This is a genomic window from Bradyrhizobium ontarionense, assembly GCF_021088345.1.
GTDB classification, from domain to species: Bacteria; Pseudomonadota; Alphaproteobacteria; order Rhizobiales; family Xanthobacteraceae; genus Bradyrhizobium; species Bradyrhizobium ontarionense.
Genome location: NZ_CP088156.1, coordinates 2,572,107 through 2,628,171, shown reverse-complemented (window position 1 = coordinate 2,628,171; position 56,065 = coordinate 2,572,107). Strand labels below are relative to the sequence as shown.

The 56,065-nt window shown below is 64.9% G+C and carries 52 protein-coding genes (2 of these 52 only partly in view); 26 read left to right on the top strand and 26 right to left on the bottom strand.

Translation table 11 applies throughout. The annotated features are described in order from the left end of the window. From LQG66_RS11900 to LQG66_RS11880, 5 genes are all read left to right on the top strand, one after another. Positions 1-556, top strand: the 3' portion of a protein-coding gene (locus LQG66_RS11900) for a Glu/Leu/Phe/Val family dehydrogenase (RefSeq protein ID WP_231326409.1). 704 nt of this gene lie to the left of the window's left edge; the window shows 556 of its 1,260 coding nt (coding positions 705-1,260); its start codon lies beyond the left edge, outside the window; it ends in the stop codon at positions 554-556. Further along, the gene (locus tag LQG66_RS11895; RefSeq protein WP_231326408.1) at positions 553-1,401 is read left to right on the top strand and encodes a VOC family protein; all 849 of its coding nucleotides are present in this window, start codon (positions 553-555) and stop codon (positions 1,399-1,401) included. Before LQG66_RS11900 ends, LQG66_RS11895 begins: the two co-directional genes overlap by 4 nt. Before the next feature lie 345 nt (positions 1,402-1,746). After that, entirely contained in the window at positions 1,747-2,718 is a 972-nt protein-coding gene (locus tag LQG66_RS11890) for an NAD(P)H-binding protein (RefSeq protein ID WP_231326407.1), read from the top strand. A gap of 857 nt (positions 2,719-3,575) precedes the next feature. Further along, on the top strand, positions 3,576-3,980 hold the full coding sequence (locus LQG66_RS11885; protein ID WP_231326406.1) for a hypothetical protein: 405 nt from the start codon (positions 3,576-3,578) through the stop codon (positions 3,978-3,980). A gap of 297 nt (positions 3,981-4,277) precedes the next feature. Then, on the top strand, positions 4,278-4,952 hold the full coding sequence (locus LQG66_RS11880; RefSeq protein ID WP_231326405.1) for an SLATT domain-containing protein: 675 nt from the start codon (positions 4,278-4,280) through the stop codon (positions 4,950-4,952). A 248-nt stretch (positions 4,953-5,200) separates the two neighbouring features. Here the strand turns inward: LQG66_RS11880 and LQG66_RS11875 are convergent, their stop codons facing one another. Further along, positions 5,201-6,421 (bottom strand): cytochrome P450, encoded by a 1,221-nt coding sequence (locus LQG66_RS11875; protein ID WP_231326404.1) that lies wholly within the window; start codon positions 6,419-6,421, stop codon positions 5,201-5,203. Between the two features lie 282 nt (positions 6,422-6,703). Between LQG66_RS11875 and LQG66_RS11870 the strand changes: the two genes are divergently transcribed. From LQG66_RS11870 to LQG66_RS11860, 3 genes are all read left to right on the top strand, one after another. After that, entirely contained in the window at positions 6,704-7,390 is a 687-nt protein-coding gene (locus LQG66_RS11870; protein ID WP_231326403.1) for a TetR/AcrR family transcriptional regulator, read from the top strand. Between the two features lies 1 nt (position 7,391). Next, positions 7,392-8,582, top strand: a complete 1,191-nt coding sequence (locus tag LQG66_RS11865; RefSeq protein ID WP_231326402.1) for an efflux RND transporter periplasmic adaptor subunit — start codon at positions 7,392-7,394, stop codon at positions 8,580-8,582. 84 nt (positions 8,583-8,666) lie between these two features. After that, on the top strand, positions 8,667-11,765 hold the full coding sequence (locus tag LQG66_RS11860) for a MexW/MexI family multidrug efflux RND transporter permease subunit (RefSeq protein WP_231326401.1): 3,099 nt from the start codon (positions 8,667-8,669) through the stop codon (positions 11,763-11,765). A gap of 286 nt (positions 11,766-12,051) precedes the next feature. On the opposite strand, the gene LQG66_RS11855 is transcribed toward LQG66_RS11860, so the two are convergent. From LQG66_RS11855 to LQG66_RS11800, 12 genes are all read right to left on the bottom strand, one after another. Then, positions 12,052-12,351 carry a hypothetical protein gene (locus tag LQG66_RS11855; RefSeq protein WP_231326400.1) on the bottom strand — a complete coding sequence of 100 codons (300 nt, stop codon included), beginning with the start codon at positions 12,349-12,351 and terminating at the stop codon, positions 12,052-12,054. A gap of 25 nt (positions 12,352-12,376) precedes the next feature. Then, a complete protein-coding gene (locus LQG66_RS11850; protein ID WP_231326399.1) occupies positions 12,377-13,270 on the bottom strand; it encodes an ABC transporter permease in 894 nt (297 codons plus the stop codon). 1 nt (position 13,271) lies between these two features. After that, positions 13,272-14,213, bottom strand: a complete 942-nt coding sequence (locus LQG66_RS11845) for an ABC transporter permease (protein WP_231326398.1) — start codon at positions 14,211-14,213, stop codon at positions 13,272-13,274. Next, positions 14,207-14,371: a hypothetical protein gene (locus tag LQG66_RS11840; protein ID WP_231326397.1), complete on the bottom strand. Its 165-nt coding sequence runs from the start codon at positions 14,369-14,371 to the stop codon at positions 14,207-14,209. Before LQG66_RS11840 ends, LQG66_RS11845 begins: the two co-directional genes overlap by 7 nt. A 2-nt stretch (positions 14,372-14,373) precedes the next feature. Further along, the gene (locus LQG66_RS11835; protein WP_231326396.1) at positions 14,374-15,885 is read right to left on the bottom strand and encodes an ABC transporter substrate-binding protein; all 1,512 of its coding nucleotides are present in this window, start codon (positions 15,883-15,885) and stop codon (positions 14,374-14,376) included. Positions 15,886-16,125: 240 nt separating this feature from the next. Further along, entirely contained in the window at positions 16,126-16,836 is a 711-nt protein-coding gene (locus tag LQG66_RS11830; RefSeq protein WP_231326395.1) for a DUF1028 domain-containing protein, read from the bottom strand. A 13-nt stretch (positions 16,837-16,849) separates the two neighbouring features. Beyond that, positions 16,850-18,652 carry a gamma-glutamyltransferase family protein gene (locus tag LQG66_RS11825; RefSeq protein WP_231326394.1) on the bottom strand — a complete coding sequence of 601 codons (1,803 nt, stop codon included), beginning with the start codon at positions 18,650-18,652 and terminating at the stop codon, positions 16,850-16,852. Positions 18,653-18,798: 146 nt separating this feature from the next. Beyond that, on the bottom strand, positions 18,799-19,794 hold the full coding sequence (locus tag LQG66_RS11820; RefSeq protein WP_231326393.1) for an ABC transporter ATP-binding protein: 996 nt from the start codon (positions 19,792-19,794) through the stop codon (positions 18,799-18,801). After that, on the bottom strand, positions 19,791-20,774 hold the full coding sequence (locus LQG66_RS11815) for an ABC transporter ATP-binding protein (protein WP_231326392.1): 984 nt from the start codon (positions 20,772-20,774) through the stop codon (positions 19,791-19,793). The genes LQG66_RS11820 and LQG66_RS11815 overlap by 4 nt, the downstream gene beginning before the upstream one ends. A gap of 32 nt (positions 20,775-20,806) precedes the next feature. Continuing rightward, complete coding sequence (locus LQG66_RS11810) at positions 20,807-21,775, bottom strand: ABC transporter permease (RefSeq protein ID WP_231326391.1); 969 nt, start codon at positions 21,773-21,775, stop codon at positions 20,807-20,809. Between the two features lie 2 nt (positions 21,776-21,777). Beyond that, on the bottom strand, positions 21,778-22,758 hold the full coding sequence (locus tag LQG66_RS11805; protein WP_231326390.1) for an ABC transporter permease: 981 nt from the start codon (positions 22,756-22,758) through the stop codon (positions 21,778-21,780). A 106-nt stretch (positions 22,759-22,864) separates the two neighbouring features. Then, a complete protein-coding gene (locus tag LQG66_RS11800) occupies positions 22,865-24,463 on the bottom strand; it encodes an ABC transporter substrate-binding protein (RefSeq protein ID WP_231326389.1) in 1,599 nt (532 codons plus the stop codon). Positions 24,464-24,983: 520 nt separating this feature from the next. Here LQG66_RS11800 and LQG66_RS11795 point away from each other — a divergent pair. Then, a complete protein-coding gene (locus LQG66_RS11795) occupies positions 24,984-25,244 on the top strand; it encodes a DUF6489 family protein (protein WP_231327756.1) in 261 nt (86 codons plus the stop codon). A gap of 193 nt (positions 25,245-25,437) precedes the next feature. Beyond that, positions 25,438-26,445 (top strand): alpha/beta fold hydrolase, encoded by a 1,008-nt coding sequence (locus LQG66_RS11790; protein WP_231326388.1) that lies wholly within the window; start codon positions 25,438-25,440, stop codon positions 26,443-26,445. Positions 26,446-26,714: 269 nt separating this feature from the next. Here LQG66_RS11790 and LQG66_RS11785 read toward each other — a convergent pair whose 3' ends face one another. Beyond that, positions 26,715-27,635: an alpha/beta fold hydrolase gene (locus LQG66_RS11785; protein ID WP_231326387.1), complete on the bottom strand. Its 921-nt coding sequence runs from the start codon at positions 27,633-27,635 to the stop codon at positions 26,715-26,717. Positions 27,636-27,935: 300 nt separating this feature from the next. On the opposite strand from LQG66_RS11785, the gene LQG66_RS11780 reads away from it, so the two are divergent. From LQG66_RS11780 to paaE, 8 genes are all read left to right on the top strand, one after another. Next, positions 27,936-28,595: a hypothetical protein gene (locus LQG66_RS11780; protein WP_231326386.1), complete on the top strand. Its 660-nt coding sequence runs from the start codon at positions 27,936-27,938 to the stop codon at positions 28,593-28,595. A gap of 155 nt (positions 28,596-28,750) precedes the next feature. After that, positions 28,751-29,227, top strand: coding sequence for a phasin (locus tag LQG66_RS11775; RefSeq protein WP_231326385.1), 477 nt, complete (start codon positions 28,751-28,753; stop codon positions 29,225-29,227). Positions 29,228-29,354: 127 nt separating this feature from the next. Then, positions 29,355-30,236, top strand: coding sequence for a phenylacetic acid degradation operon negative regulatory protein PaaX (gene paaX / locus LQG66_RS11770; RefSeq protein WP_231326384.1), 882 nt, complete (start codon positions 29,355-29,357; stop codon positions 30,234-30,236). Between the two features lie 78 nt (positions 30,237-30,314). Further along, positions 30,315-31,304, top strand: coding sequence for a 1,2-phenylacetyl-CoA epoxidase subunit PaaA (paaA, locus tag LQG66_RS11765; protein WP_231326383.1), 990 nt, complete (start codon positions 30,315-30,317; stop codon positions 31,302-31,304). A gap of 14 nt (positions 31,305-31,318) precedes the next feature. Further along, entirely contained in the window at positions 31,319-31,606 is a 288-nt protein-coding gene (paaB, locus tag LQG66_RS11760) for a 1,2-phenylacetyl-CoA epoxidase subunit PaaB (protein WP_006613353.1), read from the top strand. Between the two features lie 135 nt (positions 31,607-31,741). After that, a complete protein-coding gene (gene paaC, locus LQG66_RS11755) occupies positions 31,742-32,518 on the top strand; it encodes a 1,2-phenylacetyl-CoA epoxidase subunit PaaC (RefSeq protein ID WP_231326382.1) in 777 nt (258 codons plus the stop codon). Next, positions 32,512-33,015, top strand: coding sequence for a 1,2-phenylacetyl-CoA epoxidase subunit PaaD (paaD, locus tag LQG66_RS11750; protein ID WP_231326381.1), 504 nt, complete (start codon positions 32,512-32,514; stop codon positions 33,013-33,015). The genes paaC and paaD overlap by 7 nt, the downstream gene beginning before the upstream one ends. Before the next feature lie 99 nt (positions 33,016-33,114). After that, positions 33,115-34,194 carry a 1,2-phenylacetyl-CoA epoxidase subunit PaaE gene (gene paaE, locus LQG66_RS11745; protein WP_231326380.1) on the top strand — a complete coding sequence of 360 codons (1,080 nt, stop codon included), beginning with the start codon at positions 33,115-33,117 and terminating at the stop codon, positions 34,192-34,194. A gap of 280 nt (positions 34,195-34,474) precedes the next feature. On the opposite strand, the gene LQG66_RS11740 is transcribed toward paaE, so the two are convergent. The 3 genes from LQG66_RS11740 to paaI all read right to left on the bottom strand — a co-directional run bounded on the left by LQG66_RS11740 (position 34,475) and on the right by paaI (position 36,874). Beyond that, the gene (locus LQG66_RS11740) at positions 34,475-34,816 is read right to left on the bottom strand and encodes a GIY-YIG nuclease family protein (protein ID WP_231326379.1); all 342 of its coding nucleotides are present in this window, start codon (positions 34,814-34,816) and stop codon (positions 34,475-34,477) included. A 187-nt stretch (positions 34,817-35,003) separates the two neighbouring features. Beyond that, positions 35,004-36,332 carry a phenylacetate--CoA ligase PaaK gene (gene paaK, locus LQG66_RS11735; RefSeq protein WP_231326378.1) on the bottom strand — a complete coding sequence of 443 codons (1,329 nt, stop codon included), beginning with the start codon at positions 36,330-36,332 and terminating at the stop codon, positions 35,004-35,006. A 44-nt stretch (positions 36,333-36,376) separates the two neighbouring features. Further along, a complete protein-coding gene (paaI, locus tag LQG66_RS11730; protein ID WP_425601308.1) occupies positions 36,377-36,874 on the bottom strand; it encodes a hydroxyphenylacetyl-CoA thioesterase PaaI in 498 nt (165 codons plus the stop codon). A gap of 205 nt (positions 36,875-37,079) precedes the next feature. Here paaI and LQG66_RS11725 point away from each other — a divergent pair, with 205 nt between their 5' ends. After that, a complete protein-coding gene (locus tag LQG66_RS11725) occupies positions 37,080-38,126 on the top strand; it encodes a YeeE/YedE family protein (RefSeq protein WP_231327755.1) in 1,047 nt (348 codons plus the stop codon). A gap of 191 nt (positions 38,127-38,317) precedes the next feature. On the opposite strand, the gene LQG66_RS11720 is transcribed toward LQG66_RS11725, so the two are convergent. After that, positions 38,318-39,535 (bottom strand): bifunctional alpha/beta hydrolase/OsmC family protein, encoded by a 1,218-nt coding sequence (locus LQG66_RS11720; protein WP_231326376.1) that lies wholly within the window; start codon positions 39,533-39,535, stop codon positions 38,318-38,320. Positions 39,536-40,215: 680 nt separating this feature from the next. Here LQG66_RS11720 and LQG66_RS11715 point away from each other — a divergent pair. Further along, positions 40,216-41,181 (top strand): IS110 family RNA-guided transposase, encoded by a 966-nt coding sequence (locus LQG66_RS11715; protein WP_231317673.1) that lies wholly within the window; start codon positions 40,216-40,218, stop codon positions 41,179-41,181. Between the two features lie 537 nt (positions 41,182-41,718). Here the strand turns inward: LQG66_RS11715 and LQG66_RS11710 are convergent. The 5 genes from LQG66_RS11710 to LQG66_RS11690 form a co-directional block, all read right to left on the bottom strand. Next, positions 41,719-42,084, bottom strand: coding sequence for a hypothetical protein (locus LQG66_RS11710; RefSeq protein WP_231326375.1), 366 nt, complete (start codon positions 42,082-42,084; stop codon positions 41,719-41,721). Positions 42,085-42,271: 187 nt separating this feature from the next. After that, the gene (locus LQG66_RS11705) at positions 42,272-42,934 is read right to left on the bottom strand and encodes a sulfite oxidase-like oxidoreductase (RefSeq protein ID WP_231326374.1); all 663 of its coding nucleotides are present in this window, start codon (positions 42,932-42,934) and stop codon (positions 42,272-42,274) included. A gap of 22 nt (positions 42,935-42,956) precedes the next feature. Next, positions 42,957-44,282 (bottom strand): MFS transporter, encoded by a 1,326-nt coding sequence (locus LQG66_RS11700; protein WP_231326373.1) that lies wholly within the window; start codon positions 44,280-44,282, stop codon positions 42,957-42,959. A 153-nt stretch (positions 44,283-44,435) separates the two neighbouring features. After that, complete coding sequence (locus tag LQG66_RS11695; RefSeq protein WP_231326372.1) at positions 44,436-45,860, bottom strand: amidase; 1,425 nt, start codon at positions 45,858-45,860, stop codon at positions 44,436-44,438. Positions 45,861-45,939: 79 nt separating this feature from the next. Continuing rightward, positions 45,940-46,716 (bottom strand): SDR family oxidoreductase, encoded by a 777-nt coding sequence (locus LQG66_RS11690; protein ID WP_231327754.1) that lies wholly within the window; start codon positions 46,714-46,716, stop codon positions 45,940-45,942. A 160-nt stretch (positions 46,717-46,876) separates the two neighbouring features. On the opposite strand from LQG66_RS11690, the gene LQG66_RS11685 reads away from it, so the two are divergent. Continuing rightward, positions 46,877-47,950 carry a tartrate dehydrogenase gene (locus LQG66_RS11685; protein WP_231326371.1) on the top strand — a complete coding sequence of 358 codons (1,074 nt, stop codon included), beginning with the start codon at positions 46,877-46,879 and terminating at the stop codon, positions 47,948-47,950. 389 nt (positions 47,951-48,339) lie between these two features. Here LQG66_RS11685 and LQG66_RS11680 read toward each other — a convergent pair whose 3' ends face one another. The 3 genes from LQG66_RS11680 to LQG66_RS11670 form a co-directional block, all read right to left on the bottom strand. Beyond that, on the bottom strand, positions 48,340-49,254 hold the full coding sequence (locus LQG66_RS11680) for an NAD(P)-dependent oxidoreductase (protein WP_231326370.1): 915 nt from the start codon (positions 49,252-49,254) through the stop codon (positions 48,340-48,342). A gap of 253 nt (positions 49,255-49,507) precedes the next feature. After that, complete coding sequence (locus LQG66_RS11675; protein WP_231326369.1) at positions 49,508-50,758, bottom strand: Zn-dependent hydrolase; 1,251 nt, start codon at positions 50,756-50,758, stop codon at positions 49,508-49,510. Next, positions 50,755-51,717 carry a LysR family transcriptional regulator gene (locus LQG66_RS11670; protein WP_231326368.1) on the bottom strand — a complete coding sequence of 321 codons (963 nt, stop codon included), beginning with the start codon at positions 51,715-51,717 and terminating at the stop codon, positions 50,755-50,757. Before LQG66_RS11670 ends, LQG66_RS11675 begins: the two co-directional genes overlap by 4 nt. 113 nt (positions 51,718-51,830) lie before the next feature. Here LQG66_RS11670 and LQG66_RS11665 point away from each other — a divergent pair, with 113 nt between their 5' ends. From LQG66_RS11665 to LQG66_RS11645, 5 genes are all read left to right on the top strand, one after another. Next, positions 51,831-52,649: a putative hydro-lyase gene (locus LQG66_RS11665; protein ID WP_231326367.1), complete on the top strand. Its 819-nt coding sequence runs from the start codon at positions 51,831-51,833 to the stop codon at positions 52,647-52,649. A gap of 85 nt (positions 52,650-52,734) precedes the next feature. Beyond that, positions 52,735-53,979 carry an ABC transporter substrate-binding protein gene (locus tag LQG66_RS11660; RefSeq protein WP_231326366.1) on the top strand — a complete coding sequence of 415 codons (1,245 nt, stop codon included), beginning with the start codon at positions 52,735-52,737 and terminating at the stop codon, positions 53,977-53,979. A 158-nt stretch (positions 53,980-54,137) separates the two neighbouring features. Beyond that, the gene (locus tag LQG66_RS11655) at positions 54,138-55,016 is read left to right on the top strand and encodes a branched-chain amino acid ABC transporter permease (RefSeq protein WP_256460615.1); all 879 of its coding nucleotides are present in this window, start codon (positions 54,138-54,140) and stop codon (positions 55,014-55,016) included. Further along, positions 55,016-56,020 carry a branched-chain amino acid ABC transporter permease gene (locus LQG66_RS11650; protein ID WP_231326365.1) on the top strand — a complete coding sequence of 335 codons (1,005 nt, stop codon included), beginning with the start codon at positions 55,016-55,018 and terminating at the stop codon, positions 56,018-56,020. The genes LQG66_RS11655 and LQG66_RS11650 overlap by 1 nt, the downstream gene beginning before the upstream one ends. Further along, positions 56,017-56,065 carry the start of an ABC transporter ATP-binding protein gene (locus LQG66_RS11645; RefSeq protein ID WP_231326364.1) on the top strand. Its footprint extends 683 nt past the window's final position, so only the first 49 of its 732 coding nucleotides appear in the window; it begins with the start codon at positions 56,017-56,019; the stop codon falls past the right edge of the window. The genes LQG66_RS11650 and LQG66_RS11645 overlap by 4 nt, the downstream gene beginning before the upstream one ends.

Genomic DNA, 56,065 nt, shown 5'->3' with positions numbered 1-56,065 from the left:
CATGAAGGTGATTGCGGTCAGCGATCACACCGGCGCCCTCCACGATGTCAGGGGTCTCGACATCCCGGCCCTGATGGAGCATGCGACCAGGACCGGCAGCATTGCCGGCTTCTCCACCGAGCTCGCCTTCGATCCACACCAGATCCTGACCCTGGCCTGCGACATCCTGGTTCCGGCGGCGGTCGAGCGTGTGATCGACGCCAAGGTGGCCGCGCATCTGAAATGCCGGGTGATCGCCGAGGCCGCCAACGGCCCGACCACGCCGGACGCCGATCTGGTGCTCGACCAGCGCCGCAAGGAGATCTTTCTCATTCCCGACATTCTCTGTAATTCCGGTGGCGTCGTCGTCAGCTACTTCGAATGGGTGCAGGATCTGCAGCAGCTGTTCTGGGAAGAAGAGGAAGTGATGCGGCGCGAGTACCAGATCCTCGACCGCGCCTTCGAGCGGATGCTGACGCGCGCCAAGGCCGACAACATCTCGCACCGGACCGCGGCGATGGCGATCGGAGTGGAGAAGGTACGGGCCGCCAAGAACTCGCGAGGGCTGTTTCCGTGATCACCGGTCTCGACCACGTCGTCGTCTTGCTGGAGGACATCGCCGTCGGCAGCGCCGCCTTCGAGGTGCTGCTGGCGCGCAAGCCGTCCTGGCAGAATTCGGGAGAGGGCGCCGACCGCGTCCTCTTCACGCTCGACAACATGACCCTGGAGCTGATGGCGCCGGCCGGCCAGAGTGCCGCCGCAGAGCGCATCCGCAACGTCATCAAGATCTGGGGCGAGGGGCTCGCCAGCATCTGCTTCGCCACCAACGACATCGCCAAGATGCATCGCAGATTGGAGCGCGTGGCGCTGAAGCCTGACCCGATCGCCGAGGTCGACAACACCGACGGGATTTCGGGCCAGACACTGCACTGGAAGCGCACGCGCGCCATGACCGATCTCACCCGCGGCGTGCGGATGTTCTTCCTGGAGCTGAGCCAGCCGCGGCCGCCCTCGGCCAAGACCGCGGAGACCGCCGTGCTCGGCCTCGATCACATCGTGGTCTCGACCGAGGACCCGGAACGCGCCGCCACGCTGTACGGTGCGCGGCTCGGTCTCGACATGGCGCTGGATCGCACCCATCAGGAATGGGGCCAGCTGATGTTCTTCCGCTGCGGCGACCTGATCGTCGAGGTGGTGAAGCGGCCGGTCGCCGGCAATGACAAGGCGCATGACAAGCTGTGGGGCCTGAGCTGGCGCGTGGCCGACATCGAGGCAACGCGGGCGCGGCTGCTGGCCGCCGGCCTGCAGGTCTCCGAGCCGCGGGCCGGCCGCAAGCCGGGCACGCGGGTCATGAGCCTCTACAGCGGCACCTGCGGCATCCACACGCTGATCCTGGAGAAGGCGCCGCGCGCGGCCGAGTGAGGCTCTTGGAGCGTGGGGATCGCCGTCTGGGCCTGACGCGAGAGCACGTGCATAGGAAGATCCAGGCGTATGTCCAGATCTCTCCACTTCGTCATGGCCGGGCTTGTCCCGGCCATCCACGCAGCACCGCACATGCCGAAGGACGTGGATGCCCGGGCCTCCGTCGCGCCGAAGGGGCTTCGGCCCCGCAGGCGGGACGAGCCCGGGCATGACGACGACCCAATTGGCAGTCCTCCCGCCGCGAAAGTGCGGGGCATGATATAGATCGGGACGGTTTTCACAGTTCCGCCGAAGCCGATGACTTCTCCCGCCGTATCCCGCCCGCCTGGTCCGCGCCGAATCTTCATGCTGGGCGCGACCGGGACGATCGGTCGCGCCACCGTCCGCTCGCTGCTGGCGCGCGGACACGAGATGGTCTGCTTCGTTCGTCCGGGCGCGCGCGATCGGGATGCGAGTGCGACCGACGGCCGCGCGACGCTGCTTGCGGGTGCCGTCGTCAGGGTAGGCGACGTCACCGACCCTGCGTCGCTGGCGCGAGACGGCTTTCGCGGCGAGCGGTTCGACGCCGTCGTGTCCTGCATGGCGTCCCGGACCGGCGTGCCCAGGGATGCCCGGGCGATCGACTATCAGGCTCATGTGAACGTGCTGGACGTGGCACGCAACGCAGGCGTGACGCAGTTCGTGCTGCTGTCCGCCATCTGCGTGCAGAAGCCGCTTTTGGCCTTTCAGAAGGCCAAGCTCGCGTTCGAGGCGCGGCTGATCGCGGCAGGCCTGACCTATTCGATCGTCCGCCCCACGGCGTTCTTCAAGTCGCTGTCCGGGCAGGTTGAGCGCGTGCGGCAGGGCCGGCCTTATCTCGTGTTCGGCGACGGCCGCCTGACGGCGTGCAAGCCGATCAGCGACGACGATCTCGGTGCCTATCTGGCCGGCTGCCTCGATGACGAGAGCCGCTGGAACCTGGTGCTGCCGATCGGCGGTCCCGGCCCGGCGATCACGCCGATCGAGCAGGCGGAGCACCTGTTCGCGCTGCTCGGACGCAAGCCGAAATTCCGGCACGTCCCTGTGGCGCTGCTCGATATCATCATCGGCGGCCTCGATGTTGCCAAGCGGATCGTGCCATCGCTCGCCGACAAGGCGGAGCTCGCCCGCATCGGCCGCTACTACGCGACCGAATCCATGCTGGTGCTCGACCCCGCCACCGGCCGCTACGACGCCGACGCCACGCCGTCGACCGGATCGGAGACGCTGTTCGACTACTACGCCGAGCTGATCCGCGGCGACGTCGTGGCCGAGCGCGGTGATCATGCGGTGTTCTGAGCCCACATCTCTCCTCATCATGGCCGGGCTTGACGAGCATCCCAACCGAGCACTTGCCTGACACTCCCCGTCATTGCGAGGAGCGCCAGCGACGACGCAATCCAGAGTCGCTTGCGCGGCTCTGGATTGCGTCGCTTCGCTCGCAATGACGGTGGTGAGACATGTGTTCGCCACCTCGCGGCGCGTTGTCGCGTCCGAGCTTTGCCGATCGACTGCCCTCTCCTGGAAGAGGGCACGGGGAATGCCGGGCGCTGGCCGCACCCATGGCCCGCCTGCGGAAAAAAATGCAGGCGGCAGGAACCACAGGTTCAGCCGAGGACACCCGGCATTCCCCGCGCAATGGCTTTAACGGCTGCTTCGCGTTCTCCCCGGTGCGCCGGGCTTTTGGCCACCGTTGCCCGCGCGACGCGTGAGCGCCACCGCAAGCGTGATACCAGCATCGGGGTATCAGGACCACGCGACTTGACCGTGCGCATCGATGCCGTTCGTCGGCGCAGGGATCCCCCACGCTGCAGCACCAACACGCCCACCGCATCCCGCCTCAACGTTCGTGACGACCGCGAAGCGCCCCTCTTATCGAGACGGGACGGCGCTAGACAATCATGATTTCTGATAAAAAGAAAGAAAAATATTTCTGAGAGAGGGCCGGACAGGGGTGATCTGCTTGAGTTGGTTTACGAAATGAGTTTTTTTCCGCAAGTCGTTTTGACAGCGATCAACCTGCGGTCGGCGGGCTGACGTGTGGGAATCGCGCATTCGCGCAGGTGATTTGGTGCCGGTGATTTGCCCGTCGGGTCGGGAGGAAGAGGGAAGTCTGAAGCAGAGCTTTGGGCTATGATTGCTGGGGGAGGAAACAGATGAAATTCGTATCTCTTTCGAATGCTTTGATGTTTGCTTTGCTCATTGTTGGTGCCGCTATTCTGTCCTTTGGCTATGCCAGACTAGGGATAACCTTTTGCACGGCAGGTACGGTGCTAACGGCCGTCAATTTCTATCGGCTTCGGTGCCGGAACAAGCTGATCTACGGTTTGTTCGAAATGGCCACGGCAATGGCGTTCTTTTATTTTCTTGCTCTGGGGCTGTACGAAAAGCCTTATGAGCCAATGAGGGTTGAGCTGATTGTCGGTCGTGCGCTAACATTTTTCGCGGCTATCTATTTCATGGTCCGAGCTCTCGACAATATCGGACAGGGTCTGCGCGGCGATCGTGCTACTCGTTGGAAGCTGTTCTTTGAAGGAAAATCAACGAGAGGGTCATCGTAATTGGCATCTCACCGAACGCGGATGCCTTCGAGCGATTGGCCGACGATGTTGAAAATTCAACCTTCTAACAAGTGTCCTATCACGGCAGGCTCGGCGGACTACACTTCGACAATCCGGCGCTACGGACTACGTCGATACCGGCCGTTTGGCGCCAATGGGCGTGAAGTAGCGGAGGTAATCATTTGCCTCCCGATGAGTATCGGCGCTGTGGCGGCTTGTGGAAGTATCCTTTCCCGTCAACCTGTGCGAGAATCTCAAGCACTGTTTTCTCGTTTGGCTTAGGTGCGGAGGGGGCGAGTGAGCGAAGAACACAAACACAAAACAGTTCTGGAGGCTGCCCTCGCCGACTTCAAGAGAAGCGCGGAAATTACTCGGGATGTCCGGTTTCAAGCGAATCTTCGATTGTCGGGACGGCAACGAGCGTCTTCTTACATCGTATCTCTTCTGTCTCTATATGTGATCAGCCTTTCCTTGATACCAAATATCGTTGAACTCAAGCCCTTTCAGAGCCAGATACTTCTCGGCTGCTCGATAGTTCTTTCAGTCTTTGTGATCTTTACGAGCTTGATCGATGGAGCGCAGAATTTTTTCCATCAGGGCGAGTTACTTCATCAATGCGCTCGGAAGATTGCAGTTGTTCACCATGCGTTAAAAGCAATCGATGTTTCGCAGGACCCTGCAGCGGCGAAGGCCGAGCTTGAGGTGCTTCAAAAGAACTACCAAGCTGCGTTAGACGAATGTCCCATCAATCACGAAAACGTAGATTTTTATAAGGAGGTCGCCAGTAAGCCACATCTATTTCCTCAGCAGTACAGTTCAATTTTCCCAAAAGCGGTCATCTCTGTCGGTTATAGGATTCTCTATTGGGCGTTGGGGAAACTCTGGATGGCGCCGCATATCACTGCCTTCTTAGTGATTTCTCTCGTTGTGTACTTCTCGATATTTACCGATCCACATCCCCTTGGTAAATGACAAACGGAACAGGCCGATAGGAAGTAGCGCGTAGGGCGGATTAGCGCAGCGTAATCCGCCGTCTCGGCAACGGTGACGGTATATGGCGCAGTTCGCCGGCTGAGTGATGGTCCTGACCCGGTCGATACATTTGATGAGGTGTGGGTCTTCCAACAGGGGCCAGCCATGTCGAGCGTGGCGGATTACGCTGCGCTAATCCGCCCTACGGACTGAATTGCTCCGCGCGCTCAGCGGCATCGTCATCCACCTCAGCCTCCAATCTTACACGGCACCCTCAAAAACCCCCGAAACCGCACCCGGCCGCCGCGCACCGGCTCGCCGTCGAGCTGGTAGTTCGGAAACCGCTTCAGGAAGCGCGAGATCGCGACCGCGCCCTCCAGCCGCGCCAGCGCCATGCCGGCGCATTGGTGCGCGCCGGTGCCGAAGGCGAGGTGGCGGTTGGGGAGGCGGGTGATGTCGAAGCGCTCGGGATCGTCGAACTGGGCGGGATCGCGGTTGGCGGCGCCGATGCACAACGTGACCGATGTCCCCGCGTCGAGCCTGAGGCCGCCGAGCTCGACGGGCTCGGTCGTCATGCGGTTGCCGAGCTGGTTCGAGCTCTCGTAGCGCAGGATCTCCTCGACCGCGGTGCGGATCAGGCCGGGGGCTTCGATCAGCTTCTGGCGCTCGGCGGGATGCTGGCAAAGCAAGACGAGCCCGTTGCCGATCAGGTTGGTGGTGGTCTCGTGGCCGGCGTTGAGCAGGAAGATGCAATTGTGCAGCAGCTCCGCCTCGGTCAGCCGCTCGCCATTGGTCTCACCTTGGATCAGCCGGGTCAGCACGTCGCGCTCGGCATTGCCGGGTTTGGCGCGCCGGCGGGTGACGAGATCCTCGAGATAGACGAGAAAATCCTGGACGGCCTGGTTGCCGCGCGCGAGCTGCGCCGGCGACAGCACCGGCTCCAGCGCTCCGAGGATGGCGAGCGACCAGTCGCGCAGCGGCCCGCGCTCGTCATGCGGCACGCCGAGCAGGTTGCCGATCACCTCGATCGGGATCGCGGATGCGAAATCCTCGATCAGCTCGAAATTGTCCTTCGACTCGATCCGGTCGAGCAGCCCCTCGACCAGCGCGATCAAGGCATGCTCCATCTCGGCGATGGCCCGCGGCGACAGCGCGCCCATGATCAGGCGCCTGACACGCGTGTGCGCCGGAGGATCGTTGAAGACGAGGCTGGTCGTGTGATGCTCATAGAGCAGCGAGGCGCCATATTTGGGGGCGAACTCGCGCTTCTTGTCCGATGAGAACGTCTTGGTCGCCTTGTAGGCGGTGACGAGATCGTCGTAGCGGGTGAGAAAATAGGAGCCGTTGCGTAGGCGCTTGACCGGCGCATGCCGGCGCAGCGCGCGATAGGTCGGATAGGGATCGGCGTAGAATTCCGGCGTCAGGCTCTCGAGATCGAAATGGGCGGCGAGCGCGGCGTCGTCGGTCATCGATGGTCCTCCCGGCCGAATTCTTGGTCGATTCTTGGTCTTGTCGGTCCGACCGTTGCACGGCCTGCGGCAGAAGAAAACGCGCGGACCGGGACTGCCGCTTAGGCGCGAGGAAGACCTGCCGCACAATCGCCCGTTTTCGGCGGTACTGAATTGCCTCTGATGCTCCCGCTTGCCATCTCGCGATTCCAATGGCTTAGCCGGTGAGCGCCGCTGCGCTGCGGCGTATTTCTTGACATGGATCAAGTGAGTATTTACTCACGAGCGATGTCCACTTTGCGCATGACCAGCGATCTCAGGCGGCAATTGATCCTCGGTGCAGCCAAGCGTTGCTTCGCGCGCCACGGCTATGCCGGGACCACGACCAAGAGCGTGGCGGCGGCGGCGGCGATCTCGGAAGCGCTGCTGTTCAAGCACTTCCAATCGAAAGCTGCGCTCTATGCGGAGATCCTGGCGGACGAGTGCGAGACCGATCCCGACTTCGAGCTTCTTCTTGGCCAGGAACCGTCGACGGCCACGCTGGTCAAGATGATGGCCGGCATGGTCAGGCATTTTCTCGGCATTGCCGACGGCCCCAATGACGAGGAAGAGCAGCGGCTGCGGCTGATGGTCACGAGCCAGCTCGACGATGGCGAATTCGCCCGGCTCTTGTATACGAAGATCGATGATCTGATCGGCGCCAAGTTCGTTGACTCCCTGGACAAAGCCGTTGCGTCCGGCGATGCCGTGCTATCAGCGGCCGCGCCGCGCGATCTGTTCTGGTTCGCGCATCACACCGTGTTGATGGCCGCGCTGACGCGGCTTCCATCGACCCCGTGTCTGCCTTATGGAACCGGAGCGAGCCTGGAGCGCCAGCTCAGTGAATTCATTCTGCGCGGCATCGGCCTGACCGACGCCGCGATTGCGTGCTATCTCGACCACGAATTGTCGCAACCTCCGGCCCGGCCGGCGACGGCAGAAAGTGCATGACATGAACATTGCGACGGAACCCAAGCTCTCCGGAAAGCCGATCGACGACAAGCCCCGCAAGCGCACCCGCCCGGTGCTGTGGTTCATCATCGTCGGCGGTCTGCTGGCGGCGCTGGTCGGCGGTCTAGTGTGGTTCAACATGTTCCGCGACAAGATGATCGCGCAGTTCTTCGCCAACAACAAGCCGCCGCCGATCAGCGTCAGCGCCGCCACGGCGACGTCGGAGACGGTGCCGAACCTGCTCACGGCCGTCGGCGATCTCGCCGCCGTGCATCAGGTCAACGTCACCTCTGACGTCTCGGGCCGCATCACCGAGATCATGTTCCAGCCGGGCACCACCGTGAAGCAGGGCGCACCGCTGGTGCAGCTCTACGATGCGCCGGATCAGGGCGACCTCGCCAACTACAAGGCGCAGGTGACCGTGGCGCAGCTGTCGCTCGACCGCGCCAAGCAGCTCGCCTCGCGCCAGTTCGGGCCGCAGGCGACCGTCGACCAGGCCCAGGCCGCGTACGACCAGGCGCAGGCCGGCATCGCCAAGACCGAGGCCCTCATCGCGCAGAAGCTGGTGCGTGCGCCGTTCGACGGCGATCTCGGCGTCCGCAAGGTCGAGGTCGGCCAGTATCTCAGCGCCGGTACGCAGATCGTGTCGCTGACCGACCTCTCCGAGCTGTGGGTCAATTTCACGGTGACCGAGAAGGACAGCGCTCAGCTGAAGGTCGGCCAGACCGTCCGCGTCGGGGTCGACGCCTATCCGGGCAGGACGTTCGAAGGCAAGATCACGACGATCGAGCCGCAGCTCGCGACCGATACGCGCAACATCCGCGTACAGGCGACGATCGCCAATCCCGAGCGCATCCTGAAGCCGGGCATGTTTGCGACCACGACCGTGGTGCTGCCGGAGAAGCCGCCGGTCCTCACCGTATCGGAAACCGCGGTCGACTACACGCTCTATGGCGACTCGGTGTTCGTGATCAACGAGAAGAAGGCCGACGACGGCAAGACGACGCTGACGGCCGATCGCATCTATGTGCAGACCGGCGACCGGATCAACGGCCGTGCGGTGATCTTGAAGGGCCTGAAGGAGGGCGACCGCGTGGTTGCCGTCGGTCAGCTCAAGATCCAGTCCGGTGCCGCGGTCTCGATCTCGACCGATCCGCCGCCGCCGATCCCGGCCAAGCCGCCGCGCTATTGATCGAGCGCCTGATCCAACGCTGGGCCGTCGATGAACGGCGGTCCGCTCGGACTTCATCTGCCTCCTGCTGACGGGATTGCCGCGATGCGTTTCACCGATATCTTCATCAAGCGCCCGGTGCTGTCGGTCGTGGTCAGCCTGCTCATTCTGCTGTTGGGCCTGCGCGCCGCGTTCGTGCTTCCGATCCGGCAGTATCCAAAGCTGTCGAACACGGTCGTGAACGTCACGACCGTCTATCCCGGTGCTTCGGCCGACCTGATGCAGGGCTTCATCACCACGCCGCTCGAGCAGGCGGTGGCGTCGGCCGAAGGCGTCGACTACATCACCTCGTCCTCGGTGCAGGGCACCAGCACGATCCAGGTCTACATCAAGCTCAACTTCGATCCGAACCAGGCGCTCACCGAGGTGCTCGCCAAGGTGAACTCGGTCCGTTACCTGATCCCGAAGGAGTCCAACGACCCGATCGTGACCAAGACCACCGGCCAGACCACGTCGGTGATGTATATCGGCTTCTCCAGCGAGGAGCTGTCGGGCTCGGCGATATCGGACTATCTGACGCGCGTGGTGCAGCCGGTGCTGTCGACGGTCGACGGCGTCGCCGCCGCCAACATCCTCGGCGGCCAGACCTTCGCGATGCGGCTCTGGCTCAATCCGGAGAAGATGGCGGGCCGCAACGTGTCGCCCGCCGATGTCGCAGCCGCCATCGCCGCCAACAACTTCCAGTCCGCCGCCGGACAATCCAAGGGCTACTTCATCGTCTCCAACATCTCGACCAATACCGGCCTGACCGACGTCAACCAGTTCAAGCGGATGATCGTCAAGGCCAAGGATGGCGGTTTCATCCGCATGGAGGACATCGCGACGGTGGAGTTGGCGGCGCAGAGCACCGACGCCAGCGTTACCTTCAGCGGCGAGCGTGCGATCTTCATCGGTGTCGATGCGACGCCGCAGGGCAATCCGCTCAACATCGTCAGGGGCGTGCGTGCGCTGTTCCCCGACCTCGAGCGCAACCTGCCGCCCTCGATGAAGATGAAGGTGGCCTACGATTCCACCAAGTTCATCCAATCCTCGATCGACGAGGTCGAGCATACGCTGGGCGAAGCCGTCCTCATCGTCATCGTCGTGATCTTCCTGTTCCTGGCGTCGCTGCGCTCGGTCATCATCCCCGTGGTCACCATCCCGCTGTCGCTGGTCGGCGTCTGCACGATGATGCTGGCGTTCGGTTTCAGCATCAACCTGCTGACCCTGCTCGCGATGGTGCTGGCGATCGGCCTCGTGGTCGACGACGCCATCGTGGTGGTGGAGAACATCCACCGCCATCTGGAGGAGGGCAAGGCGCCGGTGCAGGCCGCGCTGCAGGGCGCCCGCGAGATCGTAGGCCCTGTCGTCTCCATGACGATCACGCTGGCGGCGGTGTATGCCCCGATCGGCTTCCTCGGCGGCCTCACCGGCTCGCTGTTCCGCGAATTCGCCTTCACGCTCGCCGGCTCCGTCATCGTCTCCGGTGTCATCGCATTGACGCTGTCGCCGATGATGTGCTCGGTGCTGCTGCGCAGCGCCGAGGAGGGCCGCTTCGCGCGCGTGGTCAACCGCGTATTCGGCGCCATGACGCGCTGGTACGGCCGCCAGCTCGACCGCTCGCTCGACTACCGTCCGGTCACCGGGCTGTTCGCCGTCACGATCCTCGGCCTGGTCGGCTTCCTCTACATGCACACCGCCAAGGAACTGGCGCCGGAGGAGGATCAGGGCATCGTGTTCTCGGTGACCAAGGCGCCGAAATACGCCAACATCGACTACGTCAACTTCTACGGCGACAAGCTCAACAAGGCGTTCCAGAAGTTTCCCGAGACCGATCTGACCTTCGTGTTGAACGGCATCAACGGGCCGCAGGGCGGCATTGCCGGCAATCTGCTCAAGCCTTGGGACGAGCGCACGCGCTCCTCGATCAAGCTGAAGCCGCTGGTGCAGGCGGAGCTGTCGAAGATCGAGGGCGTCCAGGCTTTCGCCTTCAACCTGCCGGCGCTGCCTGGCGGTCCTGGCGGCCTTCCGGTGCAGATGGTGATCAGCTCCACCAACGGCTTCCAGGCGGTCTATGAGCAGATGGCGAAGCTGAAGGATTCCGCGCGCAAGAGCGGCATGTTCATCGTCTCCGACAGCGACCTCGAGTTCAACCAGCCGGTGGTGCGGGTCTGGATCAACCGCAGCAAGGCCAGCGATCTCGGCATCACGATGCAGGCCGTCGGCAATACGCTCGCCGTGCTGCTCGGCGGCAACTACATCAACCGCTTCAATCTGGAGGGCCGCTCCTATCAGGTGATCCCGCAGGTGCCGCGCGACAAGCGGTTGTCGCCGGAAGCGCTGTCGGGCTATTATGTCGCCACCGCAGCCGGCCAGCAGGTGCCGCTGTCGACCGTCGTCAGCGTCGAGACCGGGACCGATCCGAACTCGCTGACGCATTTCAACCAGCTCAACTCGGCGACGTTCTCCGCCGTGCCGATGCCGGGCGTCACCGTCGGGCAGGCCGTCGACTTCCTCGAAAAGCAAGCCAAGAACCTGCCGTCCGGCTTCAGTCACGACTATCTGGCCGACGCCCGCCAATACGTCCAGGAGGGCAATCAGCTCGCCATCACCTTTGGTTTCGCGCTGATCATCATCTTCCTGGTGCTGGCGGCGCAGTTCGAGAGCCTGCGCGATCCCCTGGTCATCATGATCAGCGTGCCCATGGCGATCGTCGGTGCGATGATTCCGCTGTTCTTCGGCGTGGCGACCATGAACATCTACACCCAGGTCGGTCTCTTGACCCTGGTCGGGCTGATCACCAAGCACGGCATCCTGATGGTGGAGTTCGCCAACGAGCTTCAGTTGAAGGAAGGGCTCGACCGCCGCTCCGCGATCGAGATGTCGGCGCGTATCCGTCTGCGTCCGATCCTGATGACCACGGCGGCGATGGTCACCGGCCTGATCCCGCTCTTGACCGCGAGCGGCGCCGGCGCGGCCAGCCGCTTCTCGATCGGCCTCGTCGTCGTCTCCGGCATGTCGATCGGCACACTGTTCACCTTGTTCGTGCTGCCGGCGGTCTACACCGTCATCGCCACCAATCACCAGGCCGCCGCCCAGTCGCAGCGCGCCAGGGAGATCGCGCAGTTCGATGCCGAGCCGGAGCACGCGCTGAAGGCGAGCTGAGCGGTTGCTGTGACACCCTGAGATCAACGGCGGCTGCATTGGCAGCCGCCGTTTTGTTTTGGTCGGTCCGTCCAGGTCCTCAACTGTCGTCCCGGGCCAGCGCAGCCGCGCGTAGCGCGGCGGAGCGCCGACCCGGGACCCATAATAACCACCGGCGGCTGTGGGTACGAAAGGTCTAACCGCGCGCCTGCCACAAACCACGTCCTGTGGTTATGGGTCCCGGCGTTCGCCGGGACGACAGCGGAGTGTGTTGGTCCAGCGACGGACTACGGCGCGAGCATCGGGGTCAGCAAAGCGGCTTCTTGAAGACCAGATGATCGAGCAGGATCAGGACTGCTCCGATGCCGATGATGATGACAGTCGTAAAGGCATACTGCAGCGACCGACAGAAATGCGTGCGGTAGGCGCTGGAGTATTCCTCCGCCGTCGCGCGACGCAGAGAGAACCAGCCGCGCCATGCCGGTGCTTCGCTTGCCATCAGGATGCGTTCCCGGAAGGCCATCGCCAAGATGATGGCGCCTGCTCCCATGTCGACGATCGTCAACAATTGCAGGAGATCCGCAGCCATCCGAGCGAGCAGCATCATCACGAGACCTCCTGCACGGGACGGCTCACTTCTCCTGCTGCGGATCGAGCGCGTCGCGCAGGCCGTCGCCGACGAGATTGAGCGACAGCACCACCAGGAAGATCGCGAGCCCCGGCCAGACCGCCATCCACGGCGCGTTGGTGAGGAAGCGCTGCGCGGCGTTGAGCATGCTGCCCCAGGACGGGTACGGCGGCTGCTGTCCGAGGCCCAGGAAGGAGAGCGCGGCTTCGGCGATGATCGCGGCGGCGACCGACAGCGTTGCCTGCACCAGCAGCACCGGCATGATGTTCGGCAGGATATGTTTGACCGCGATCTTCCAATCGGAGTCGCCGACGCTGCGCGCGGCCTCGACATATTCCTCGACCTTGACGCTCATCACCTCGCCGCGGGTCAGCCGCACGAAGATCGGCGTCGCCGTGATGCCGATCGCGATCATGGCGTTGCCGAGGCTCGGCCCCAAGAACGCCGCCAGCGCAATCGCGAGGATCAGGAACGGGCAGGCCAGCATCGCATCGGTGATGCGGCTGATCAGGGCATCGACGAAGCCGCCGCGGTAGCCTGAGAGCATGCCGATGGGAACGCCGATCGACAGCGCGATGACGACCGAGATCGCGCCGGCCATCAGCGAGGCGCGCGCGCCATAGATGACGCGGGCGAGCACGTCGCGGCCGAGATCGTCGGTGCCGAACCAGTGCGTGGCCGTAGGCGCCTTGCGGACCAGCGACCAGCTCGTGGCCACGGGATCGTAGGGCGCGACCAGCGGGGCAAAGGCCGCGAGCACGATGAAGATCAGGATGAGGCCGATCCCGATCATCGCGCCCTTGCGCTTGACGACGCGGCGCAGTGCCCGCTGCGCCGGGCGCTCGAGCGGGGCGAGGCCGTGTGAGACCGATGGGGCTGTCAGGATGGTTTCGGCCATGTCAGCTCCTCAGGCGCGGATTGACGAGGACATAGGCGATGTCGGCGATCAGGTTCAGCGTGATGTAGACGGTGGCGGTCACCAGCACGACGCCCTGCACCACGGCATAGTCGCGGTTGAAGACGGCGTCGACGATCAGCTTGCCGAAGCCGGGAATGGAGAAGATCTGCTCCGTCAGAACTGCGCCGGAGAGCAGCGTGCCGAGCTCGAGCGCGCCGAGCGTGATCACCGGCGTCAGCGCGTTGCGCAGGGCATGGTGGAGAATGACCTGGCGTTCGGAGATGCCCTTGGCGCGCGCTGTGCGGATGTAGTCGCTGTGCAGCACCTGCAGCATCGCGCTCCTGGTGTGACGCATCAGGATCGCTGATATGGCGTTGCCCAGCACGAAGGCCGGCATGATGGTCGCCGCCAGGCTGGCCCGCCAATCCTCCGTCAGCGGCACATAGCCGGAGGCGGGCAGCCAGCCGAGCTTGATCGAGAACAGGAAGATCAGCATGATGCCGAGCCAGAAATTCGGCGTCGAGATGCCCCACAGCGCGAACAGATTGGCGCCGTAGTCCCAGGCCGTGCCCTGCTTCACCGCCGAGATGATGCCGGCGGGGATGCCGATCAGGAAGGCGATCACGATCGCCATCAGGCCGAGCTGCAAGGTCACGGGCAGCTTCTGCACGATGAGGTCGCGCACCGGCACCTTCACGCGCAGCGACTCGCCGAAATCGCCGGTGAGGACGCCCTTGGCCCAATAGACGTATTGGACCGGGATCGGCTGATCGAGCCGGTACTGCTTGCGGATCTGCTCGATCACGGCCGGGTCGCGCTCCTCGCCCGCCATGACGAGCGCCGGGTCGCCGGGCAGCAATTGCTGCAGCGAGAAGATCAGGATCGACACGAAGAACAGCGTCGGGACGATCTGCGCGAGGCGGTTGGCGAGGAAGGTCAGCATGATGAACGCTTCATCTCGGAGGCTGTTTCCAGATCGTCATGGCCGGGCTTGACCCGGCCATCCACGTCTTTGCAGTCCGTGGAAAGAAAGCCGTGGATGCCCGGGTCAAGCCCGGGCATGACGAGCAAACAAATGGCAACGGTCTTCGCCAACTCCATGTTCACTTCAGCTTCAGTCCGATCACGCGCACGAGGCCGTCGGGCAGCTGCTTGTAGCCTTCGAGCTTCTTGGTGTGGGCGAACAGCAGCTTGCGGTGAAAGAGATAGATGATCGGCTCATCGTTCAGCACGATCCTGGTCAGCTTCTCATAGAGCGCGCCGCGCTGTGCTGGATCGGCGACAGCGCGGGCGTCTTCCATGACCTTGTCGGCCTCGGGATTGGAATAGCCGCCGTCGTTCTGCGGCGCGCCGCTGTGCAGGAACACATAGGAATTGCCGTCGGGATCGATGCGGCCGCTCCAGTTGATCTGGAAGATCTGGAATTCACCGGCCTGCGCCTGCTTGAAGGTGGTGGCGAATTCGACGACGCGAATCTTGATGTCGAAGCCGGCCTCGGCCGCCATCGACTGCACGACCTGGGCGATCGCCTCATATTCCGCACCCTTGGGGATCATGTAGTCGACGCTGATGGGTGTGGCGACGCCGGCCTCCTTCAGCAGCGCCTTCGCCTTGGCGACGTCGCGCTGGCGGACGGGAAAGGCCTTCTGATAATAGGGGTGCAACGGCGGCACCCACTGGTTGCCGGCGGTGAACTCGCCGTTGAACACGACCTGGTTCAGCGCCTCGCGATCGATCGACAGGTCGAGCGCCTGGCGCACCTTGTCCGACTGGCTGAGCGGGCCCTTGGCCTTGTCTCTGCCGACGTTGATGGTGAGGCCGAGATAGCCGAGCTCCGGCGCGGTGGCGAGCACGAGGTTCTTGTCGTCGCGCACATCCTTGATGTCGGTGGCGAGCACACGGTCGACGAGGTCGAGACCGCCGGATTTCAGGTTGGCGAGCCGCACCGTGGCATCGACGATCGGCTGGTAGACGATCTTGTCGATGAAGACATTGTCCTTATTCCAGTAGTCGGCGAACTTCTCGAACACCATGCGGTCCTGCTGCACGCGCTCGACGAACTTGTAGGGACCGGCGCAGACCGGATGCAGGCCGAACTTGTCGCCTTCCTCCTTCACCGCCTTGGGCGACATCATCATGCCCGAGCGGTCGGTAAGCTGGGACAGCAGCGGCGCGAACGGTGTCTTCAGCACCAGCCTGATCGTCAGGGGATCGACGACCTCGACATGATCGACGCTGGCGAGTTCCGATTTTCGGAACGAGCCGGGCATGTTCATGTGACGCTCGATCGAGAATTTCGCGGCTTCGGCGTCGAGCGGTTCGCCATCGTGGAACTTGACGCCCGGGCGCAGTTTGATCGTCATCGCCTTGCCGTCGGCCGAGGTCTCATGCGACAGCGCGAGCTGCGGCACGACGTTCAGCTTCTCGTCGATGTCGAACAGCTTGTCGCAGAAGGCCGAGAAGACGATGCGGCCGACATAGGTCCGTCCCAGCGAGGGATCGAGCATGTCAGGGTCTTCGGCCAGCCCGACGCGCAGCGTCGTCTGCGCGTGAGCGGCCGCGCCGAACGAGACCGTGAAAGCGGCCGCAATTAGGGCCGATCGCCAATTCCTCATCATATGATATCCCTCATGCGAATGCGGCCTTCGTCTGTCGCCTGCGCGATTGCACTGCGCCTTTGAACTGCGTTGTTGCACTATCCATACCAACCCCGAGCTCATGCAGTCCTTCCGCGTGGCTCAGTCTGCTGCGGCTGCGACGATCGTCATGACGGGTGCAGATGTCGTGTCGAAAAAGGCGGCGATGCGTTGCCTCAAGCGTGGGCATTCGAATTGCGAACGGTCGCATGCGGCCGGTCATGTCTGGTTCGCGAGTGCTGCAGCGATGCCGGCATCGATGGTGGCGCGATCGGTGATCCCTGCGGGATTGTCGCGCGTCGGCATGAACTGCCGGAACACGGCCCAATGCCGGCGGCTCACGTTCTCCAGTCGTTCGAGCTCAGCCAGCGGATCGGCGTGGTCGTCGACGCGCAGGTCGAGCTCGGCCCATTCCTCGCTGCCGTGGATCAGCAACGCCGCCGACTGCTTGCCGCGCTTGTCGCCGCCGGCGGCTTCGCCCGCCTTCAGTGCCGCGATCAGGCGCTGGGCGAAGGGCAGGTGGCCGCTGGCCAGATAGGCCTTGGCCGTCTCGTCCAGCACCTGCGCGCCGGCCAGCATGTTGCCGGCGATCGAGAAGCCGTCACCTTGGAGATGGCCGCACCAGTCGATGCAGTCGCGGCCGGTGTGGGCCGCGATCTGGCCGTCGCGATCGAGGATGTGGAGCTGGCGGCTCTCGCGGCCGGGATCGGCGGCCGTGAGGTGCTCCACAATCTCCAGCGGATGCCGGCCGTCGCGCAGCAGCGTCGCGCCGTCGATGCCGTAATAGGGATTGACCAGCGCCTGGGTCGCGATGCCGCCACGACCCGCGACGATGAACGGCACGCGGGCGCCGACCGCGAAGAAGCGCGTGGCGACGGCGATGCCGATCTGGCCGGTCAAGTCGTCCTTGGCAATGATCGACCAGGTCATCGGCGTCTCGCTGTCATCGTCCGGCGGCGTAGCCCTGCATGCCCCTGGGATTGGCCGCGGCGCGGCGGCGGCGTCCGACGCGCGAGGCGGCCGTCAGTCGGCCCTCCGACCAGTCGGGCCCGACCTCGACGATGTGGCCGCGGCGGCGCAGCTCCTCGATCGTGGCCTTCGGCACGCGGTTCTCGACCACGAGCACGCCGGGGCGCGCGGTGCGCGGCCAGAACGAGATCGGGAAATGCTCGGAGTGCCAAGCCGGGGCGTCGATCGATTCCTGCAGGTTCATGCCGGCATGGACGTGGCGCAGGAAGAACTGCGTGTTCCACTGGTCCTGCTGGTCGCCGCCGGGCGAGCCCCAGGCCACGTAGGGCTCGCCGTCGCGCAGCGCCATGGTCGGCGACAGCGTCGTGCGCGGCCGCTTGCCCGGCACCAGAGCAGCCGGATGATTCTCCTCCAGCCAGAACATCTGCGCGCGAGTCCCCAAGCAGAAGCCGAGCTCGGGGATGACCGGGGAGGACTGCAGCCAGCCGCCGGACGGCGTGGCCGAGATCATGTTGCCCTGGGAATCGATGATGTCGAAATGCACGGTGTCGCCGCGCACTTCGCCGAAGCGGCCGACGGTCGGTTCGCCTGAGCCCATCGCGCCCACGGCCTCACGGTTCCCTTCGGCCTGACGCAGCTTCACGGCAGCGCCGTAACCCTCGACCGTGCCGGGCCGCAGCTCGAGCGAGGCCTTGTCGGAGATCAGCTTGCGCCGTTCGTCGTTGTAGGCATCGGACAGCAGCCTCTCGATCGGGATGTCGGCGAAAGCGGGATCGCCGTAGAACGCCTCGCGGTCGGCAAACGCAAGCTTGGCGGCTTCGATCTGCCAATGGATGAAGTCGGGGCCGGTGGGGTCGAGGCCGTCGAGCGCAAAGCCCTTGAGCAGCGCCAGCTGCTGCAGCAGCACCGGGCCCTGGCTCCAGACGCCGGCCTTGCACACGGTGTAGCGGCCGTAGTCGTAAGTGAGCGGCGCCTCGATGGTCGGCTGCCAGCGCGCCATGTCGTCGGCGGTGAGCACGCCCTTGTGGCGCGAGCCCGAGACGTCCATGACCTCCTGGGTCCGGCAGAAGCGGTCGATGGCCTCGGCAACAAAACCCTGCGACCAGGCCTTGCGCGCGCGCTCGATCTGGGCGTCGCGATCACCGCCGGCGCTCTCGCCTTCGCTCAGGATGCGCGCGTAGGTCTCTGCGAGCTGTGGATTGGTGAACAGCGTGCCCGGCCTCGGCACCTCGCCATTGGGCAGATAGAGCGCGGCCGAGGTCGGCCAATGCGTCTTGAACAGCTGCTCGACGGTCTGGATCGTCGCGGAGACACGCTCGACCAGCGGATAGCCGTCGCGTGCATAGCCGATGGCCGGCTCCAGCACGTCGCGCAGCCGCATCGTGCCGTAGTCGCGCAGCAGCAGCATCCAGGACTCGAAGGTGCCGGGCACGCAGGCGGCGAGCAGGCCGGTGCCGGGCACCATGTCCAGCCCTTCGCGCTTGTAGTGCGCGATCGTGGCGCCTGATGGCGCCGGGCCCTGGCCGCAGATCACCTCGGTGCGTCCGCGCTTGACGTCGTGCAGGATGATCGGCACGTCGCCGCCGGGGCCGTTCAGATGCGGCTCCACGACCTGAAGCGTGAAGGCCGCCGCGACGCCGGCGTCGAAGGCGTTGCCGCCGCGCTCCAGCATCGCCATGCCCACCGCAGTGGCGATCCAGTGTGTGGAGGTGACGACACCGAAGGTGCCCTCGATCTCGGGGCGGGTGGTGAAGGGATCGGGGTTGACGAAGCTCATGGTGCCTTCTTCCTATCCTACACGTTCACCGTCATTGCGAGCGAAGCGAAGCAATCCAGAGCCGTGGACGACGCCCTGGATTGCTTCGTCGCTTCGCTCCTCGCAATGACGACCCGATTTCGTTTCGTCTCGTCGCTCAACGCAGCTCATGCCGGCACAACGGCCGCAGCCGGCTGGTTGACCGCGTGGCAGGCCACACCGCCGATGAGTTCGGGCGCCTGCTGCCGGCACAGGTCGAACGCCAGCGGACAGCGCGGATTGAACGTGCAACCGGGAGGCGGATTGATCGGGTTCGGGATCTCGCCCTTGACCGGAATGCGCTGGCGGCCGGACATCGACAGGTCCGGCACCGCGCCCAGCAGCATCTTGGTGTAGGGCATGCGCGGATCGTTGAAGAGGGTGCGGCCATCGGCGATCTCGACGATGCGGCCGAGATACATCACACCGATGCGGCTCGCCATGTGGCGCACGACCGCGAGATTGTGGCTGATGAACAGGTAGGTCAGGCCGAACTTGTCCTGCAGGTCGCGCATCAGATTGAGGATCTGCGCCTGCACGGAGACGTCGAGCGCCGAGGTCGGCTCGTCGCAGACGATGAACTCAGCTTCCGAGGCGAGCGCGCGCGCGATGGCGATGCGCTGGCGCTGGCCGCCGGAGAATTCGTGCGGAAACTTCTGGCCGTCATCCGGATGCAGGCCGACCAGCGTCAGCAGCTCGCCGACGCGGTCCTTGATCTGGCGCTCGCCCTCGATCACGTTGAAGGCGCGGATCGGCTCGGCGATGATGGTGTCGACGCGAAAGCGTGGATTGAGGCTCGCGTAGGGATCCTGGAACACCATCTGGATGCGGCGTCTTAGCGTGCGCCGCACCTGGGCCTGGCGGGCATCGCTCATCGACACGCCGTCAATGATCACCTCGCCCGATGTCGGTGGCAGCAGTCCGACCACCATGCGCGCGACCGTGGTCTTGCCCGAGCCGGATTCGCCGACCAGCGCGAAGGTCTCGCCCTTCCTGATGCCGAAGCTGACGCCATCGACGGCTTTCAGGAATTCCTGCGGCGCGCGTTCCAGCACCCGATCGAGCCAGGGCTTGGAGACGTCAAACTCCCGGCGCAGATTCTTGACCTCGACGAAATCGGTCATGCCGCAGTCTCCGTCGCACGATCATAGAGATGACAGGCGACCGCCTGCGTGCCCTGCCGCAGCGGCTCCGGCCGGTCGATGCGGCAGCGGTCGAAGGCTGAGCTGCAACGCGGATTGAACGAGCAGCCCGGCGGGATCGCCGACAGCCGCGGCATCGAGCCCGGGATCTGCACCAGGCGCTTCTCCTCGCCTGCCAAAGTGGGGATCGCGCCCATCAGGCCCTTGGCGTAGGGATGCAGCGGATTCCTGATCACCTCCTGCACCGGGCCGATCTCGGCGACGCGGCCGGCATACATCACGGCGACGCGGTCGCAGGTCTCGGCGATGACGCCCATGTCGTGGGTCACCAGCATCACGGCGGTGCCGTGATCGCGGCCGAGCCGCTTGATCAGCGAGATGATCTGCGCCTGCACGGAGACGTCGAGCGCGGTGGTCGGCTCGTCGGCGATGATCAGCTCGGGCTCGGCGCACAGCGCGAGCGCGATCACGACGCGCTGGCGCATGCCGCCGGAGAATTGGTGCGGATAACCGTCGATGCGTTTCTCCGGCGCTGAGATGCCGACCTCGGCGAGCAGGTCGATGGCACGCTTGCGCGCCTGCTGCTCGGTGAGGTTGGTGTGTGTCCTGATCGTCTCGATGATCTGGTCGCCGACGCGATACAGCGGATTGAGCGAGGTCAGCGGATCCTGGAAGATCATGCCGATGCGCTTGCCGCGGACCTGGCGCATCTCCTCGGGCGGCAGATTGTCGACGCGCAGGCCGGAGAGCAGGATCTCGCCGCCGGAGATGCGGCCGGGAGGATCGATCAGGCCGATCACGGCGAGGCCGGTGACGGACTTGCCGGCGCCGGATTCGCCGACCACGCCGAGTACCTCGCCCTTGGCGATGTCGAACGAGACGCCATCGATCGCGCGCAAGGTCCCGCGCCGGCTCGCGAACTCGACCTGCAGATTGCGCACGGACAGAACGGGGGCGGTCATGAGGTCCGGGCCTTCATACGCATGAACGGGGATCATCGCAGTTTCGGGTTGAGGGCGTCGCGCAGCCAGTCGCCGAGCAGGTTGATGGAGAGGATCAGTCCGGCCAGCGCGATCCCTGGGAAGGCGACGATCCACCATTCGCCGGCGAACAGATAGTTGTTGCCGATCCGGATCAGCGTCCCGAGCGACGGCATCGTCTCCGGCATGCCGGAGCCGAGGAACGACAAGGTCGCCTCGGTGATGATCGCGAGCGCGAGATTGATGGTCGCGATGACCAGCACCGGACCAGTGGTGTTGGGCAGCACGTGACGCAGCATGATGACGGGGGCGGGCAGGCCGATGAGCTGGGCGGCGGCGACGTAGTCCTTGTTCTTCTCGACCAGCACCGAGCTTCGCACGGTGCGCGCATACTGCACCCAGAAGGAGAGGCCGATGGCCAGCACCAGGACGATCAGCATGCTCAGCCAGTCCAGATGATTGCCGGACACCGATTTGGCGATGCCGTTGACGAGAAGCGCGATCAGGATCGGCGGGAAGGTGAGCTGCACGTCGGCGATGCGCATGATCACGGTGTCGACGCGGCCGCCGAAATAGCCCGCGATCAGTCCGAGCCCGATGCCGAGCGCGCCGGAGAAGACGACGCCGAGAATGCCGACCACGAGCGAGATGCGCAAACCGTAGAGGATGGCCGACAGCACGTCGCGGCCCTGCTCGTCGGTGCCGAGCAGGAACGGGCTCTGGCCCTCGGCCGACCACAGCGGCGGGATCCGCGAATTCAGCAGCTGCAGCTGGGCGGGATCGAACGGGTTCTGCGGCGACAGCAGCGGCGCGAAGATCGCCAGCAGGAAGAACAGCAGCGTGATCGCGGCCGCGATCACTGTGAGCTTCGAGCGGCGGAACGAGTAGAACAGGTCGCTGGCGAGCGCGCGCTTCAGCCAGCCGTCGGCGGCCGCGCGGGGCGCATCGGCGGGGGTCGGATGGGGGAGGGCGGCGTCACTCATGATCAGGCCGCCCGGCTGAGGGTCGTGCGCAGGCGCGGATCGACCACGGTGTAGAGGATATCAACCACGAGATTGATGGTGACGAAGATCAGCGAGACCATGATGAGGTAGGCCGCCATGATCGGGATGTCGACGTTCTGCACCGCCTGCACGAACAACAGGCCCATGCCCGGCCACTGGAACACGGTCTCGGTGATGATGGAGAAGGCGATCACCGAGCCGAACTGCAGGCCGACCACGGTGATGACCGGAACCAGCGTGTTGCGCAGCGCATGCCCGAAGTGAATGGCGCGCGTGGTCAGCCCGCGGGCGCGGGCGAAACGGATGTAGTCGGTGCGTAGCACCTCAAGCATCTCGGCGCGGACCAGCCGCATGATCAAGGTCATCTGGAACAGGCCGAGCGTGATCGACGGCATGATCAGCGCCTTCCAGCCGGACGCCGTAAACAGTCCTGATGTCCACCAGCCGAGCCGGACGGTGTCGCCGCGGCCGAACGACGGCAGCCAGCCCAACGTGACCGAGAACAGGTAGATCAGAAGGATGCCGATCAGAAAGGTCGGCAGCGAGATGCCGATCAGCGACACCATCTGGAACAGCTTCGCCATCAGGGAGTCGCGACGCAGCGCCGAGAACACGCCCATGATGATGCCGAAGAACAGCGCAAGAATCGTCGCGCAGACCGCGAGCTCCAGGGTGGCCGGCATCCGCTCCTTGAGGAGGTCGGAGACCGGCTGCCGGAACTGATACGACACACCGAACTTGAACTGCGCCGCGTTGAACAGATAGCGGCCGAATTGCACGATGAACGGATCGTCGAGGCCCAGCGATTGGCGGATGCTGGCGCGTTCCGCTGCCGAGGCATCGATGGCGACCAGCTGATTCACCGGATCGCCAGCGAAACGGAACATGGCGAACGAGATGATGCCCACGGCGATCATGACGCCGATGGCCTGGATCGCTCGACGAAGCGTGAAGGCGAGCATCTTGTCCTTTCAGGTCCTTCGGGATGCGAGGGCGCGTAGCACCTGAAGCATCAAATGAAAAGTCCCGAAAAGCAGTTCTGCTTTCCGGGACTTGACGTCGGGCGGACTACTCGGTCTTGGTGGCCAGGAACAGCAGCACGGCGTTGTCGGCGCGCAGCGGGATCTTCACCTTTTTCGAGACACCCCAGGCCACCGCCTGCTGGTGCAGCGGGATGTAGCCGTAGTCCTTGATGCCGATCTCGTACGCCTGCTTGATCAGCTGGTCGCGCTTGGCCGTATCGGTCTCGACCAGGACCTTGTCGGTCAGCGCATCGAACTCCTTGTTGCAGTAGTTGCCGAGATTGGCCTCGCCGCGGGTGGCGTCCTTGGCGTCGTCACGGCAGCCCATGATGTCGTGCATCACGTTGTGGGAGTCCATCGACGACGGTGTCCAACCGAGCAGGAAGAACGAGGTGTTGTAGCCGCCCGGCTTGAGGACCTTGGCGAAGTACTGCGCCTTGGGCTGCGCGTTCAGGTTCACCTTGACGCCGATGCGGGCGAGCATGCCGACCACGGCCTGGCAGATCGCGGCGTCGTTGACGTAGCGATCGTTCGGGCAGTCCATCGTCACTTCGAAGCCGTCGGGATAGCCCGCCTCGGTCAGCAGCTTCTTGGCGGCGTCGGGGTCGTATTTCGGCCGGGTGAAGTCCTTCGACAGCGCATAGAGCTGCGGCGCCACCATCAGGGCCGACGGTGTCGACAGGCCACGCATGACGCGGGTCTTGATCAGCTCGATGTCGATGGCCTTGTAGAAGGCCTCGCGGACGCGAATGTCCTTGAACGGGTTCTTGCCCTTGATGTTGGAGTACAGCAGCTCGTCGCGGGTCTCGTCCATGCCGAGGAAGATCGTGCGCAGCTCGGGTCCCTTGAGCACCTGGGCGTTCGGGCTCGAATCGACGCGGCCGATGTCCTGCACCGGCACCGGCTCGATGATGTCGACCTCTCCCGACAACAGCGCCGCGACGCGCGTGGCGTCGGAGGAGATGGTGGTGAACACGATCTCCTTGAGGTTGTGTTCCGGCTTTCCCCACCAGGTCGGGTTGACCTTGAACACGGTCTTCACGCCGGGCTGATGGCTCTCGATGATGAAGGGACCGGTGCCGTTCTCATGCAGCGCCGCGTAGCTCGGTGTAGTTGCCGAGACCGGCGTCGGCGCGATCGAGTTGTTGTCCTCACACCACTTCTTGCTCATGATGTACCACGTATCCCACTGCGAAATCAGGATGGGATTGGGCGCATCGAGCTTCACGTCGACGGTGTAGTCGTCGACCTTGACGAACTTCGCGTCGGGCGGAACGTTGGACAGGAAATTGGAGCCGGTGGCGCGGACGCGGTCGGCGGAGAAGATCACGTCGTCCGCGGTGAAGGGTTCGCCATTGTGGAACTTGACGCCCTTGCGCAGGTGGAAGCGCCAGCGGGTCGGCTCGGGTGTTTCCCAGCTTTCGGCCAGAGCTGGAATGATCTTCAGATCCTTGTCGCGCGCGGTCAGCCCCTCATAGATGTGCGCGTGATGGGCGATCGTCGTCGATTCCTTGAAGGTATAGGGATCGAGCGATTTCAGGGTGCCCTGGTTGGCATAGCGCAGGCTCTGAGCCGAGGCCGGCAGCGCCGCGAGGCCAACGAATGCGATGGCCGCCGCGATGAGCAGGGATTTGCGTCCCGACATATGTTCAAATTCTCCGCGTTTGACGCTTGTTTTCTCGGCAGGCGCGATTGTGTCCGGCCTGCCTTGCTTCGAAGTTCGTGATGCCTGCAGCGCCTCTTGCACGAACTTCAAGGAGCAACAAGACGCTGGCGATGTGCTTGCAAGTCTGATGCCGCGCCGGAATGACTGATTCCGATGCTGTCGCCTGGCGGTGCGCCGTCGGACCCGCGGCACGTCGATCCCGTCATGTTGCCAGAGTTCGACGGCGGCACACAAGCCCGGTTTGTTGAAGCCTAAATGATATGGTTAGCCCGACAACCGAGGTGCAGCGCACGCGGCGCTCGAATTGTGGATTTCGCGTCTCCAGCAGCGCTATTTGCCATGTCCCGGGAATTGCGCACCTGCAGCAACGCGCCGCTTGCTAGAGGGGGGGCGGCGCGGTGATACTGTGATGCTCTCCACTCGCTCCGGGATGGGTCCTCTTGGTCATGGGGCCCGGCTGGAGGCGGCGTGGGGATGGTTCGAACAGCGCGGAGCGGACATGAAAGTCAATATTGAGATCGATTGCACACCGCTCGAGGCGCGGCAGTTCTTCGGACTTCCCGACCTCGGTCCGATGCAGGCCGCCGTGATGGACAGGCTGCAGCAGCAGATGACGAGCAACATCGACAAGCTGACGCCCGAAGCCATCATGCAGAGCTGGTTCACCTTTGATCCCCGGCTGGCCGAGCGGTTCCAGGACATGATGCTGACCATGACCGGACTGGGCGGCAGTCGCTCCAACGACAAAAAATCGGCCTGACCAGGCCAACCCGCCTGCGGCGCTGCTGCATCGCTGCACGACATCGGAGGCGGGAGGCCGAGCCGGTCATCAGCTGGGCGTGAGCCTTCTGGCGCAGGTCTTCTTCTACGCCGAAGTCGTCTGCACCATGATGGGCACGCGCGCCAACGACCGGTCAGGACAGGCCGGCGGGCAAGAGCCTCGGGGAGGAACGATGAACGCTTCGGCTTCCTGGATGCCGCCGCTGCAATTTGCGGTGATCAACGGCATTCGCATGGGCTACTACGAGGCCGGTCCCGCGACCGACCATCCGCCCATCATTCTCTGTCACGGCTGGCCCGAACTGGCCTTTTCCTGGCGGCACCAGATCAAGGCGCTGGCGGCCGCCGGCATCCGCGTGATCGCGCCGGACCAGCGCGGCTATGGCGCCACCGACCGGCCGGAGCCGGTGGAGGCCTACGACCTCGAACATCTGACGGCCGACCTCGTCGGTCTGCTCGACCACCTGAAGATCGACAAGGCGATCTTCGTCGGCCACGACTGGGGTGGCTTCGTCGTCTGGCAGATGCCGCTGCGTCACCTGTCGCGGGTCGCCGGCGTGGTCGGCATCAACACGCCGCATTTGCCGCGCGCACCCGCCGATCCGATCGAGATCATGCGCAAGCGCTTCGGCGACATGATGTACATCGTCCAGTTCCAGGATCCGGGACGTGAGCCGGACCGCATCTTCGCCGCCCGCGTCGAGCAGACCTTCGACGCCTTCATGCGCAAGCCGCTGCCGCGCACCGATGCGCCGCCTGCGGAGCCGCCTGCCGGCGGGATCGGCGCGTCCCGATCGCTCAACCTGGCGTTCCCGCAGATGATCGCGGCCTATGAGTCCGCCAACGACACCCGTCGGCCGATTCTGTCGGATGAGGAGAAGCGGGTGTTCGTCGACACGTTCACGCGGACCGGCTTCACCGGCGGCATCAACTGGTATCGCAACATGACCCGCAACTGGCAGCGCTCGGAAGGCTTGGATCATACCGTGCGCGTGCCGTCGCTGATGATCATGGCCGAGAACGATGCCGTGCTGCCGCCCTCGGCCGCGGACGGCATGGAAAAGCTGATCCCGGATCTGGAGAAGTATCTCGTCCGCGACAGCGGCCACTGGACCCAGCAGGAGCAGCCCGAGGAGGTCAGCGCCAAGCTGATCGAATGGCGGCGGAGAAGGTTCGGGTAGAGAAGGCGGCGGCTCGGTGGAAAAACGGTTGCGGCAGATCGTACGCCGGGCGAGAGGCAACGGCCGAGCCGAACAACAGGTGTCGTCCCGGACAAGCCTGCTGACGCGAAGCGTCGGCTGGCGCAGATCCGGGATCCATAGTCACCGAATGCTGTGAGGCGCGTGGAACGTGCCGACTGCCCATTTCAGACATCACGCGGTATGGGTCCCGGCGTTCGCCGGGACGACAGCTCGTTTGGGGGCGGCAGTGCTTGCTCTCAGCGCGCGTCCTAAGCCGCCTGCACGTTCGCGCCATGCGCGTGGTCCGCGATCGCGTTGATGATCTGCGGCCACATCGGGATCGGGATGGCGTGACCCATGCGCTCGATCATCAGCAGCTTTGCATTGGGGATCGAGTCCGCTGTGTCCTTGCCTGCCGTGTGATGGACCAGCGGATCGACCGTGCCGTGGATCACGAGCGTTGGCGCCGTGACGAGATGCAGGCGCGGCTTGCGGCTGCCCGAGGCCAGGATCGCCCGCAATTGGCGGCCGACACCGGCGGGATTGATGCCGCGGGCGAAGCTGCGCTCGGCCAGTGCCACGTCGCGCGCCTCATCCTCGGGAAACGAGCCGGCCCGCAGCAGCTTCCAGGTCTTCTGGAAGCGCTTGATGTACTCGTCCTTGGTCTTCGGCGGCGGCGCCATCAGCAGCATCGCGACCTCGCGCGTCGGCGGCGGAATGCGCGGATTGCCGGTCGTCGACATGATCGAGGTCAGCGAGCGCACGCGCTGGGGAAAGAAGATCGCGATCTCCTGCGCGATCATGCCGCCCATCGAGGCGCCGACCAGGTGCGCTGATTTGATGTCGAGCGCGTCCATCAGGCCGACCGTGTCCTTGGCCATGTCCAGGAGCCTGTAGGGCGCTGAGACCGGAATGTGGAAGAAACGAAGCTTGATCAGCTCGAACGGCGTCAGCCGGCGTCCGCCATGCAGCCTGCCGGATTGGCCGATGTCGCGATTGTCGAAGCGGATGACGCGGAAGCCGCGTGCTGCCAAGCGTTCGCAGAACTCGTCGTCCCAGATGATCATCTGGGCGCCGAGGCCCATGATCAACAGGAGCGGAGGCGCTGTGGGGTCGCCGAAGATCTCGTAGCAGATGTCGATACCGTTGGCGCGCACGATGTGCGGCGGCTGATGGACGGTTGTTGTCACGTGATCCCTCTTTCAAGGCCAACCAACCCTCTATGGCATGGTTCCGCAGCCGGAGAGAAGCGACCTGCATGATCTCCCCGCATCGCAGCGAGGTCGTGCTATGATAGGTTGTGTTTGAGTCTTCTGTTGGCCTGAAGGAGCGTGCCGATGGTGAACAAGTCCAGCGATCCAATCGCGTTCTGGCAGCAGATGGTCGGTGAGATGCAGAAGAGCTTCAGCGTCTTCACGCGGCTGCGCCCGGCGACGCCACGCCAATCCCCCGATGATCCCGCAACTGGTTCTGGAAACGGACAGAAGCCCATGGCCGATCTGATGGAAAACTACTTCGCCGGCATGAACGTGCCGAGCCGCGGTCAGCTCACCGCCTTGAACGAGCGGCTCGCGTCCATCGAGGGCGAGCTGGCGGAGACGCGGGCGCTGCTGAAGGAACTGCTGGCCACAGCACAGGTGTCGCCGTCGGCATCGAAACCGCTCGCCGATCTCGCTCCGCAGTTGAACGAGATCAAGGGCTTGCTCGACGCGCTTCTCGCCGCATCCAAGGCTCAGCCGCCGGTTGCGGCACCTCCGGTCGACGTCACTCCGGAATTGAATGGGATCAAGGGCTTGCTCAATGAGCTTCTTGCCGCATCCAAGGCTCCACAACCGGTGGCGAAAGCCGTCGATGTCACGCCGCAGTTGACCGAGATCAAAGCGCTGCTCGACCAGATGCTGAACGCTACCAAAATAACCGATCCGGCACCGACCGTCGCGATCGAGGCCGAGCTGCGCGAGATCCGCGCAGCGCTCGACTCGTTGCGAACGCCATCGACGTCGGCAGAAGCTGCGTCCATAGCTGTCGAAGCTGCGCCGAGCGCTGCCGAACCCGCGTCGCGCCCGGGGAAGTCCCGCCACAAGAAGCCGGCGGCGCTGACCTCGGGGCCGCCCAGCGGCAAGGACACGAGCGGGCCGTCCGGCGCCTGAGGCGAGCCAGCCAGCATTTTCGTCCATGCTTTTTTATTGGTGCATTGCAACATTTATATTGCGATGCACCATTTTTGTTGATATAGCTGAGTCACTCCGGTTTCATAAGGGACGGAGCGAGCCATAGCTCAGAAACATTGAGGATGGAGACAGCCATGACCACCGAGACCAATACCGTGTTCGACAGCGTCAAAGAGGCGTTTGCGCCGATGACCGACGCGCTCAAGAACATGCCGACCATGGACGTGCCGGAGCAGGCCCGGGAGTTCGTGAAGAAGACGGCGTCCACTGCCAAGGAACGCGCCGCGGAGGCCCTGGCGGGCTCCGAGAAGGTCACCTCCGCGATCGAGACCGCTGTGTTCGATGGCGTGACCGAGGCCGGCAAGATCAGCCGCAACATCCAGCAGGCGCTGTACCAGGACACCGAGGCGTTCTTCGACGGCATCGACAAGCTGGCGTCCGCCAAGTCGTTCAGCGAGGCCGTCCAGATCCAGGGCGAGCTCGCGCGTGCGCGCGGCGAAGCGCTCGTGGCTCGTGCCAAGTCGACCAGCGAATATGTCAGCAAGCTGGTGACCGAGGGCGCCAAGGTCGCCCAGGAGAACATGGCGAAGGCCTACAACAAGACCGCCTGATCGTATCAGCGCGCCAGTCGACAACATCTGCAAGGCCCGCTCGCGCGGGCCTTTTCTTTTGCGATTTGCTGTTGCGATTTGCTGTCGCACGGTTTTTGAACGCGGCGAAACCGGCTAAAGCGTGCCCATGCCGCAGCCGCTCTCCCGCATCGTCAGCCAGCTCAAGAGCGAACCGTCGCGGACCGGCTCGCTCATCGTCACCGTATTCGGCGACGCCGTCGTGCCGCGCGGCGGCACCGTCTGGCTCGGCACCTTGCTCGAATTCTTTGCGGGTCTCGATATCGACGGCGGCGTCGTGCGCACGGCGATGTCGCGGTTGACGGCGGAAGGCTGGTTCGAGCGCACCAAGAGCGGCCGCAACAGCTTCTATCGCCTGACCCGGCGCGGCGAGCAGACCTTCGCCGCCGCCACCCGCCACATCTACGATTCCCCGCCGTCGGAATGGAACGGCAGCTTCGAGCTGCTCCTGATCGGCAGCGCCGACGATCGCGAGCAGGCGCGGACCGCGCTGCGGGATGCAGGCTTCGGCAGCCCGCTGCCGGGCGTGTTCGTGGCGCCCTCCAGGATCGCCGTGCCCGATGCCGCAGAGGGCGCCATCCGACTGCAGGCCTCCGCCGGTTCCGACATGGCGCGGCGACTGGTGGCCGAGAGCTGGGCGCTGGAGCGGACGGCCGAAGCCTATCGCAAGTTCAGCGCCTCCTTCGCGCCGCTCAGATTCACGATGGATCGGGGCGAGGCGCTGTCGGACAGCCAGGCCTTCACTGCGCGCATCCTGCTGATCCACCATTACCGCCGCATCGTCTTGCGCGATCCGCAACTGCCGGTCGAGCTGCTGCCGAAGGACTGGCCGGGGCGGCAGGCGCGCGCGCTGTGCGGCGAGATCTATCGGCTGCTGCTGCCGGGCTCCGAGCGCTGGCTCGACGACCATGCCACCAACGAGGAAGGACCTTTGCCGCCGGCGGGTGCGGCGCTGACGGGGCGTTTCGCCGGCGATGCCGAGCCGCTTTAATATATTACAGAATTTGATTGCGCGGATAAGATTCCGTTATATATTGGCGTCAACCAAGTCCTGGGAGGACGCCGCCGCATGTACACGCAGGCGCTCAATTCGCCCGAGGAGGGCACCCTCGTCGAGGACGCCGCAGGCGCCTCGCGGTTCCAGGCGCGCATCGATGCCGAGGAGCGCATCGAGCCGAACGACTGGATGCCGTCGGCCTATCGCAAGACGCTGATCCGGCAGATTTCCCAGCACGCTCATTCCGAAATCGTCGGCATGCTGCCCGAGGGCAATTGGATCACGCGCGCGCCGAGCCTGCGCCGCAAGGCCGCGCTGCTCGCCAAGGTCCAGGACGAATGCGGTCACGGGCTGTATCTCTATGCCGCCGCCGAGACGCTCGGCGCGTCGCGCGAAGAACTCGTCGACGCGATGCTGGCCGGCAAGGCGAAGTATTCCTCGATCTTCAACTATCCCACCCTGACCTGGGCGGATATCGGCGTGATCGGCTGGCTGGTCGACGGCGCCGCGATCATGAACCAGATCCCGCTGTGCCGCTGCTCCTACGGTCCCTACGCGCGCGCGATGATCCGCGTCTGCAAGGAAGAGTCCTTCCACCAGCGCCAGGGCTACGAGATCATGCTCACGCTGTGCCGCGGCACGGCTGAGCAGAAGGCGATGGCGCAGGATGCGCTGAACCGCTGGTGGTGGCCGGTGCTGATGATGTTCGGCCCGCCCGACCAGGCGAGCCAGCACAGCGACGCCTCGACCAAGTGGAAGATCAAGCGGTTCTCGAACGACGAGCTGCGCCAGAAGTTCATCGATGCCACCGTGCCGCAAGCGCAGTATCTCGGCCTCACCATTCCCGATCCGGCTATGAAGCAGGACGAGCAGGGGCACTGGGTGCACGGGCCGATCGACTGGAGCGAGTTCAAGCAGGTGCTGGCCGGCAACGGTCCGTGCAATCGAGATCGGCTGGCGGCGCGCCGCAAGGCGCATGCTGATGGCGCCTGGGTGCGCGAGGCGGCGGCTGCCTACGCCGAGAAGCGCGCGCGCCGGCAGATGGCGCAGGCCGCCGAATAGCAGGGGAGATCGTGATGGCGACACCGAACACGCCGTTGTGGGAAGTCTTCATCCGCAGCCGCAACGGGCTCGCGCACAAGCATTGCGGCTCGCTGCACGCGCCGGACGCGACGATGGCACTGCAGGCCGCGCGCGACCTCTACACCCGCCGCGGCGAGGGCCTGTCGATCTGGGTGGTGCCGTCGAGCGCGATCACCGCGTCCGATCCCGCCGACAAGGGCATGATGTTCGAGCCGGCTGAAACGAAAATCTACCGCCATCCGACGTTCTACGAGGTGCCCGAGGAAGTCGGGCATATGTGAGCGGCTGACGGCCGTCAGCCGTCGTCATTGCGAGCGCAGCGAAGCAATCCAGACTGCTCGCTCGGATGAATCTCTGGATTGTTTCGCTGCGCTCGCAATGACGGAATGCGTGGCGAGCCTGATCGGATCATCATCATGACTGCTCCCTCGATCACCGTCTCCGAAACGCCGCTGGTGCTCTACACCTTGCGCCGCGCCGACGATGCGCTGATCCTCGGTCATCGGCTGTCCGAATGGTGTGGCCATGCGCCCATGCTCGAAGAGGACATGGCGCTGTCCAACATGGCGCTCGACCTGATCGGCCAGGCCCGCGAGCTCTACGGCTACGCCGCCAAGGTCGAGGGCCGCGACAACGACGAGGACAAGCTCGCCTATCTCCGCGACGTCAGGCAGTACCGCAATCTGCTGCTGGTCGAACGCCCGAATGGTGACTTCGCGCATACGATGGTGCGGCAATTGTCCTACGCGGCCTTCGCCGATCTCTACTGGCGCGGCATGATGGGCTCGACGGATGCGACCCTGGCAGCGATCGCCGCCAAGTCGGAGAAGGAATGCGCCTATCATCTGCGCCATGCCAGCGAATGGGTGATCAGGCTCGGCGACGGCACTGACGAGAGCCATCGCCGCGCGCAGACGGGGATCGATGACCTCTGGGCCTATACCGGCGAGATGTTCGGCGTCGATGAGAGTGAACGCGAACTCATCGAGTCAGGCATCGCCATCGATCCGACGATGCTGCTGCCGGAATGGCTGGTGACCGTCTCGCATGTCGCGCGCGAGGCGACACTCGTGCTTCCGGAGAACGACTGGATGCAGCAGGGCGGCCGCGACGGCCGGCACAGCGAGCATCTCGGCCATCTCCTGAGCGAGCTGCAATACATGCAGCGCAGCTTCCCCGGTGCGACATGGTAGTCGCCGCCATCAGCCCCGCCGAGTTGCGGCAGCGCGCCTGGGACGCCGCGGCGACGGTGACCGATCCGGAGATTCCCGTGCTGACGATCGACGATCTCGGCGTGTTGCGCGAGGTCGAGGTGATCGAGAATCGCGTCGAAGTCGCGATCACGCCGACCTATTCCGGCTGTCCGGCCATGAACATGATCGCGCTGGAGATCGAGCTGGCCCTGGAGCGCGCCGGCTTCCGCGATAGCCACGTCCGCACCGTGCTGTCGCCGGCCTGGACCACGGACTGGATGAGCGAGGCGGGCCGCCGCAAGCTGCGTGAATACGGCATCGCGCCGCCGCAGCCCTCGAGCGGGCGACGCGCGCTGTTCGGCGTCGCGGAGGTCGCGTGTCCGCAATGCGGGTCCGTCGAGACCGAGCAGCTCGCGGAATTCGGCTCGACCTCGTGCAAGGCGCTCTGGCGCTGCAAGTCGTGCCGCGAGCCGTTCGATTATTTCAAGTGCCACTGATGCAGCAGCCGTCATTGCGAGCGCAGCGAAGCAATCCAGGACTACGCGCGGGACTCTGGATTGCTTCGCTGCGCTCGCAATGACGCGGGGATAGGTTCGATGTCGACAACGCCACGCTTCCACCGTCTCGCCATCCGTGACCTGCGCCGCGAGGCGTCCGACGCGGTGTCGCTGACCTTCGCGATTCCGAACGAGCTCGCTCGCGATTATCATTTCGCGCCCGGGCAGTATCTCACGCTGAAGACCACGCTCGGGGACGAGGAGGTCCGGCGCTCCTATTCGATCTGCTCCGGCCCCGACGACGGCGAGATCCGCATCGCCGTGAAGCGCGTCGATGGCGGCGCGTTCTCCAGCTTCGTCACCGACGAATTGAAGCGCGGCGACGAGATCGACGTGATGACGCCGACCGGGCGTTTCGGGGTCGCGCTGGAGCCCGCGGCGGCACGCACCCATGTCGGGTTTGCGGCGGGGTCGGGGATCACGCCGATCCTGTCGATCGTCAAGGCCGTGCTGGCGCGCGAGCCGAACAGCCGCTTCTTCCTGTTCTACGGCAACCGCACCACGGCCGGCATGCTGTTCCGCGAGCAGCTCGAGGAGTTGAAGGACCGCTTCCTCGATCGCTTCTCGGTGTTCCACGTCATCTCCGGCGAGGAGCAGGACCTGCCGATCCTGCACGGCCGCCTCGACGGCGAGAAGGTGCGCGTGCTCCTGCGATCGCTGGTGCCGGCCGACAGCGTCGATCACGTCTTCATCTGCGGTCCCTCGGGCATGAGCGAGGACATCGAGGCGACGTGCCGCGCACTCGGCATTGCCGATGAGCGCGTCCATGTCGAACGCTTCGTCTCTGGCCTTGGCGGTAGACCGCGTCCAAAGGCCGTCGTGCCGGACTCGGCACCGCCGAAGGCGTTCGCGGCGCTGATCATCGACGGCAAGCGCCGCGAGGTGCCGGTAGCGGAAGGCGAGGCCATTCTCGATGCCGCACTGCGCGCCGGCGTCGACCTTCCGTTCGCCTGCAAGGGCGGCATGTGCTCGACCTGCCGTGCCAAGCTGGTCGAGGGCAGAGCGGAGATGGAGCTGAATTACTCACTGGAGCCATGGGAGCTCAAGGCCGGCTTCGTGCTGACCTGCCAGGCCAAGCCAGTGACCGAGCGGGTGGTGGTGGATTACGATCATATGTAGTGGGGCGCGGGTGTGTTGTGGGGCCTCGTCCTTCGAGACGCCCGCCTTTGGGCGGGCTCCTCAGGATGAGGGGAGGCGGTTTCGCGTGCCGCGCAATGTAAGGACTGATGGTTCGATATCGGCCTTTGTCGTTTCCATTTGCCGAAAAGACCTCTGACCCTCACCCTGAGGAGCCCGCCACAGGCGGGCGTCTCGAAGGGCGAGGCCCACGCTGTGGCCTCATGGTTCGAGACGCGCCTTCGGCGCTCCTCACCATGAGGAGATAGAGCCTTGCTCGGACTCATTGCTTTGAGCTCCGTTTGGACGCTGGCGAAGGTGTTCCCTCGAATCCCGTTCTGCGCGCAGAGAGAGCCTGCAGCGCATCGAGATCGCCGCGGATCAAGGCATCCTTCTTGGCGCGGCTCCACTTTTTCAACCGGCGCTCGCTTTCGATGGCGTCCGTGATCCGCTCGAACCATTGTGAGTACACCAGTTTGACCGGCCGTCGTGTCAGCGTGTAGCCGCTGAAGGTTCCGTCATTGTGTTGCGCCAGGCGTATTTCCAGCGCGGTCCTCGTTGTCCCGATATAGAGCCGGTCATCGGCGCAGGGCAGGATGTAGAGATACGCGCCGCCTTCCGTCATGGCAGTTCTCTCGCTCTGTTGACCCTCACCCTGAGGAGCCCGCCGCAGGCGGGCGTCTCGAAGGGCGAGGCCACCGACCTTGGCCTCATGGTTCGAGACGCGCCGCGTACGACGGCCTTGCCTCGCACCGGCCCGATCGGCGCGGCGCTCCTCACCATGAGGGTCTGCATCGGGGCTCTCCGATCCACTACCCCGCCGGACGCTTGTCCTTGATCCGCTTTGCCTTGCCCGCCGAGCGTTCCAGTGTATCCGGCGGGACCACCTTCACCTTGGCGCTCAGGCCGATGGTGTTCTTGATGTGGACCGAGACCCGCTCGGCGTGCGCGCCGAGGCCGGACTCGTCCCAGTGTTCGGGGCGAGATTCCGCATAGATCGTCAGCTCGTCCATGCGGCCCTCACGGGTGAGCTCCAGCATGAAATGGCCGCCGCACCATTCGGTGGTCAGCAGGATCTCCTCGATCTGCGACGGGAACAGGTTGACGCCGCGCAGGATGATCATGTCGTCGGAGCGGCCCGTGACCTTTTCCATCCGCCGCATCCCGGGACGCGCGGTGCCCGGCAACAACCGCGTCAGGTCGCGGGTGCGATAGCGGATCACCGGGAACGCCTGCTTGGTCAGCGAGGTGAACACCAGTTCGCCCATCTCGCCGTCCGGCAGCACCTTGCCGGTGTCGGGATCGACGATCTCCGGGTAGAAATGATCCTCCCAGATGTGCAGCCCGTCCTTGGTTTCCAGGCATTCCTGCGCGACGCCGGGGCCCATCACCTCCGACAAGCCGTAGATATCGGTGGCGTCCATCGCAAACGTGTCCTCGATCTCGGCGCGCATCGCGTTGGTCCACGGCTCGGCGCCGAAGATGCCGATCTTGAGCGAGCTCTGCCGGGGATCGAGGCCCTGGCGCTTGAACTCGTCGAGGATCGCCAGCATGTAGCTCGGCGTCACCGTGATGATGTCGGGGCGGAAATCGTTGATCAGCTGCACCTGCCGCTCGGTCATGCCGCCGGAGATCGGAACGACCGTGCAGCCGAGCTGTTCGGCGCCGTAGTGGACGCCGAGACCGCCGGTGAACAGGCCGTAGCCATAGGCGTTATGGATGATCATGCCGCTGCGGCCGCCGGCGGCGCGGATCGAGCGCGCCATCACGGTGGACCAGGTGGCGATGTCGGCCCTGGTATAGCCGACCACGATCGGCTTGCCGGTGGTGCCCGAGGAGGCGTGCACCCGCACCAGCTGCTCGCGCGGCACGGCGAACATGTTGAAGGGATAATTGTCGCGCAGGTCCGTCTTCACCGTGAACGGGAATCTGGCGAGATCGGCGAGCTCGCGGAAATCCGATGGGTGCACGCCGGCCTTGTCGAAGGCTCGCCGGTAATGGGCGACGTTGTCATAGGCATGCTTGAGCGACCAGGCGAGGCGCTGGGTCTGCAGCGCGATGATCTCGTCGCGCGAGGCGCGCTCGGTCTCGTCCATCTCGGGCACGTAGCTGCCGGCCGGTTGAAGCTTGCTCGATGTCATCGTGTCAGGTCCTCCGGCGGGGCCGCGGGCGAAAGGGAAGCTGCTCAGCTGGTGGCGTCGGTCGTGCCGGCCGGCACCAGCGTGCCGCCGATGCTGCGGGAATGGCCGCGGAATTCAGCGATCACGGTGTCGCCGGCGCTGACGCGGACGTCGTAGATGCCCGAGCGGCCGCTGCGCGAGACCTCGTGCGCGCGCGCCACCAGGACATCGCCGAGCTTGCCGGGGCGGATGAAGCTGATGCTGCCCTGCGCCGCCACGGTGCGGTCGTTGTGGGAGTTGCAGGCGAAAGCGAAGGCAGAATCCGCCAGCGTGAAGATGAAGCCGCCATGGGCGATGCCATGGCCGTTGACCATGTGCGGCTGGACCGTCATCTGCAGCGCGGCGCGTCCGGGGCCGATCTCGACGATCTGCATGCCGAGTCCTTGGCTGGCGCGATCATCCTGCCACATCGCGTCGGCGCAGGCGCGGGCCAGCGCGTCGGGGGAGAGCGCGGTTTCGCCGCTCACCGCCCGGTCTCCACGCACGCACGGGCCGTCGGCCATCCACGAGGATGCGCTTGTGAAACCACGGCGTTCTCTCCCGCTGATGCTTGTTGGAACAAGCATTCTCATCTAGTTAGAACCGACATCGTGGCAAAGTTTCCGCGCGCGTCAAGCGAAAGCGATGCTTGCGCAGCGCGTGTTTCGCTGCATCTTTTCCGCAACCAGAAGGACCCCAGAATTGCCCGAAGCAGCCAATCTGGCCGTGATGGCCGGTCTCGCGATCGGCGTGGTCTATGGCGTGGTTAGCCTGCTCAGCGGCTTCTGCATGATGAGCAGCCTGCGCGGCTGGTGGGCTGAGGGCGACGGCCGTCTGGTTCGGACCTACGCGCTCGCGATGGGGATCGCGATCGTTGCGACGCAGGTCCTCGCCGCCGACGGCGTCGTCGATCTCGGCAAGTCGATCTATCTGCAGCCGACCTTCTCCACGCCGCTGATGTTCTTGGGCGGTGTCCTGTTCGGCTACGGCATGGTGCTCGCGAATGGCTGCGGCTCGCGCGCGCTGGTGCTGCTCGGCCGCGGCAACCTGCGCTCGTTCGTGGTCGTTATCGTGCTGGCGATCGCGGCCGAGATGACCTTGAAGGGCCTGGTCGCGCCGCTGCGGATCGCGCTCACCCAGGCGTCGCAGACCACGGCGACAGCGACGTCGCTTCCGGCGCTGTTGTCGGTCGGCGGCCTGCATGGCGCGCCGGCGCGGCTGCTCCCGGCGCTCGTGCTCGGTGGCGTGCTGATCGCGTTTGCATTCGCGCATGCGCCGTTCCGGCGCGCGCCCGGCCAGATCCTCGCCGGTCTCATCGTCGGCCTGTTGATCGCCGCCGGCTGGTTCGCGACCGGCTTCCTTGGGGTCGACGATTTCAATCCGGTGCCGGTGGCGTCGCTGACCTTTGTCGCGCCGATCGCCGATGCCCTGCAATATGTCATGCTGTCGACCGGCTCGACGGTGAATTTCGGCATCGCCACCGTGGCCGGCGTGCTGGCCGGAAGTTGTGTGACCGCGTTGATCGCGCGCCGTTTCGAGCTCGAAGGCTTCCACTCGCCGGTCCACATGCTGCGCTCGGCCGGCGGCGCCGCGTTGATGGGCATCGGCGGCGTCATGGCGCTGGGTTGCTCGGTCGGGCAGGGCCTGACCGGCCTGTCGACCCTGGCGCTGCCGTCGTTCGTGGCCATCGCCGGTATCTGCATCGGTACGGCGGTGGGCCTGCGCGGCGCGCTGCGCGTGCGGCCCCTGCAGGCTGAGCCGCAGGCGGTGCGCTAGTCCTACCGCGTCACAACCACCGTCATTCCGGGGCAATCGTCCATGCGAAGGCGCGAAGCGGCTGCGCGTCGACGATTGAACCCGGAATCTGGAGATTGTGAGCAATGGACGCAAGGCAATCTCGGGATTCCGGGTTCAAGGCCTATGGCCTTGCCCCGGAATGACGGTGGTTGTGACGCAGTCGAATGAGCTCATTCCGCCGCGCGCGTGACGATGCGGATCTCCGACGTCAGGGTCCGGTGCACCGGGCACTTGTCGGCGATCTCCATCAGCCTCTTGCGCTGCTCGTCATCGAGTGCGCCGTCCAGACGGATCACGCGCTCGAGCTGATCGATCAGGCCGACCTTGGTCTCGCACTCCGCGCAGTCCTCCGCATGGATCTTGCTGTGGCGCAGGGTGACGGTGATCCGATCGAGCGGCAGGGACTTGCGGTCGGCATAGAGCCGCAGCGTCATCGAGGTGCAGGCGCCCAATGCCGCCAGCAGCAGATCGTACGGGCCGGGGCCGGAATCCTGGCCGCCGACGGAGACCGGCTCGTCGGCGGTCAGATGGTGCGGGCCGAGCGCGATGCTCTGCTGCAGCTTGCTCGTCCGCGTCTCGCGCACGACCACATCGCGCGGACCATCGTTTGCTTCGGGGAGGGCCGTCGGCGCGGCAACGTAGCGGCCGGCCCAACTGGCGATCACCTCGGCGATGTACGCGGCATCGTCCTTCCTGCTGATGAGATGATCGGCATGATCGAGCGAGATGAAGCTCTTCGGATGTTTGGCCGCGACGAAGATCTTCGTCGCATTATCGATGCCGACGGTCTCGTCGATCGGAGAGTGCATCACCAGCAGCGCTTTGTGCAGATGCTTGACCTTGTCGAGCAGCCGTTGCTCGGCGACGTCGTCGAGGAAGGAGCTGCTGATCCGGAACGGACGCCCGGCGAGCGAGACCTCGGCCGAGCCGTCGCGGCGGATGGCGTCGAGGCTGTCCTTGAACAGCGCGGTGACATGGGCCGGATCCGACGGCGCCGCGATCGTGACGATGGCTTTCGCGTCCGGAATGTCGCTGGCCGCTGCCAGCACCGCGGCGCCGCCAAGGCTGTGGCCGATCAGGATCGCCGGCGCCTGCCGTGTTTCGCGCAGGTGATCGGCCGCGCGGACGAGATCGGCGACATTGGACGAGAACGTCGTGTTGGCGAAATCGCCTTCGCTGGAGCCGAGGCCGGTGAAGTCGAAGCGCAGCACGGCGATGCCGTGGGCCGTCAGCGCCATCGCAATGCGACGCGCCGCGTGCGTGTCCTTGCCGCAGGAGAAGCAATGCGCGAACAGCGCAAAGGCCCGCGGCGTGCCGTCGGGCAGGTCGAGTGCCGCGGCAAGCTGCTCGCCGCTAGCGCCTTCAAATTGGAAACGTTCGGTCGGCATGATGTGGTCCCCAATCGTTGCGTCTTCACTGCCGCTCGCGGCGATGACACAGCATCGTCTCACATTGTCGTACAACAGATATGGCCATACACGCAGATATGATGACGCATTCTCGCGGCCTGTACGGCCCGAGCTTTGCGGCTATTCGCCCCTCTGCAATCGAGAGGGCGCAGGGAAGGTCGGGAGCCTGCCGCCCCCATGGCCCGCCTGCGGAAAAAATGCAGGCGGCAGAACCACAGGTACGGCTGAGGACATCCCGGCCTTCCCTGCGCAATGGTTGGAACGGCTTATACGTGCTCTCTCCGGGGAACGGCTGTCTTGCCCCCGTCATCGCGACGCGCGTCATCCGCACCGCAATTTGACGCCAGCACCGCGGCGCCAAGACCACACGATTTCGCCGTGCGCACCGGATCGTTCGTCCGCATGGAAGACCACGCTGCGACCACCGCATCCCGCGCTCCACGTCCGTGACGATCGCGATACGCCCCTTGTGTTCAGAAAGTCTGCCAGAATGCGCGAACGGGCGGTTCTCGCAAAACCGCCCGTCGCTGGATCTGAGCCCGTTACGCCCCAAACGCGGCAGAGCCTGTATCAGAGCGAGGGACAGCTCCGGTGATCTTCCTCAACCCGAACAGTTGCAAGGGCTTCGAGCCCATACAAGGCAAGGAAGGGAGTGGATGATGACACAAATCGTAAACGGTGTCGCTGGCATCGATGTCGCCAAGGACAAGGTCGACGGCTGCATTCGCAAGCTCGGCTTACGGCAGACGTTCCCGAGCAGTTCGCACGGGCACCGCCAGCTCATGGCCTTGCTTCGCAAGCACAAGGTGACAAAGGCCGTCATGGAGGCCAGCGGCGGCTATGAGCGCGAATGGGCCAAGGCGCTGCGCGAGGCGGGGATAGAGGTGCGGATCGTTGATCCCAAACGGGTTCGCAGCTTCGCCTTGTCGGCGGGTCGACTGGCGAAGAACGATACGATCGACGCAGAGATGATCGCCTGGTTCGCCGAGACGTTCGACGAGGCACCGAGCCAGACCTACGATGCTGCACGCGAGGAACTGGCGGGGCTGGTGAAAGCGCGCAAGAACCTGATGGATCTGAAAACCCGTTTGCAGAACCAGAACGAGCATGTTGTACCGGGATTGGCGCAGAAGGCCCATTCCCAGGTGTTGAAGATGCTCGCGGCCCAGATTGCAAAGCTCGAGGCTGCGATCTCCGCCAAGGTCAAGGCGACACCGGAATTTGCCGAGCGCGCCAAGATCATCGAAAGTGTGCCGGGGCTTGCCGGCACGACCTCCGCGCTTCTCATTGCAGGAGCGCCGGAGCTCGGCAAGGTGAGTGACAGGATCGCCGCTGCCCTGATCGGCGTTGCCCCTTATGACGACGACAGCGGCAAGCGCCGCGGCGAGCGTCACATCAAGGGCGGACGACGTTGGGTGAGAAACGGCCTGTTCCTTCCCTGCCTCGGCGCAGCGACGCAACACAATCCGGTGCTCAGCGCCTACTATGAGCGCCTCATCGCCAAGGGCAAGGAGCCAAAAGTGGCGCTCATCGCATGCATGCGCAAGCTGATCATCATCCTCAACACGATGATCGCTCGCGGTGAGAGGTGGAATCCCAAGCCGCTACGGACCGCGGTGAGCTGATCGAGCGCTCTACCGCGCTCGGTCCACGACCGAGCGCATGCCAAGTCCTCAGGACGGCGAGCGGACGGGGTCAAGGCCTTCAGCCGCCGAAGGCGGGGGCGCGTCTCGCGCCAGCCTTGAGGCCGGCCGTTCGCCGGCCTACCTCTCAGCACAGTTGCTCTGCAACGAGGCGGGATGGCGGGGAATAAATCACGATTTTCAGAAATTGGCAAGAGGGAAATTTCGGGATGCGACGGTGGACGCCAACACCTCCGGTCAGCTCCGGGGCTATCGCATTTGGCGATCGGAGTTTGCGCTCGCCTGTCTCCAGGTCGTCATGGCCGGGCTTGTCCCGCCTGCGCGGCCGAAGCCGCTTCGGCGCGGCGAAGGCCCGGCCATCCACGTCGTTCGGCGTTCTGGGAGCGACGTGGATGCCCGGGACGGGCCCGGGCATGACGGAGCAACTAATTGGTGCGATCGTTCGTAGCGACGTCTGTCTATATGCGATTGGACTGTGGTCAGCCCGGAGCCGCGATCGATCTCACGACCAGGCCACGATCACTCGCGCGGCGGCAACAGCTCGATCTCCTGTTCACCGTGCCGGATCGCCGTCGGCAGGTCCTGCGAGACAAGATCGGTAATCCATCGGACGAGCGCCGGCAGCGCTTCGTCCTTCGCCTGCCGGCGGAGTGGGGGCAAGTCGCGCTCGTGCGCTGTACCCACTTTGATGTTGAGACGCTCATAAGGAATGTCGCCGTCCGGCGGCCGATATCGCGCATCGAACAGACGCCTGCCGTGGCTGCGAACGAGGTGGATGCGTATGCCGCCGAGGTCTCTTGCGGTCAGTGCGGCGAGGATAACGCTCGGCTTGAGAAGATACCCATAGCCCTTGGGGATCTTGCCGGTTTCTGAAGTGAACTCCATGCTGCATCTCTGGCACGTTCGGACATCGCGGTGACCGCGCATTGGCGCGGAAGCGATAACATGCAGACCGTAGGGTAGGCAAAGCGAAGCGTGCCCACCGTTCCTTTCTTTTCGGCGAAAGACGTTGGGCACGACGCTTCGCGTCTTTGCCCACCCTACGGCTTCGCGAGGCTTTCAGCGGAGCCCGTCAATCCGAATAGCGCTGCTCGGCCCAGGGATCGCCGCGGTTATGATAGCCGCGCACCTCCCAATAGCCGGGCGAATCTTGATCGAGGAACTCGACCGCCTTCAGCCATTTCGCGCTCTTCCAGAAATACAGATGCGGCACCACGACGCGCACGGGGCCACCATGCTCCTGGGTCAGCGGCGCGCCGGACCAGCTGTGCGCGAGCAGCGCATCCTCGGCGGCGAAATCCTCCAGCGCCAGATTGGTCGTGTAGCCGTCATAGGAATGCAGCACGACGAAATCGGCTTTCTCGCGCGGTCGGCAGGCGGCGAGCAGCTCACGCGTGGCAAGACCTTCCCACTGATTGTCGTAGCGCGACCATGTCGTCACGCAATGGATGTCGGAGACGAACTGGCGCTGCTGCTGGGCGAGGAAGGCGGGCATGTCCCAGAACAGTGGATTTTCGACCGCGCCGTAGACGTCGAGCCGCCAGCGCTCGCGCGAGATCTCCGGCGTCAGGCCGAGATCGAGCACCGGCCAGTCCCGGGTCAGGTGCTGACCCGGCGGCAGGCGCTGGTCCTCGGGACGCACGATGCGGCCGGTCAGGAACTTGCCCTCGCGGGCCCAACGCGCCTTGCTGCGGGTCAGCTTGCTTTCGGGCGGCAGCTTGGACTCGTCAACCATTCAGCACCTCGTCCGTGGTCGCTCATTCGTGCCGGTGCATTGCCGACGCATGCTTGGTGTCGCGCATGGTGGCATAGATCAGCAGCGACAGAAAGATCACGCCCGAGAGATAGTAATAGAACCAGGTCTCATGCCCAATGCTTTTAAAGTAGAGCGCGATAGCCGGCGCGGTGCCGCCGAACAGTGAGACCGTGATCGCGTAGGGCAGGCCGACGCCGAGCGCGCGGACGTTGGTCGGAAACAGCTCGGCCTTCACGACGGCGTTGATGGAGGTGTAGCCGGCCGTGAACAGCCAAGCACCGCAGATCAGCAGGAAGGCGATGAACGGCTCCTTGGTCCCCTTCAGCGCGGTCAGGATTGGGATCGTCGAGAGCGTGCCGGCGACACCGAAGAAGATCAGCAGCGGCTTGCGGCCGATGCGATCGGAGATCGCACCATAGAGGGGTTGCAGCACGCAGGCGAACAGCAGCGAGCCGAAGATCACCATCGTGGTCTGGTCCTCGGTGAGGCCGACCGACAGCTTGACGAAGGTCTGCATGTAGGTGGTGAAGGTGTAGAACGCCGCGGTGCCGCCCGCGGTCAGGCCGACAACCAGCAACAGCTCCCTCGGATATTTGAGCAGCGCGGCGATCGATCCCGACGGACCAACCGTCTTCTTTGCTTCGACGAAGGCTTCGGTCTCGTGCAGGTTCCGCCGCATGACGGCGGTGAAGATGGCGAGGCCGGCGCCAATCGCAAACGGAATGCGCCAGCCCCAGGCCTTCAGTTCCTCCGTGGTCAAGAACACCTTCTGCAGGAGCAGCAGCACGACGATCGCGGTGAGCTGGCCGCCGATCAAGGTGACGTATTGGAAGCTCGAATAGAAGCCGCGATGCTTGGCGTCGGCGACCTCGGACAGATAGGTGGCGCTGGCGCCATATTCGCCGCCGAGGCTCAGGCCCTCGATGACGCGGGCGAGCGCCAGGATGATCGGTGCGGCGATTCCGATCGTGGCATAGGTCGGCGTCACCGCGATGATCAGCGAGCCGAAGCACATGCAGAGCACCGAGACCGTCAGTGACAGCCGCCGGCCGTAATGATCGGCCATGTAGCCGAACAGCCAGCCGCCGAGCGGACGCATCAGGAAGGTCGCGGCGAATACCACGGCAGCGTTGAGCTGCTCGACGACGGGATCTTTCGACGGGAAGAAGGCCGGCGCGAAGTACAGCGCGAACGCCGTGTAGGAATAGAAATCATACCACTCGACGAGGTTGCCGGCCGAGCCGATCAGGATCGCCTTGATCCGACGCTCGACGTCGGCGAGCGTCGTGGCAGGGTCTGCGGCAGGCTCGATCGCCTGATCTGTCATATCCGGTCTCCGGGAAAGCTCAGTTGCCGTCTTCTACGGCAGCGGCCCGGATTGTCAAAATGGCCGATCATGGACAAGTGGCGCCGCAGGAAACCCCAGGCCTATCGCCCCGGTCGGAGGAATGACCCCGGACCAGGGCGGCCGGTCGCTTGCTCAGCCCTTCGGCGCGCGCGGATCGATCGGGGTCATACCGGCGACGCCGAGGATGTCCTCGAGCACCTTGGCGCCGGCCAGCAGCTCGGCATCGGCGCGCGGGGCCGCGATCACCTGCAGCCCCACGGGGAGGCCGGACGCGGTGAAGCCGCAGGGCAGCGACAGGGCCGGGCAGCAGGCGAGCGTGATCGCATAGACGATGCCGAGCCACTGCACGTAGTTGTCGAACTTGTGCCCGGCGCACTCCGCGACGTAGCGGTTCTCGACCGGGAAGGGCGGCACGATCGTCGCAGGCGCCAGCAGCAGATCATAGGTCTCGAAGAACTTGATGGCGCGCGCTGTCATCGCGACGCGTTGCGCTTCGGCGCGGGTGATTTGCGCGACGGTGAGCTTCAGCCCTTCCTCGATGTTCCAGATCACTTCGGGCTTCAGGAGGTCGCGCTTGGTGCGCAGCAGCTCGGCCTTGCTCATCGCGAAGTCGAGCGCGCGCAGCACGTGGAAGCATTCGTGCGCCTCGCTGAAGTCGGGATGCGCCTCCTCGACGATCACGCCGAGCTCCGCAAAGCGCTGCGCCGCCTTGCGGGTGACGGCCGCGACCTCGGGGTCGACGGGCGTGATGCCGAGGTCGGGCGAATAGGCAACCCGCACCGGCTTCTTGCCGGAGCGCGCCGCCGCCAGGAACGAGGTGGCGGGGGAGGGCAGCGAGATCGGATCGGCGGCATGCTCGCCGCTCATCGCGTCCAGCAGCAGCGCGAGGTCCTCGACGTTGCGCGCCATCGGGCCCTGGACGCCGAGATTGCGATCGACCGCGACGGCCGGCGTATGCGCGACCCGGCCGAAGCTCGGGCGCAGGCCGACGATGCCGCAGAAGCTCGCGGGATTGCGCAGCGAGCCGCCCATGTCGGAGCCGTGCGCGAGCCACGCCATGCCGGTCGCGAGCGCGACCGCAGCGCCGCCCGAGGAGCCGGCGGCCGAGCGGGACGTATCCCAGGGATTGAGCGTGGCGCCGAACACCTCGTTGAACGTGTTGGCGCCGGCGCCGAACTCCGGCGTGTTCGACTTGGCGTAGATCACGCCGCCATTGGTCTCGAGATGCTCGACCAGGAGATCGGAGCGTTCCGGAATCCGGTCCTTGAAGATCGGCGAGCCCTGCGTGGTGAGCACGCCGGCGACATCGGTGAGGTCCTTGATCGGAACGGGAAGTCCGCCGAGCAGCCCGCGCTCTGCGACCGGCTTCTGCATCAGCGCCTTGGCGCGGTCGCGGGCACGATCGAAGCACAGCGTGGGCAGCGCATTGACCTTGTCGTCGACGGCTTTGATGCGCGCTTCCAGTGCGTCGAGGCAATCGAGCGGCGTGACCTCGCCGGCTTTCAACTTGTCGACGACGGCGCAGGCGGTCTCACGGATCAATCCCTGGTCGGCCAAAGTGCAGTTCTCCTGATTGGAAGCGTCCCGGCGCCACGTTGTAGATCATGTTTCGGCTGACGCGGAAAGGTCGCGGCCATCAACCCCACCCTGCGCTGATGCCGCCGTCGACCGTATAGATGACGCCGGAGGTGTAGCCGGCGCGATCCGAGGCGAGGAAGGCCATCAGGTCGGCGATCTCGCGCGGATAAGCGGGGCGGCCGAGCGGCAGGCCCTTCTGAAATTCCGTGTAGCGGTTCTCGTCGCCGAACAGGTCGCGGGCGCGGGTCTTCAACAGGGTGACATGGCGATCGGTGCCGACCGGCCCGGGATTGATGCCGATGACGCGGATGTTGTCGGCGAGGCTCTTGGAGCCGAGCGCGCGGGTGAAGGCCATCAGCGCCGCATTGCCGGCGCTGCCGCAGATGTAGTTGGCGTCGAACTTCTCGCCGGCCGCGCCGATGTCGTTGATGATGACGCCATGTCCACGCGCCTTCATCTGCGCATAGACCAGGCGGGTCAGGTTGATGAAGCCGAATACTTTCAGGTCCCAGGCGTGCCGCCACGCCGCCTCGTCGATCTTGTCGATGGCACCGCCAGGAATGTCGCCGGCATTGTTGACGAGGATGTCGATGTCGGCCGCCTCCTGCGCCAGCCGCGCGACGTCCTCCGATTTGCGCAGGTCCACGACGTGCGACGCCGCATCGATCTGATGCTTCGATCGGAGCTGCTCGACCAGCGCCGTGAGCCGGTCGCCACTGCGCGCCGCGAGCCTGACGTGACAGCCTTCCTCGGCGAAGGCTTCAGCCGCCGCGGCGCCGATGCCTTTGGAGGCGCCGGTGATGAGAACGCGCTTGCCGCGCAGATGAAGGTCCATGAACATGCTCGCTGAGGTGGAGGAGAAGACCGGATTGTCGGGCGCGTCAGCCATGCGGTCAATCTTGCACCGCAGCGTTGCGCTTCACGGCCGTTTGGTCCATTCAGACGTTGACAATTTCGGCCAGATCGCCGGCCCAGACACTGCAAGGATCCGCTCGATGAGCAAGAAGCCCTATCGCATCGCAGTCATTCCCGGCGACGGCATCGGCAAGGAGGTCATGCCCGAGGGCATTCGCGTGATCGAGACGGCCGCCAAGAAGCACGGCGTCGCGGTGCAGTTCGATCATTTCGACTTCTCGAGCTACGACTATTACGAGAAGCACGGCCAGATGATGCCGGACGACTGGAAGGCGCAGATCGGCGGCCATGATGCGATCTATTTCGGCGCCGTCGGCTGGCCGGCGAAGATCGCGGACCACGTCTCGCTGTGGGGCTCGCTGATCAAGTTCCGCCGCGAGTTCGACCAGTACGTCAACCTGCGGCCTGTCAGGCTGATGCCCGGCGTGCCGTCGCCGCTCGCTGGCCGCAAGCCCGGCGACATCGACTTCTGGGTGGTGCGCGAGAACACCGAAGGCGAGTATTCCTCCGTCGGCGGCCGCATGTTCCCGGACACCGAGCGCGAGTTCGTGACGCAGCAGACGGTGATGACCCGCACCGGCGTCGACCGTATCCTGAAGTTCGCCTTCGAGCTCGCGCAGTCCCGCCCAAAGAAGCACCTGACCTCGGCGACCAAGTCCAACGGCATCTCGATCACGATGCCGTATTGGGACGAGCGCGTCGAGGCGATGGCGAAGTCCTATCCGGGCGTGAAGTGGGACAAGTACCACATCGACATTCTCACCGCGAATTTCGTGCTGCATCCCGATTGGTTCGACGTGGTGGTCGGCTCGAATTTGTTCGGCGACATTCTCTCCGATCTCGGCCCTGCCTGCACCGGCACGATCGGCATCGCGCCCTCGGGCAACATCAATCCGGAGCGCAACTTCCCGTCGGTGTTCGAGCCGGTGCACGGCTCGGCGCCTGACATTGCGGGCCAGGGCATCGCCAATCCGATCGGCATGATCTGGTCGGGCGCGATGATGCTGGAGCATCTCGGCGAGAAGCAAGCAGCGCAATCGATCGTCGGCGCCATCGAGCGCACGCTGGCCGAACGCACGTTGCGGACGCGTGATCTCGGCGGCAATGCCGATACCACGGCGTGCGGCAAGGCCGTGGCGGACATGGTGGATTAGTAACGGCTGTTTATTGTCGCCCCGGCGAACGCCGGGGCCCATAACCACCGGCCGTTGTTGTCGAGAATGGCGTCTGCCACCGTCCACTCTCGAGACATCACGCAGTATGGGTCCCGGCGTTCGCCGGGACGACAGCGGTGGTGGGGCGACGGCTCTATCAACAACGTCATTGCGAGGAGCGCAGCGACGAAGCAATCCAGGGTCGTCGCGGGACTCTGGATTGCTTCGCTGCGCTCGCAATGACGGAGCTTGTAGGGTGGGCAAAGGCGCAGCCTCGCTATCTCCTTCACACGAGATCGCCGTGGCGCCGTGCCCACCATCCAACCGGTGAATGCGCTGATCGACGGTGGGCACGCTGCCGCCGCTTTGCGGCGGCGACTTTGCCCACCCTACGCGTCAGCCGCCACCCGGCGGCAATGCTCCCATGCCGCGTGGATCAGGTTCTCGCTCGCCTCCGGGGTGCGGAAGGCGGAATGCGCCGACAGCGTCACGTTCGGGATCGTCGTCAGCACGTGGCCGGCCGGCAGCGGCTCGGTGTTGAAGACGTCGAGGCCGGCGTGGCGGATGTGGCCTGATCGCAACGCGTCGATCATGGCGGGCTCGTCGACGATGGCGGCGCGCGCCGTATTGACGAAGATCACGCCGGGGCGCATCTGCGCGATGCGCTCGCGCGACAGGAAGCCGCTTGTGTCGTCGTTGAGCAGGAGATGCAGCGACACGACATGGCTCTGTTTCAGCAGCGTGTCGAGATCGACGAAGTCGATGCCCGGATGGCTCTTCGGCGAACGGTTCCAGGCGATCACCTTCATGCCGCTGCCCGACGCGATGCGCGCCACTTCCGCGGCGATGCCGCCGAAGCCGATCAGGCCGAGCGTCTTGCCGGTGAGCTGCATGCCGTCGTCGCGCAGCCAGTTGCCGGCGCGCATCTCGCGATCCATCTGCGCGAGGCCGCGGGCCGACGCCCACATCAGCGCGACAGCGGCTTCCGCAACGGCGGTGTCGCCATAGCCCTTGATGAGGTGCACCGTGATGCCGAGCTCGCTGAGCTCCTCAGGGTTCATGTAGCTGCGCGCGCCGGTGCCTAAGAACACGACGTGCTTGAGCCCTTTGCATTGCTTCGCGACATCGGTCGGCAGGGCGGTGTGGTCGACGATGCCGATCTCGGCGCCGCCGAGGATCGCCGGCCAGTCCTCCGGCTTGATGTCGGGGTCGAGATGCACGCGCATCTCGGGATCGCCTGATTTGCGCTGCCGCTCGAAGATCCCGGCAAGCGACTCGTTGGCGTCGATGAAAACTCCGCGCACGTGATGGTCTCCTAACTGTCCAGCCTAGCTAGTGAGGCAACGAAGGTGAACTCCCTCCCCCCTTGTGGGGGAGGGGTGGGGAGGGGGGGTAGCCCCGGGCGATACCGCCGTTGTGGACCCCCACCCCCAACCCCTCCCCGCTGCCGACAATCGCTGCGCGATTGCGGCGGGGGGAGGGGAGCCCAGCGTGCCTGCGCTATTCAGGCTTATGATTGATCACTGATAGTCCAATGGAGCCAGCTGACTTAGCCGATCACGACGCCACGCCCGCCAGCGACAGCACGGTGTGCAGCAGGACGTTGGCGCCGGCCGCGCAGTCGGATTGCGTCGCATCCTCCAGCTCGTTGTGGCTGATGCCGTCCTTGCAGGGCACGAACACCATCGCCGCCGGCATGATGGTGTTGAGATTGCAGGCGTCGTGGCCGGCGCCGGAGGTGATGCGCCGGTGCGAATAGCCGAGCGTGCCGGCGGCGCGCTCGACGGCGTCGACGAGCTTGGGATCGAAATGGGTCGGCGGCTTGCGCCAGACCTGGTCGATCGCGATCTCCACGCGTCGTTTCTTCGCGATCTCGCCTGCCGCAGCCCGCAGGCTGGCATCGAGGGCCTCGAGCGTGTCGGCATTGGCGCTGCGGCAGTCGATGGTGAAGGCGATCTCGCCGGGGATGACGTTGCGCGAGGGATTGGCGATCACGGCCTCGCCGATGGTGGCGACCGCATTCGGCCCGAGCTTCAGCGCGATCTGTTCCAAGGTCAGCGCGAACTCCGACAGCGCGAGCAGCGCGTCGCGCCGCAGCGGCATCGGGGTCGAACCGGCATGGCTCTCGAAGCCCGTGACCTTGCCGTCGTACCAGAACACGCCCTGGCCGTGATCGACGACGCCGATGGTCTTGCTCTCGGCCTCCAGGATTGGGCCCTGCTCGATGTGCAGCTCGACGAAGCCTGAGAATTTCTGCGTGCCGACCTTGGTCGCACCGCGATAGCCGATGCCGTCCAGCGCCGCGCCGACGGTCGTGCCCTCGGCGTCCTTGCGCGACAAAATGTCCTCGACGGTGAAGTCGCCGACATAGGCGGCGGAGGCCATCATGGCCGGGGCGAAGCGCGAGCCTTCCTCGTTGGTCCAGTTGACGATGCAGAGCGGGGCGTCGGTCTCGACGCCGGCGTCGTTGAGCGTGCGGATCACCTCCAGCGCACCGAGCGTGCCGAGGATGCCGTCGAACTTGCCGCCGGTCGGCTGCGTATCGAGATGCGAGCCGAGCCCGACCGGCAGCTTCGACATGTCGCGGCCTTTGCGGAGGCCGAACATCGAGCCGAGCGTATCGACGTGCACCTCGAGGCCGGCGTCCTCGCAGGCCTTGCGAAACCAGTCGCGGACCTGCTTGTCCTCCTGGCTCAGGGTCAGCCGGCGCACGCCGCCCTTCGGCGTGGCGCCGAACCTGGCGGTCTCGTGGATGCTGTCCCAGAGGCGGGCGGAATCGATCTGTAGATTGGTGACGGCGCGGCTCATGCTTGAAGTCCCTGTACTCCGGCGTCCTGTCCATCGCGCGCTGCGGCGACGGCGTCAACCGACGCGGCCGGATGGCTGGCCGTCTGCGCGGTTCTGGCTGCGAGCTCGGCGACGCGCTCGATCGCAACCATTTCGGGGGACGACAGCCAGCTTGCGGTGAAGGTCAGCGGCGGAATCCGAAGATCCGTCTTGAGCTCCTGCAGGCGGCCGCTGGCGAGCTCCTGCGCGACGATCGCGGCGGGAATGACGGCCACGCCCAGCCCCTCGATCGCCATGTGAATCACGGTCGCCAGGGAGGCGCTGGCATGCAGCCGCATCGGCGGCAGATGCGGGCGATTGAACAGCGAGCGCACGTTGTCATAGGGCTGCGTCTTGCGCGGGAAGGTGATGATCGGAAACCGCGCCATGTCCTCGGCTGTGACGAGCCCGGGACCGAGGCCGAGGGCGGGGCTCGCGAGAAAGCTGATGGGATAATCGCACAGCACGCGGCTGCGGATGCCGGGCGCGGAGGGGGAGCCGAGTGCGAAGGCCAGCTCGATCTCCTGCGCCAGGAGCCGCGCGTGCAAATTGGGCGTGACGTCGACCTCGATCTCCAGCGACAAATTGGGATAGCTCTCGTTGACGCGCTTGATCAGCCGCGGCAGCCAGTCGTGCACGATCGTTTCTGCAACGCCGAGCCGGAGCACGCCGCGCATGGCCGAGCGGTCGCCGACCTCCGCCAGCATCTCCGCGCGCAGGCCGATCAGCTTCTCCGCATAGACCAGCATCTGGCGTCCAACAGCGGTCGGCGAGGCCACGCGATGATCGCGGTTGAGCAGCTTGACGCCGAGCTCGCGCTCGAGCTGGGCGATGCGCTGGGAAATGGCGGGCTGGGTGGTATTGAGCCGCTGCGCCGCGCCCCGGAAGCTGCCGAGCTTGACCACCCACAGGAATGTCTCGATGGAACGGAAATCCAACATCGGGCCCACCTCGGATCAATTTGTCTTATCGATCCTGATTAAAAACGAAGATTAGACTTTATATCATGGCTGAGGTTGAGTGAGTTTGTCGAGATATTAGGCAAATGGCTCAAATGACTGTTTCTATGGCAGTGCAGCAACCAGCCGGTGGAACGGAGCTTCTTCCGAGCCATCAGGCCCGTCTGGATTACCGCACCGGCAAGGGCTGGAGCACGGCGGGCGTCGCCAATGGCTTCGTGCAGGGCAACCTCGCCATCCTGCCGGAGAAGTACGCCGGCGCCTTCCACCGCTTCTGCCAGCTCAATCCGAAGCCGTGCCCGATCATCGGCATGTCCGATCCCGGCGATCCGCACATCCCCGCGCTCGGCGCCGACCTCGACATTCGCACCGACGTGCCGCGCTATCGTGTCTGGCGCGACGGCGAGATGGTCGAGGAGCCGACCGATCTGCTTGCGCATTGGCGCGACGATCTCGTCACCTTCGTGCTCGGCTGCTCGTTCTCGTTCGAAGAGGCGCTGATGGCCGACGGCCTGCCGATCCGCCACATCGAGCAGGGCTGCCGGGTGCCGATGTACCGCACCAACATTGCCTGCACGCCGTCGGGGCCGTTTGCCGGGCCCATGGTGGTGTCGATGCGTCCGTTCAAGCCGGCGCAGGCGATCCGCGCGGTGCAGATCACGACGCGCTTTCCCGCCGTGCACGGCGCGCCGGTGCATCTCGGCCATCCAGATCTGATCGGCATCGCCGACATCAACACGCCCGACTACGGCGATCCGGTGCCCGTCGCCACCGACGAAATTCCCGTATTCTGGGCCTGCGGCGTGACACCGCAGGCGGTGATCGCGGCCGCGAAGCTGCCGTTCGCGATCACCCACGCGCCGGGCCTGATGCTGATCACCGATCTCAGGAACAAGGATCTCGCCGTGCTCTAATCAGGCAGCACATGCCGCTTCTTGAGGCTTTACCGACGCCGTCAACCGCTTCATCGATCTCAGCCGTTCATCAGAGGATCTTGCAATGACCATTACGCGCCGCAACGTCTTGCTTGGAGCAACCGCCGCCGCCGCGCTCGGGCCGATCGCCGCCCGCGCCCAGACTTCAGAGGTGAAGATCGGCGTCATCTACCCGTTCTCCGGCGCCAGCGCCCAGATCGGCGTCGACGCACAGCGCGCCTTCGAGACCGCGGCCGAGATCATCAACGGCAAATACGACTACGACCTGCCGCTGGCGCGTACAGAGGGCTTGCCCGGCCTCGGCGGCGCCAAGATCAAGCTGGTGTTCGCCGACCACCAGGCCGATCCGCAGAAGGGCCGCGCCGAGGCCGAGCGCCTGATCACGCAGGAGAAGGTTTCGGCCATCATCGGCTCCTATCAGAGCGCCGTCGCGGTCACCGCGAGCCAGACCTGCGAACGCTACCAGATCCCGTATCTCTCGGCCGACAACTCCTCGCCGAGCCTGCATCGCCGCGGCTTGAAGTACTACTTCCGCGCAGCGCCCCATGACGAGATGTTCTCCGGCGCCATGTTCGACTTCTTCGACATGATGAAGAAGAAGGGCACCAAGATCGAGACCTTGGCGCTGTTCCACGAGGACACCATCTTCGGCACCGACTCCGGCAACGCCCAGCTCAAGCTCGCCAACGAGCGCGGCTACAAGATCGTCGCCGACATCAAGTACCGCGCCAACTCGCCGTCGCTGTCGGCCGAGGTGCAGCAGCTCAAGGCCGCCAATGCCGACGTGCTGATGCCGTCGAGCTACACCACCGACGGCATCCTCCTGGTCAAGACCATGGCCGAGCTCGGCTACAAGCCGAACGCGATCGTGGCGCAGGACGCCGGCTTCTCCGAGAAGGCGCTCTACGACGCGGTCGGCGACAAGCTCGAAGGCGTGATCTCGCGGGGCTCGTTCTCGCTCGACCTCGCCGCCAAGCGGCCGATGGTCGGCAAGATCAACGACATGTTCAAGGCCAAGTCGGGCAAGGACCTCAACGACTTCTCGTCGCGCCAGTTCATGGGCCTGATCGTGATGGCCGACGCCATCAACCGCGCCAAGTCGGCCGACGGTGAGAAGATCCGCGATGCGCTGGCCGCGACCGAGATGCCGGGCGAGCAGACCATCATGCCCTGGAAGCGGGTGAAGTTCGACGAGAGCGGCCAGAACAACGACGCCGATCCCGTGCTGCTGCAATATGTCGGCGGCAAGTTCGTCACGATCTTCCCGGCTCAGGCCGCGGTGGCCGAGGCCATCTGGCCGATGAAGTAACGAACTCACGGGACGAGGGGCGGCGTTCTTTATCGGATTATGACGGAGCATCGGTTTTGCTCCGTCATTGCGAGGAGCGCAGCGACGAAGCAATCCAGGAGACCGAAAGAAGGTCTGGATTGCTTCGCTTCGCTCGCAATGACGGGGGAGCAATTGAAGTGACAGCAGAAACCATCATCCAAAGTCTCGCCAGCGGCCTGCTGATGGGTCTGCTCTACGGCCTGATCGCCGTGGGCTTAGCGCTCATCTTCGGCCTGATGGACGTCGTGAACTTCGCCCATGGCGAGTTCCTGATGATCGCGATGTACGCAACCTTCTTCCTGTTTGCGTTCTTTGCGCTCGACCCGTTGCTTGCGGCACCGCTGGTGGCCGCCGCATTGTTCGTGTTCGGCGCGGTGGTCTATCTCTTGGTCGTCAGGTTTGCGGTCAGGGCCAAGGCCAATACCGGCATGGTGCAGATCTTCTCCACCTTTGGCCTCGCGGTCCTCATGCGCGGCGTGGCGCAGTATTTCTTCACGCCCGACTATCGCAGCATTCCGCACTCCTGGCTCGGCGGCAAGACCATCTCGATCGGCGGCATCTACCTGCCGCAGCCGCAGCTGATCGGCGCGCTGATCGCGATCGCGGCGTTCGCTGGACTGTACTTCTTCATCCATCGCACCGATTTCGGCCGCGCGCTGGAAGCGACGCGCGAGGATGCCGGCGCGGTGGCGCTGGTCGGGATCGACAAGAACAAGGTGTTCGCGCTCGGCTGGGGGCTCGGTGCGGCGCTGGTCGGTCTTGCGGGTGCGGTCATGTCGATCTTCTTCTACGTCTTCCCCGACGTCGGCGCCTCGTTTGCGACCATCGCTTACGTGACGGTCGCGCTCGGCGGCTTCGGCAGCGTGTTCGGCGCCTTCGCCGGCGGCATCATCGTCGGCCTCGTCGAGGCCACCACGACCCTGATCCTGCCGCCGTCGCTGAAGACCGTCGGCATCTACGGCGTCTACCTGCTCGTCGTCTTCATCCGCCCGCGCGGCCTGTTCGGATCGATCTGATGGACCAGGCATTCATTCAACGTCGCCGCCGCGACCTCGTCGTCGCCGCCTTCCTCGCCGCGATCGCCGCTGCCGTGCCATTGTTCGTCAAGGACGTCTATGTCCAGAACATCATGGTGCTGACCCTGATGTATGCGGCACTGTCGCAGAGCTGGAACATCCTGTCCGGCTATTGCGGACAGATCTCGCTCGGGCATGCGCTGTATTTCGGACTCGGCGCCTACACCACCGCGCTGCTGTTCACCAAGTTCGGCGTGCTGCCCTGGTTCGGCATGCTCGCCGGCGGTCTCCTCTCCGCCGTCATCGCGATGGCGCTCGGCTATCCCTGCTTTCGTCTGGGAGGCCATTACTTCGTGATCGCCACCATCGTGATCGCCGAGATCACGCTGCTGCTGTTCCACAACTGGGATTGGGCCGGTGCCGCGCTCGGCATCGACATCCCGATCAGGCAGGACTCCTGGCTGACGTTCCAATTTACCCGCTCCAAGCTGCCATACTTCTATTTCGCTCTCGTGCTGGCCTGCGTCGCCTGGTTCGTCACCTGGTGGCTGGAGGACTCCAAATGGGGATACTGGTGGCGCGCGGTGAAGGACAATCCGCTCGCGGCCGAAAGCCTCGGTGTCGTCGTGTTCAATTCCAAGATGGGCGCGGCGGCCGTCTCGGCCTTCCTGGTCGCGATCGGCGGCAGCTTCTACGGGCAGTTCGTCTCCTACATCGATCCGGAAAGCGTGATGGGCTTCCAGTTCTCGCTGCTGATGGCGCTGCCGGCGGTGCTGGGCGGCATCGGTACCCTGTGGGGCCCGATGCTGGGCGCGGTGATCCTGATCCCGCTGACCGAGCTGACGCGGTCCTATATCGGAGGCTCGGGCCGCGGCGTCGATCTCATCGTCTATGGCGGCCTGATCATCGCGATCTCGCTGGCGCGGCCGCAGGGCCTGGTCAGCCTGTTCTCACGCAAGCCAAAGGCGGCGGCCAAGCCGGTCCGGGAGGCGGTGGCGTCATGACGGCACTGTTGGAAACCCGCAACGTCACCCAGCGGTTCTCGGGAC

What these genes read in the sequence shown, in the direction of transcription:
- LQG66_RS11890 (WP_231326407.1), top strand. Translation starts at nt 1,747, where the DNA reads ATGCTGGGCGCGACCGGGACGATCGGTCGCGCCACCGTCCGCTCGCTG.
- LQG66_RS11885 (WP_231326406.1), top strand. Translation starts at nt 3,576, where the DNA reads ATGAAATTCGTATCTCTTTCGAATGCTTTGATGTTTGCTTTGCTCATT.
- LQG66_RS11875 (WP_231326404.1), bottom strand. Translation starts at nt 6,421, where the DNA reads ATGACCGACGACGCCGCGCTCGCCGCCCATTTCGATCTCGAGAGCCTG.
- LQG66_RS11870 (WP_231326403.1), top strand. Translation starts at nt 6,704, where the DNA reads ATGACCAGCGATCTCAGGCGGCAATTGATCCTCGGTGCAGCCAAGCGT.
- LQG66_RS11865 (WP_231326402.1), top strand. Translation starts at nt 7,392, where the DNA reads ATGAACATTGCGACGGAACCCAAGCTCTCCGGAAAGCCGATCGACGAC.
- LQG66_RS11860 (WP_231326401.1), top strand. Translation starts at nt 8,667, where the DNA reads ATGCGTTTCACCGATATCTTCATCAAGCGCCCGGTGCTGTCGGTCGTG.
- LQG66_RS11855 (WP_231326400.1), bottom strand. Translation starts at nt 12,351, where the DNA reads ATGATGCTGCTCGCTCGGATGGCTGCGGATCTCCTGCAATTGTTGACG.
- LQG66_RS11850 (WP_231326399.1), bottom strand. Translation starts at nt 13,270, where the DNA reads ATGGCCGAAACCATCCTGACAGCCCCATCGGTCTCACACGGCCTCGCC.
- LQG66_RS11845 (WP_231326398.1), bottom strand. Translation starts at nt 14,213, where the DNA reads ATGCTGACCTTCCTCGCCAACCGCCTCGCGCAGATCGTCCCGACGCTG.
- LQG66_RS11840 (WP_231326397.1), bottom strand. Translation starts at nt 14,371, where the DNA reads ATGGAGTTGGCGAAGACCGTTGCCATTTGTTTGCTCGTCATGCCCGGG.
- LQG66_RS11835 (WP_231326396.1), bottom strand. Translation starts at nt 15,885, where the DNA reads ATGAGGAATTGGCGATCGGCCCTAATTGCGGCCGCTTTCACGGTCTCG.
- LQG66_RS11830 (WP_231326395.1), bottom strand. Translation starts at nt 16,836, where the DNA reads ATGACCTGGTCGATCATTGCCAAGGACGACTTGACCGGCCAGATCGGC.
- LQG66_RS11825 (WP_231326394.1), bottom strand. Translation starts at nt 18,652, where the DNA reads ATGAGCTTCGTCAACCCCGATCCCTTCACCACCCGCCCCGAGATCGAG.
- LQG66_RS11820 (WP_231326393.1), bottom strand. Translation starts at nt 19,794, where the DNA reads ATGACCGATTTCGTCGAGGTCAAGAATCTGCGCCGGGAGTTTGACGTC.
- LQG66_RS11815 (WP_231326392.1), bottom strand. Translation starts at nt 20,774, where the DNA reads ATGACCGCCCCCGTTCTGTCCGTGCGCAATCTGCAGGTCGAGTTCGCG.
- LQG66_RS11810 (WP_231326391.1), bottom strand. Translation starts at nt 21,775, where the DNA reads ATGAGTGACGCCGCCCTCCCCCATCCGACCCCCGCCGATGCGCCCCGC.
- LQG66_RS11805 (WP_231326390.1), bottom strand. Translation starts at nt 22,758, where the DNA reads ATGCTCGCCTTCACGCTTCGTCGAGCGATCCAGGCCATCGGCGTCATG.
- LQG66_RS11800 (WP_231326389.1), bottom strand. Translation starts at nt 24,463, where the DNA reads ATGTCGGGACGCAAATCCCTGCTCATCGCGGCGGCCATCGCATTCGTT.
- LQG66_RS11795 (WP_231327756.1), top strand. Translation starts at nt 24,984, where the DNA reads ATGAAAGTCAATATTGAGATCGATTGCACACCGCTCGAGGCGCGGCAG.
- LQG66_RS11790 (WP_231326388.1), top strand. Translation starts at nt 25,438, where the DNA reads ATGAACGCTTCGGCTTCCTGGATGCCGCCGCTGCAATTTGCGGTGATC.
- LQG66_RS11780 (WP_231326386.1), top strand. Translation starts at nt 27,936, where the DNA reads ATGGCCGATCTGATGGAAAACTACTTCGCCGGCATGAACGTGCCGAGC.
- LQG66_RS11775 (WP_231326385.1), top strand. Translation starts at nt 28,751, where the DNA reads ATGACCACCGAGACCAATACCGTGTTCGACAGCGTCAAAGAGGCGTTT.
- paaX (WP_231326384.1), top strand. Translation starts at nt 29,355, where the DNA reads ATGCCGCAGCCGCTCTCCCGCATCGTCAGCCAGCTCAAGAGCGAACCG.
- paaA (WP_231326383.1), top strand. Translation starts at nt 30,315, where the DNA reads ATGTACACGCAGGCGCTCAATTCGCCCGAGGAGGGCACCCTCGTCGAG.
- paaB (WP_006613353.1), top strand. Translation starts at nt 31,319, where the DNA reads ATGGCGACACCGAACACGCCGTTGTGGGAAGTCTTCATCCGCAGCCGC.
- paaC (WP_231326382.1), top strand. Translation starts at nt 31,742, where the DNA reads ATGACTGCTCCCTCGATCACCGTCTCCGAAACGCCGCTGGTGCTCTAC.
- paaD (WP_231326381.1), top strand. Translation starts at nt 32,512, where the DNA reads ATGGTAGTCGCCGCCATCAGCCCCGCCGAGTTGCGGCAGCGCGCCTGG.
- paaE (WP_231326380.1), top strand. Translation starts at nt 33,115, where the DNA reads ATGTCGACAACGCCACGCTTCCACCGTCTCGCCATCCGTGACCTGCGC.
- LQG66_RS11740 (WP_231326379.1), bottom strand. Translation starts at nt 34,816, where the DNA reads ATGACGGAAGGCGGCGCGTATCTCTACATCCTGCCCTGCGCCGATGAC.
- paaK (WP_231326378.1), bottom strand. Translation starts at nt 36,332, where the DNA reads ATGACATCGAGCAAGCTTCAACCGGCCGGCAGCTACGTGCCCGAGATG.
- paaI (WP_425601308.1), bottom strand. Translation starts at nt 36,874, where the DNA reads ATGGCCGACGGCCCGTGCGTGCGTGGAGACCGGGCGGTGAGCGGCGAA.
- LQG66_RS11725 (WP_231327755.1), top strand. Translation starts at nt 37,080, where the DNA reads ATGGCCGGTCTCGCGATCGGCGTGGTCTATGGCGTGGTTAGCCTGCTC.
- LQG66_RS11720 (WP_231326376.1), bottom strand. Translation starts at nt 39,535, where the DNA reads ATGCCGACCGAACGTTTCCAATTTGAAGGCGCTAGCGGCGAGCAGCTT.
- LQG66_RS11715 (WP_231317673.1), top strand. Translation starts at nt 40,216, where the DNA reads ATGACACAAATCGTAAACGGTGTCGCTGGCATCGATGTCGCCAAGGAC.
- LQG66_RS11710 (WP_231326375.1), bottom strand. Translation starts at nt 42,084, where the DNA reads ATGGAGTTCACTTCAGAAACCGGCAAGATCCCCAAGGGCTATGGGTAT.
- LQG66_RS11705 (WP_231326374.1), bottom strand. Translation starts at nt 42,934, where the DNA reads ATGGTTGACGAGTCCAAGCTGCCGCCCGAAAGCAAGCTGACCCGCAGC.
- LQG66_RS11700 (WP_231326373.1), bottom strand. Translation starts at nt 44,282, where the DNA reads ATGACAGATCAGGCGATCGAGCCTGCCGCAGACCCTGCCACGACGCTC.
- LQG66_RS11690 (WP_231327754.1), bottom strand. Translation starts at nt 46,716, where the DNA reads ATGGACCTTCATCTGCGCGGCAAGCGCGTTCTCATCACCGGCGCCTCC.
- LQG66_RS11685 (WP_231326371.1), top strand. Translation starts at nt 46,877, where the DNA reads ATGAGCAAGAAGCCCTATCGCATCGCAGTCATTCCCGGCGACGGCATC.
- LQG66_RS11675 (WP_231326369.1), bottom strand. Translation starts at nt 50,758, where the DNA reads ATGAGCCGCGCCGTCACCAATCTACAGATCGATTCCGCCCGCCTCTGG.
- LQG66_RS11670 (WP_231326368.1), bottom strand. Translation starts at nt 51,717, where the DNA reads ATGTTGGATTTCCGTTCCATCGAGACATTCCTGTGGGTGGTCAAGCTC.
- LQG66_RS11665 (WP_231326367.1), top strand. Translation starts at nt 51,831, where the DNA reads ATGACTGTTTCTATGGCAGTGCAGCAACCAGCCGGTGGAACGGAGCTT.
- LQG66_RS11660 (WP_231326366.1), top strand. Translation starts at nt 52,735, where the DNA reads ATGACCATTACGCGCCGCAACGTCTTGCTTGGAGCAACCGCCGCCGCC.
- LQG66_RS11650 (WP_231326365.1), top strand. Translation starts at nt 55,016, where the DNA reads ATGGACCAGGCATTCATTCAACGTCGCCGCCGCGACCTCGTCGTCGCC.